Annotated in this window: 58 protein-coding genes and 1 pseudogene (1 of these 59 cut by a window edge); 40 read left to right on the plus strand and 19 right to left on the minus strand. The window is 33.1% G+C overall.

What is annotated here, in order from left to right; translation table 11 throughout:
- Nucleotides 1–3,439, plus strand: the 3' portion of a protein-coding gene (locus ACTG3Y_RS01990) for a T9SS type A sorting domain-containing protein (RefSeq protein WP_439151247.1). The gene continues 497 nt to the left of window position 1, outside the view; 3,439 of the gene's 3,936 nt are visible here — the last part of the coding sequence; the start codon falls outside the window, past its left edge; its stop codon occupies nucleotides 3,437–3,439.
- On the opposite strand, the gene ACTG3Y_RS01995 is transcribed toward ACTG3Y_RS01990, so the two are convergent.
- The 6 genes from ACTG3Y_RS01995 to ACTG3Y_RS02020 all read right to left on the minus strand — a co-directional run bounded on the left by ACTG3Y_RS01995 (nucleotide 3,436) and on the right by ACTG3Y_RS02020 (nucleotide 9,790).
- Nucleotides 3,436–3,813 carry a hypothetical protein gene (locus ACTG3Y_RS01995; RefSeq protein WP_439151248.1) on the minus strand — a complete coding sequence of 126 codons (378 nt, stop codon included), beginning with the start codon at nucleotides 3,811–3,813 and terminating at the stop codon, nucleotides 3,436–3,438. The genes ACTG3Y_RS01990 and ACTG3Y_RS01995 overlap by 4 nt on opposite strands.
- A gap of 77 nt (nucleotides 3,814–3,890) precedes the next feature.
- A complete protein-coding gene (locus ACTG3Y_RS02000; protein WP_439151249.1) occupies nucleotides 3,891–5,090 on the minus strand; it encodes an alanine dehydrogenase in 1,200 nt (399 codons plus the stop codon).
- 203 nt (nucleotides 5,091–5,293) lie between these two features.
- A complete protein-coding gene (locus ACTG3Y_RS02005; protein ID WP_439151250.1) occupies nucleotides 5,294–6,673 on the minus strand; it encodes a nucleotide sugar dehydrogenase in 1,380 nt (459 codons plus the stop codon).
- Between the two features lie 219 nt (nucleotides 6,674–6,892).
- Nucleotides 6,893–7,417: a hypothetical protein gene (locus ACTG3Y_RS02010; RefSeq protein WP_439151251.1), complete on the minus strand. Its 525-nt coding sequence runs from the start codon at nucleotides 7,415–7,417 to the stop codon at nucleotides 6,893–6,895.
- 263 nt (nucleotides 7,418–7,680) lie between these two features.
- Entirely contained in the window at nucleotides 7,681–8,145 is a 465-nt protein-coding gene (gene tsaE / locus ACTG3Y_RS02015; protein ID WP_439151252.1) for a tRNA (adenosine(37)-N6)-threonylcarbamoyltransferase complex ATPase subunit type 1 TsaE, read from the minus strand.
- 97 nt (nucleotides 8,146–8,242) lie between these two features.
- On the minus strand, nucleotides 8,243–9,790 hold the full coding sequence (locus tag ACTG3Y_RS02020; protein ID WP_439151253.1) for a PglZ domain-containing protein: 1,548 nt from the start codon (nucleotides 9,788–9,790) through the stop codon (nucleotides 8,243–8,245).
- A 41-nt stretch (nucleotides 9,791–9,831) separates the two neighbouring features.
- Between ACTG3Y_RS02020 and ACTG3Y_RS02025 the strand changes: the two genes are divergently transcribed.
- The 20 genes from ACTG3Y_RS02025 (at nucleotide 9,832) to hisIE (ending at nucleotide 28,821) form a co-directional block, all read left to right on the plus strand.
- Nucleotides 9,832–11,061, plus strand: a complete 1,230-nt coding sequence (locus ACTG3Y_RS02025; RefSeq protein ID WP_439151303.1) for an HD domain-containing protein — start codon at nucleotides 9,832–9,834, stop codon at nucleotides 11,059–11,061.
- A gap of 51 nt (nucleotides 11,062–11,112) precedes the next feature.
- On the plus strand, nucleotides 11,113–12,141 hold the full coding sequence (gene lpxD / locus ACTG3Y_RS02030) for a UDP-3-O-(3-hydroxymyristoyl)glucosamine N-acyltransferase (RefSeq protein ID WP_439151254.1): 1,029 nt from the start codon (nucleotides 11,113–11,115) through the stop codon (nucleotides 12,139–12,141).
- Complete coding sequence (locus tag ACTG3Y_RS02035; RefSeq protein WP_439151255.1) at nucleotides 12,128–13,534, plus strand: bifunctional UDP-3-O-[3-hydroxymyristoyl] N-acetylglucosamine deacetylase/3-hydroxyacyl-ACP dehydratase; 1,407 nt, start codon at nucleotides 12,128–12,130, stop codon at nucleotides 13,532–13,534. Before lpxD ends, ACTG3Y_RS02035 begins: the two co-directional genes overlap by 14 nt.
- 2 nt (nucleotides 13,535–13,536) lie before the next feature.
- Nucleotides 13,537–14,322 (plus strand): acyl-ACP--UDP-N-acetylglucosamine O-acyltransferase, encoded by a 786-nt coding sequence (gene lpxA, locus ACTG3Y_RS02040; protein ID WP_439151256.1) that lies wholly within the window; start codon nucleotides 13,537–13,539, stop codon nucleotides 14,320–14,322.
- Nucleotides 14,323–14,332: 10 nt separating this feature from the next.
- Nucleotides 14,333–14,899, plus strand: coding sequence for an elongation factor P (efp, locus tag ACTG3Y_RS02045; protein ID WP_439151257.1), 567 nt, complete (start codon nucleotides 14,333–14,335; stop codon nucleotides 14,897–14,899).
- 4 nt (nucleotides 14,900–14,903) lie between these two features.
- Nucleotides 14,904–15,515, plus strand: a complete 612-nt coding sequence (locus tag ACTG3Y_RS02050; protein WP_439151258.1) for a hypothetical protein — start codon at nucleotides 14,904–14,906, stop codon at nucleotides 15,513–15,515.
- A gap of 3 nt (nucleotides 15,516–15,518) precedes the next feature.
- Nucleotides 15,519–16,454 (plus strand): UDP-3-O-(3-hydroxymyristoyl)glucosamine N-acyltransferase, encoded by a 936-nt coding sequence (locus tag ACTG3Y_RS02055; RefSeq protein WP_439151259.1) that lies wholly within the window; start codon nucleotides 15,519–15,521, stop codon nucleotides 16,452–16,454.
- Nucleotides 16,455–16,853 (plus strand): nuclear transport factor 2 family protein, encoded by a 399-nt coding sequence (locus ACTG3Y_RS02060; protein WP_439151260.1) that lies wholly within the window; start codon nucleotides 16,455–16,457, stop codon nucleotides 16,851–16,853.
- A gap of 86 nt (nucleotides 16,854–16,939) precedes the next feature.
- The gene (gene sucD, locus ACTG3Y_RS02065; protein WP_439151261.1) at nucleotides 16,940–17,812 is read left to right on the plus strand and encodes a succinate--CoA ligase subunit alpha; all 873 of its coding nucleotides are present in this window, start codon (nucleotides 16,940–16,942) and stop codon (nucleotides 17,810–17,812) included.
- A 128-nt stretch (nucleotides 17,813–17,940) separates the two neighbouring features.
- On the plus strand, nucleotides 17,941–18,687 hold the full coding sequence (gene fabG, locus ACTG3Y_RS02070) for a 3-oxoacyl-[acyl-carrier-protein] reductase (RefSeq protein WP_439151262.1): 747 nt from the start codon (nucleotides 17,941–17,943) through the stop codon (nucleotides 18,685–18,687).
- Nucleotides 18,688–18,709: 22 nt separating this feature from the next.
- Nucleotides 18,710–20,743, plus strand: coding sequence for a VWA domain-containing protein (locus ACTG3Y_RS02075; protein ID WP_439151263.1), 2,034 nt, complete (start codon nucleotides 18,710–18,712; stop codon nucleotides 20,741–20,743).
- Nucleotides 20,744–20,755: 12 nt separating this feature from the next.
- Nucleotides 20,756–21,571: a prohibitin family protein gene (locus ACTG3Y_RS02080; RefSeq protein WP_439151264.1), complete on the plus strand. Its 816-nt coding sequence runs from the start codon at nucleotides 20,756–20,758 to the stop codon at nucleotides 21,569–21,571.
- A 222-nt stretch (nucleotides 21,572–21,793) separates the two neighbouring features.
- Complete coding sequence (hisG, locus tag ACTG3Y_RS02085) at nucleotides 21,794–22,651, plus strand: ATP phosphoribosyltransferase (RefSeq protein ID WP_439151265.1); 858 nt, start codon at nucleotides 21,794–21,796, stop codon at nucleotides 22,649–22,651.
- A 1-nt stretch (nucleotide 22,652) separates the two neighbouring features.
- The gene (hisD, locus tag ACTG3Y_RS02090) at nucleotides 22,653–23,939 is read left to right on the plus strand and encodes a histidinol dehydrogenase (protein ID WP_439151266.1); all 1,287 of its coding nucleotides are present in this window, start codon (nucleotides 22,653–22,655) and stop codon (nucleotides 23,937–23,939) included.
- Complete coding sequence (gene hisC, locus ACTG3Y_RS02095; RefSeq protein ID WP_439151267.1) at nucleotides 23,936–24,973, plus strand: histidinol-phosphate transaminase; 1,038 nt, start codon at nucleotides 23,936–23,938, stop codon at nucleotides 24,971–24,973. The genes hisD and hisC overlap by 4 nt, the downstream gene beginning before the upstream one ends.
- Complete coding sequence (hisB, locus tag ACTG3Y_RS02100; RefSeq protein WP_439151268.1) at nucleotides 24,970–26,103, plus strand: bifunctional histidinol-phosphatase/imidazoleglycerol-phosphate dehydratase HisB; 1,134 nt, start codon at nucleotides 24,970–24,972, stop codon at nucleotides 26,101–26,103. The genes hisC and hisB overlap by 4 nt, the downstream gene beginning before the upstream one ends.
- Nucleotides 26,103–26,684, plus strand: a complete 582-nt coding sequence (hisH, locus tag ACTG3Y_RS02105) for an imidazole glycerol phosphate synthase subunit HisH (RefSeq protein ID WP_439151269.1) — start codon at nucleotides 26,103–26,105, stop codon at nucleotides 26,682–26,684. Before hisB ends, hisH begins: the two co-directional genes overlap by 1 nt.
- A 2-nt stretch (nucleotides 26,685–26,686) precedes the next feature.
- On the plus strand, nucleotides 26,687–27,421 hold the full coding sequence (hisA, locus tag ACTG3Y_RS02110) for a 1-(5-phosphoribosyl)-5-[(5-phosphoribosylamino)methylideneamino]imidazole-4-carboxamide isomerase (protein ID WP_439151270.1): 735 nt from the start codon (nucleotides 26,687–26,689) through the stop codon (nucleotides 27,419–27,421).
- Nucleotide 27,422: 1 nt separating this feature from the next.
- The gene (hisF, locus tag ACTG3Y_RS02115) at nucleotides 27,423–28,178 is read left to right on the plus strand and encodes an imidazole glycerol phosphate synthase subunit HisF (RefSeq protein WP_439151271.1); all 756 of its coding nucleotides are present in this window, start codon (nucleotides 27,423–27,425) and stop codon (nucleotides 28,176–28,178) included.
- A gap of 43 nt (nucleotides 28,179–28,221) precedes the next feature.
- Nucleotides 28,222–28,821 (plus strand): bifunctional phosphoribosyl-AMP cyclohydrolase/phosphoribosyl-ATP diphosphatase HisIE, encoded by a 600-nt coding sequence (hisIE, locus tag ACTG3Y_RS02120; protein ID WP_439151272.1) that lies wholly within the window; start codon nucleotides 28,222–28,224, stop codon nucleotides 28,819–28,821.
- Here hisIE and ACTG3Y_RS02125 read toward each other — a convergent pair whose 3' ends face one another.
- The 5 genes from ACTG3Y_RS02125 to ACTG3Y_RS02145 form a co-directional block, all read right to left on the minus strand.
- Nucleotides 28,822–29,265: a toxin-antitoxin system YwqK family antitoxin gene (locus ACTG3Y_RS02125; protein ID WP_439151273.1), complete on the minus strand. Its 444-nt coding sequence runs from the start codon at nucleotides 29,263–29,265 to the stop codon at nucleotides 28,822–28,824.
- 126 nt (nucleotides 29,266–29,391) lie between these two features.
- Complete coding sequence (locus ACTG3Y_RS02130; RefSeq protein ID WP_439151304.1) at nucleotides 29,392–29,793, minus strand: S41 family peptidase; 402 nt, start codon at nucleotides 29,791–29,793, stop codon at nucleotides 29,392–29,394.
- A gap of 29 nt (nucleotides 29,794–29,822) precedes the next feature.
- Entirely contained in the window at nucleotides 29,823–29,999 is a 177-nt protein-coding gene (locus tag ACTG3Y_RS02135; RefSeq protein WP_439151274.1) for a hypothetical protein, read from the minus strand.
- A 30-nt stretch (nucleotides 30,000–30,029) separates the two neighbouring features.
- Nucleotides 30,030–30,632, minus strand: a complete 603-nt coding sequence (locus tag ACTG3Y_RS02140; protein WP_439151275.1) for a hypothetical protein — start codon at nucleotides 30,630–30,632, stop codon at nucleotides 30,030–30,032.
- A gap of 96 nt (nucleotides 30,633–30,728) precedes the next feature.
- Nucleotides 30,729–31,526, minus strand: coding sequence for a LytTR family DNA-binding domain-containing protein (locus ACTG3Y_RS02145; protein WP_439151276.1), 798 nt, complete (start codon nucleotides 31,524–31,526; stop codon nucleotides 30,729–30,731).
- 71 nt (nucleotides 31,527–31,597) lie between these two features.
- Between ACTG3Y_RS02145 and truA the strand changes: the two genes are divergently transcribed.
- Nucleotides 31,598–32,386: a tRNA pseudouridine(38-40) synthase TruA gene (gene truA / locus ACTG3Y_RS02150; RefSeq protein WP_439151277.1), complete on the plus strand. Its 789-nt coding sequence runs from the start codon at nucleotides 31,598–31,600 to the stop codon at nucleotides 32,384–32,386.
- Between the two features lie 53 nt (nucleotides 32,387–32,439).
- Here the strand turns inward: truA and ACTG3Y_RS02155 are convergent, their stop codons facing one another.
- Together ACTG3Y_RS02155 and ACTG3Y_RS02160 are read right to left on the minus strand one after the other, a co-directional pair.
- On the minus strand, nucleotides 32,440–32,874 hold the full coding sequence (locus ACTG3Y_RS02155; protein WP_439151278.1) for a hypothetical protein: 435 nt from the start codon (nucleotides 32,872–32,874) through the stop codon (nucleotides 32,440–32,442).
- Nucleotides 32,875–33,037: 163 nt separating this feature from the next.
- Nucleotides 33,038–33,259, minus strand: a complete 222-nt coding sequence (locus ACTG3Y_RS02160) for a hypothetical protein (RefSeq protein ID WP_218544798.1) — start codon at nucleotides 33,257–33,259, stop codon at nucleotides 33,038–33,040.
- A 254-nt stretch (nucleotides 33,260–33,513) separates the two neighbouring features.
- Between ACTG3Y_RS02160 and ACTG3Y_RS02165 the strand changes: the two genes are divergently transcribed.
- From ACTG3Y_RS02165 to ACTG3Y_RS02175, 3 genes are all read left to right on the plus strand, one after another.
- The gene (locus tag ACTG3Y_RS02165; RefSeq protein WP_439151279.1) at nucleotides 33,514–34,011 is read left to right on the plus strand and encodes a Dps family protein; all 498 of its coding nucleotides are present in this window, start codon (nucleotides 33,514–33,516) and stop codon (nucleotides 34,009–34,011) included.
- 57 nt (nucleotides 34,012–34,068) lie between these two features.
- A complete protein-coding gene (locus ACTG3Y_RS02170; protein ID WP_439151280.1) occupies nucleotides 34,069–34,971 on the plus strand; it encodes a mechanosensitive ion channel family protein in 903 nt (300 codons plus the stop codon).
- A gap of 75 nt (nucleotides 34,972–35,046) precedes the next feature.
- A complete protein-coding gene (locus ACTG3Y_RS02175; RefSeq protein WP_439151281.1) occupies nucleotides 35,047–35,724 on the plus strand; it encodes a DUF2461 domain-containing protein in 678 nt (225 codons plus the stop codon).
- Here the strand turns inward: ACTG3Y_RS02175 and ACTG3Y_RS02180 are convergent.
- Nucleotides 35,721–36,137 carry a glyoxalase gene (locus ACTG3Y_RS02180; RefSeq protein ID WP_439151282.1) on the minus strand — a complete coding sequence of 139 codons (417 nt, stop codon included), beginning with the start codon at nucleotides 36,135–36,137 and terminating at the stop codon, nucleotides 35,721–35,723. The genes ACTG3Y_RS02175 and ACTG3Y_RS02180 overlap by 4 nt on opposite strands.
- 185 nt (nucleotides 36,138–36,322) lie before the next feature.
- Here ACTG3Y_RS02180 and ACTG3Y_RS02185 point away from each other — a divergent pair, with 185 nt between their 5' ends.
- Nucleotides 36,323–36,715, plus strand: coding sequence for an acyl-CoA thioesterase (locus tag ACTG3Y_RS02185; protein ID WP_439151283.1), 393 nt, complete (start codon nucleotides 36,323–36,325; stop codon nucleotides 36,713–36,715).
- Here the strand turns inward: ACTG3Y_RS02185 and ACTG3Y_RS02190 are convergent.
- On the minus strand, nucleotides 36,712–37,950 hold the full coding sequence (locus ACTG3Y_RS02190; protein WP_439151284.1) for a mechanosensitive ion channel family protein: 1,239 nt from the start codon (nucleotides 37,948–37,950) through the stop codon (nucleotides 36,712–36,714). The two genes, ACTG3Y_RS02185 and ACTG3Y_RS02190, sit on opposite strands and share 4 nt — an antisense overlap.
- On the minus strand, nucleotides 37,943–38,236 hold the full coding sequence (locus tag ACTG3Y_RS02195) for a DUF3817 domain-containing protein (RefSeq protein WP_439151285.1): 294 nt from the start codon (nucleotides 38,234–38,236) through the stop codon (nucleotides 37,943–37,945). The genes ACTG3Y_RS02190 and ACTG3Y_RS02195 overlap by 8 nt, the downstream gene beginning before the upstream one ends.
- 134 nt (nucleotides 38,237–38,370) lie before the next feature.
- On the opposite strand from ACTG3Y_RS02195, the gene ACTG3Y_RS02200 reads away from it, so the two are divergent.
- From ACTG3Y_RS02200 to ACTG3Y_RS02225, 6 genes are all read left to right on the plus strand, one after another.
- On the plus strand, nucleotides 38,371–40,848 hold the full coding sequence (locus ACTG3Y_RS02200) for a zinc-dependent metalloprotease (RefSeq protein ID WP_439151286.1): 2,478 nt from the start codon (nucleotides 38,371–38,373) through the stop codon (nucleotides 40,846–40,848).
- 1 nt (nucleotide 40,849) lies between these two features.
- Nucleotides 40,850–41,311 (plus strand): hypothetical protein, encoded by a 462-nt coding sequence (locus ACTG3Y_RS02205; RefSeq protein WP_439151287.1) that lies wholly within the window; start codon nucleotides 40,850–40,852, stop codon nucleotides 41,309–41,311.
- Between the two features lie 9 nt (nucleotides 41,312–41,320).
- On the plus strand, nucleotides 41,321–42,601 hold the full coding sequence (locus ACTG3Y_RS02210; protein WP_439151288.1) for an FAD-dependent oxidoreductase: 1,281 nt from the start codon (nucleotides 41,321–41,323) through the stop codon (nucleotides 42,599–42,601).
- 91 nt (nucleotides 42,602–42,692) lie between these two features.
- Nucleotides 42,693–43,391 carry a hypothetical protein gene (locus ACTG3Y_RS02215; RefSeq protein ID WP_439151289.1) on the plus strand — a complete coding sequence of 233 codons (699 nt, stop codon included), beginning with the start codon at nucleotides 42,693–42,695 and terminating at the stop codon, nucleotides 43,389–43,391.
- A 184-nt stretch (nucleotides 43,392–43,575) separates the two neighbouring features.
- Nucleotides 43,576–44,031, plus strand: coding sequence for a cold-shock protein (locus tag ACTG3Y_RS02220; RefSeq protein ID WP_439151290.1), 456 nt, complete (start codon nucleotides 43,576–43,578; stop codon nucleotides 44,029–44,031).
- Nucleotides 44,032–44,096: 65 nt separating this feature from the next.
- Nucleotides 44,097–44,564, plus strand: a complete 468-nt coding sequence (locus ACTG3Y_RS02225) for a GyrI-like domain-containing protein (RefSeq protein ID WP_439151291.1) — start codon at nucleotides 44,097–44,099, stop codon at nucleotides 44,562–44,564.
- On the opposite strand, the gene ACTG3Y_RS02230 is transcribed toward ACTG3Y_RS02225, so the two are convergent.
- Nucleotides 44,554–46,773 (minus strand): DNA topoisomerase 3, encoded by a 2,220-nt coding sequence (locus tag ACTG3Y_RS02230; protein ID WP_439151292.1) that lies wholly within the window; start codon nucleotides 46,771–46,773, stop codon nucleotides 44,554–44,556. The two genes, ACTG3Y_RS02225 and ACTG3Y_RS02230, sit on opposite strands and share 11 nt — an antisense overlap.
- 58 nt (nucleotides 46,774–46,831) lie before the next feature.
- A complete protein-coding gene (locus ACTG3Y_RS02235; RefSeq protein ID WP_439151293.1) occupies nucleotides 46,832–47,764 on the minus strand; it encodes a peptidoglycan DD-metalloendopeptidase family protein in 933 nt (310 codons plus the stop codon).
- Nucleotides 47,765–47,887: 123 nt separating this feature from the next.
- Between ACTG3Y_RS02235 and ACTG3Y_RS02240 the strand changes: the two genes are divergently transcribed.
- From ACTG3Y_RS02240 to ACTG3Y_RS02275, 8 genes and pseudogenes are all read left to right on the plus strand, one after another.
- On the plus strand, nucleotides 47,888–49,441 hold the full coding sequence (locus tag ACTG3Y_RS02240) for a DEAD/DEAH box helicase (RefSeq protein ID WP_439151294.1): 1,554 nt from the start codon (nucleotides 47,888–47,890) through the stop codon (nucleotides 49,439–49,441).
- Between the two features lie 148 nt (nucleotides 49,442–49,589).
- Nucleotides 49,590–49,979, plus strand: a complete 390-nt coding sequence (locus tag ACTG3Y_RS02245; RefSeq protein WP_439151295.1) for a hypothetical protein — start codon at nucleotides 49,590–49,592, stop codon at nucleotides 49,977–49,979.
- A 130-nt stretch (nucleotides 49,980–50,109) separates the two neighbouring features.
- Entirely contained in the window at nucleotides 50,110–51,180 is a 1,071-nt protein-coding gene (locus ACTG3Y_RS02250) for an alkene reductase (protein WP_439151296.1), read from the plus strand.
- 125 nt (nucleotides 51,181–51,305) lie between these two features.
- Nucleotides 51,306–52,424: a DEAD/DEAH box helicase gene (locus tag ACTG3Y_RS02255; RefSeq protein ID WP_439151297.1), complete on the plus strand. Its 1,119-nt coding sequence runs from the start codon at nucleotides 51,306–51,308 to the stop codon at nucleotides 52,422–52,424.
- Between the two features lie 60 nt (nucleotides 52,425–52,484).
- Nucleotides 52,485–52,675: pseudogene (locus ACTG3Y_RS02260) on the plus strand (cold-shock protein).
- A 119-nt stretch (nucleotides 52,676–52,794) separates the two neighbouring features.
- Nucleotides 52,795–53,856, plus strand: coding sequence for an NAD(P)-dependent alcohol dehydrogenase (locus ACTG3Y_RS02265; RefSeq protein WP_439151298.1), 1,062 nt, complete (start codon nucleotides 52,795–52,797; stop codon nucleotides 53,854–53,856).
- A gap of 18 nt (nucleotides 53,857–53,874) precedes the next feature.
- Nucleotides 53,875–54,312 (plus strand): ABA4-like family protein, encoded by a 438-nt coding sequence (locus ACTG3Y_RS02270; RefSeq protein ID WP_439151299.1) that lies wholly within the window; start codon nucleotides 53,875–53,877, stop codon nucleotides 54,310–54,312.
- Nucleotides 54,313–54,509: 197 nt separating this feature from the next.
- Nucleotides 54,510–55,121: a hypothetical protein gene (locus ACTG3Y_RS02275; protein ID WP_439151300.1), complete on the plus strand. Its 612-nt coding sequence runs from the start codon at nucleotides 54,510–54,512 to the stop codon at nucleotides 55,119–55,121.
- 13 nt (nucleotides 55,122–55,134) lie between these two features.
- On the opposite strand, the gene ACTG3Y_RS02280 is transcribed toward ACTG3Y_RS02275, so the two are convergent.
- Nucleotides 55,135–55,380 (minus strand): SGNH/GDSL hydrolase family protein (locus ACTG3Y_RS02280; protein ID WP_439151301.1); only part of this gene is annotated, 246 nt, incomplete at its 5' end.

The following is a 55,380-nucleotide window of genomic DNA, read 5'->3' on the forward strand; positions in this document are numbered from 1 at the left end:
TAATAGTGCGACTAATTTTATTGTTGATCACTGTTCTTTTGCTGCAGGTTCAGACGAAGGACTTGATACAACTAATTTAAACGATAATTTCACTATTCAAAATAATCTATATGTTATGTGTAAAACTGGTAATATAGTTGGGAGTAGTGACAATATTTCTCATGCATCTACCGTCAGTTTTAATCGAAATGTGTTTTATAATACATCGCATAGGTTTCCTAATGCTTCAGTAAGCGGAAGACATGATAATATTAATAATATTTCCTGGAATTATGTTGCACGACTTTGTGAGGTTCAAGGTGAAATACAAATGAATCATATTAATAATTACTATGCATCTATCTATGGTGAATTAGATAATCCCGCAGATGGGCCATCTTATGCCTTAGGTAGAAAAGGAATGTTATATCGGTGGAATAACGGAAGTGAAGGTACAGTAGTAACACCTCCTTCAATTTATACAGCAGGAAATATACTTGAACAAACGATAACTGATCCAAATGCTGATAATTGGCAATTTTGGCATTGGAGGTTTGATGCTCCTGCAGTGTCAGGTTACCAAGGTCAACTAGCTGAAGAAGGACTTCCTAGCGATTTACAGGCAGACATAATGTTTCCTCTTTTGGGTGAGGAATTTGAGATTAGAACATCAGCTGAAATTAAGCAACAACTACCAGATGAAGTTGGAGCTAATGCAAGACTAGATGAAAATGGTGATGTTGTTGAAGATATTGATGCTGTAGATTTAATTGCGATTAATAACATAAAAAATGATATTAAAGTTTACTATAATCAAGGTAATTTTTACGATGAGCACACGCAATATATCAGAGATTTTTGGGAAACATTCAGTACTACACCAATAGCGGTTAGAAATGATGATACCAATGGCGATGGTATACCGGAAGCTTGGGCTAATGCTAATATGCCTAATGACGCTGTTTATTCTGATATTGCCAACGCAGAAGGATACACTTATTTTGAACTTTATATCAATTCAGTGGATGCTGCAGAGTCTAATGAAATGGTTAACGTTACAGGTGTTTCAGTAACACCAAACAACTTAGACTTAAATATTGGTGAATTTGCACAAGTAAGTGCTACAGTTTCACCATCTAACGCAACAAACACTACAGGGCAATGGTCTAGTGAATCTCCAGGACTTGCCAGTGTAAATGATAATGGAGTAATTAGTGCTTTAACTGATGGAAATACTACAGTTACTTTTACTACAGATAATAATAACTTTTCAGCCGATGTAAATGTCACTGTTAATAATCAGCTCTTTGGAACATACGAGTTGTACAATGCAGACTCTGATGCACTTGTCAATACAATAAACAATGGTGATAGTTTTGATTTAGCGGTAGTTGGAAACCAATTGAATATAAGATCTATCCCAAAGAATGGAGATTCCAGTGCAGACGTGGAAAGTGTTAAAGTGGACTGGTCTAAAGAAGGAAACTCAAATGAAAATGGTAGCCGAATAGACAATACAGCTTTTTATACTGCATTAGCTGATAGTTTTGGAAATGACTTTTTACCTTATGAAATATCAACAGGAACCTATAATTTCACCGTAACTTATTACAGCGATGATGATGCTTTGGGTGAAATTGTAGCAATAAATTCCTTTTCGATAAGTTTTTTTGATACAGCGCTCATTGCGAGCGCAGGAAATGACCAAACAATATGCGAAGGTGAGGAAGCTATTTTAAATGCGAGTGGATCAGATAGTTTCTTATGGAATACAGGAGAAACGACAGCTAGTATCTCTGTTAGCCCAAGCACAACAACAACATATACAGTAACCATAGATGATGGCTTTGGTAATACAGATACAGATGATGTTACAGTTTTTGTAAATGAAATTCCAGAGCTCGTTGTTAGTGAAGATGTTACTATTATGGCAGGTGATTCAACAACCTTAACTGTACAAGGAGCAACAACATATCTCTGGAGTACAGGTGAAACAGCAAGTTTTATAGAAGTGAGTCCTTCAGATACAACTACATACACCGTAACTGGTTTTAATAATGGATGTGAAAATACAGTTCAGGTTGTAGTAACTGTAATTCCTGAATTAAATGCAAATGCTGGTGAGGACGTAACCATTTGTTTTGGAGAAACAGTTACATTAAACGCTTCAGGTGGTGTTAATTATATATGGAATACAGGAGAAATAGATTCTATTATTGAAGTAAATCCATCCGTTACAACAATTTATACGGTAACGGCAACTGATGCTTTTGGCAATTCTGACTCCGATAGCGTTACAGTAACTGTTAATGAAATACCAGTTGTAACTGTAAGTGAAAATATAGAAATTATTGAAGGAGATAGTATAGAATTAGCAGCAAATGGTGCCACATCATATATATGGAGTAACGGTGAGACATCTGCTTCAATTCTAGTTAGCCCTTCAGAAACCACAACATATTCGGTTGAAGGTACAACTAATTCTTGTTCTGATACAGCAGAAGTTACTGTAACAGTTATAGGGCAATTTCAAGCTTCAGCAGGTACAGATGAGCGGGTTTGCGACAACTACGATTATGAAGTTACTTTAACCGCAAACCAAGGTGATAGTTATTTATGGAGTACAGGTGAAACAACACAAAGTGTAAATGTGAGTCCAATGTCTACAACAACATACTCAGTTACTGTGACTTCTGGTATACAGCAAGATACGGATGATGTGACTGTATATGTAGACCCATATCCAAATGTTGTTATAGTTAATGGTGATAGTGTAGATATTTTAAATGGTGATTTCATAACATTATCAGCCACTGGAGCTAATTCTTATGAATGGAATAATGGTGCAACACAGCCTAATATTGCTGTTAGTCCATCTCAATCTACCACGTACTCTGTAAAAGGGTATATTAATGATTGTTACGATGAAAAGGAAATATCAGTAAATGTTTTTCAACCAGTTGTTGCAGATGCAGGTGAAGATAAATTTATTTGTTTAAACGAGGTTACGACCTTAACAGCAACTGGAGGGGATGAATACTTATGGAGTACAGGAGAAATCACTCCAACAATTGAAGTTTCACCGAACCAAACTACTGATTACACAGTTACTGTTTTTAATGCTGTAGATTTTGATGAAGCTTCAGTAAGAGTGGAGGTAGATTTAGATTGTGATCAAGAGCCTATAGAATCAGAACAACCATTAGACTTTTCTTTTGATGTCTACCCTAATCCTGCTACCGATTATATAAATGTAAAATTATCAGGTACTTTGATTGTATCAGACATTTATTTATATGATTTCACAGGAAAGTTAATTTATCAAGCTGAAATTTCTAATGACAATATCAACTTGTCGACTACAACACAAATAGATGTTAGATCACTAAATTCAGGGATTTATTTTGTAAAACTAGTAGATGGAGGTAGAGATGTCACTAAAAAATTAATAGTCAATTAATTACGTCTGTAATCAATTTGAGTTATAGTAGCGATAGAGTCACAGTTTTTAACAATGAGTATCATTTCTTGATCTTTATAGCTGTTATCTATATGATAAACTTTGCATGAATCTAATTTGGTATTGCTCTTAGCGAAATCTACACTTCCATATTTTATTAGATTAATAATAGTGGTAGAATCTAATTGTTGCTTATTTACAAAATCAATTGTCTCTTGAGAATAAGCTATAGTTTTAGAGCTAATATTTTTAACAGTTCTTGCATTAGGGCTGTAGTCGCAAGATGCATCTTTTCCGTTTAGAAAAAACATTAATATTACAAGGCCTATAGCAAAGCCACCAAGGTAATAGCCTAATCGTTGTACAAATTTCATAAGTAATTCCTGCTAAAAGAGGTTTCTATTAAATAGTTAAACAATTATGTTAACGCAGATGCTGAATAAGTCCAGTTCTAGAAAATTAACAAGTTAGCATCACTATAATCTAAATTGAACCATTCGGCTACAGATTTGTTAGTGAGAATGCCATGGTAAAAATACAACCCATTTTTTAATCCTCTATCAAATCGAAGCGCATTTTCTATACCACCATTTTCACCAATTTCTAACAAATAAGGAGTGAAAATATTACTAATGGATACAGAAGCCGTTCTGGAATATCGCGCAGGAATATTTGGAACACAATAATGTATTACTCCATTGCGCTCAAAGGTTGGATGATCGTGCGTGGTTACTTCGCTAGTTTCAAAACAGCCACCCATATCTATACTTACATCAATAACTACGGATCCGGCTTTCATATGCTCAACCATAGTTTCTGTAACCACAATAGGAGCACGGTTGGTTCCTCTCACAGCTCCAATAGCAACATCACATCGTTTAAGCGCCTTTAATAAGTTTTTGGGCTGCATAGTAGAGGTATATATATTTCTTCCTAAATTACTTTGAAGACATCGTAGTTTGGTTATACTACTATCAAATACTTTAACATTGGCACCTAACCCAATAGCTGATCTGGCGGCAAATTCTCCGACAGTACCAGCACCTAAAATTAAAACCTCAGTAGGTGGGACACCGTTGATATTACCCATCATTAAGCCATTACCACCATTAACATTAGATAAGAGCTCTGAAGCAATAAGTATAGCGGAAGTTCCTGCTATTTCACTTAATGATCTTACAGCTGGATATGCGCCATCATCATCCTTTATATACTCAAAAGCCAAGGCAGTGATGCGTTTTTTCGCTAAAGCTTCAAAATACGATTTGCTTTGTGTTTTAATCTGTAGAGCAGAAATTAATATAGTTTGAGGATTTATTAGCGAAATTTCATCTAAAGAAGGTGGTTCAACTTTTAAAATCATAGGGCAGGAGTACACTTTGGCAGTATCTTTTGTAACCTCTGCACCAGCCTCACTATACACTCTATCTTTAAAATTAGCGCCTTCACCAGCACCAGATTCTAGTAATACACGATGTCCATTAGCCGTTAATGCAGATACAGCATCTGGTGTTAAACAGACCCTTTTCTCCTGAAAATGAGTTTCCTTAGGAATACCGATAAAAAGTTCACCTTTTTGTTTTAAAATTTCAAGCGTTTCTTCTTGTGGTAATAATTGAGCTCTGGTAAATGGCGATAAAGATTTACTCATTTAAGTTAGATAATTGATATTGATGTAGGTACAAGATAATAAATAGCAATCTTATTTCTACAATTTTTCAAACAACAAATCACAAAGAATTTTTGACAGAATAATAAAACGACTTGTATAGCTTATTTTCAGTAGTCATACTTCTAACACCAAACACTAAATTTAGCTAGAATCCTATCGAATATTTTTTATCTTCAATATGATTAATGCCCAATAGACGAATATTCAAAACCGATTTTAGTCATGTCATTCTTGTCAAGAATATTTCTACCATCAAAAATAAATGCAGGTTTTTTCATGGAATCAAAAATTTGCTTCCAATCATAGGTTTTAAATTCGTCCCACTCTGTCATAATAGCTACTGCATGAGCATCTTGTAATGCCTTATATGGCTCATCATAAGTTTTTACTAAGGCTTCATTTTCTTCTTTGGATCTTGTATTTAAATAATTTAAATCTGATTGCATTTTAGATTTTGATACTTTAGGGTCGTAGACTGCTATATTAGCTTGTTCACTCAGTAAATGGTCAGCAACATAAATAGCTGCAGATTCCCTAGTGTCATTAGTATCTTTTTTAAAAGCCCAGCCTAGCATTCCTATTTTTTTGCCAGAAACAGTATTGTAAAGTGTACTTATTAGTTTGTCTGAAAACCTTCTTTTTTGATGGTCATTGAGAATAATAACTTGTTCCCAATAATCTGCTACCGCATTTAAATTATAACTGCGTGCAATGTATACAAGGTTTAAAATATCTTTTTGAAAACAAGAACCTCCAAAACCAATTGAGGCATTTAAAAACTTTGGTCCTATTCTTGAATCCATACCAATCGCTCTAGCAACTTCACTAACACTAGCTTCAGTATGCTCGCATAATTCTGAAATTGCATTAATTGAAGAAATTCTTTGGGCTAAGAAGGCATTAGCAGTTAATTTTGATAATTCAGACGACCAGACATTGGTTCTTAAAATTTTTTCTTGTGGAACCCAACTGGCATATATCTTTGCTAAGCTCTCTATGGCATCATCAGATTCACCTCCTATTAAAACTCTATCTGGATTAAGTAAATCTTGTACAGCAGTACCTTCAGCTAAAAATTCAGGATTCGATAAAATTTGAAAATTTACATCACTCCCAGTATTAACTAAAATACTTTTAATTGCTTGCGCTGTTCTAACAGGTAGTGTTGACTTTTCTACTACAATTTTATCCGTGGTTGCAACTTCTGCAATATTTCTTGCGCATAGTTCTACAAATTTTAAATCTGCAGCCATTCCTTTACCTTTACCGTATGTTTTAGTCGGTGTGTTTACTGAAATGAAAATCATTTCTGACGCATCAATAGATTTATCGATTTCTGTCGAGAAAAATAGATTTTTTCCTCTGGTTTCTTCTACAATTTCTGCTAATCCTGGTTCGTAAATAGGAAGTTTAGAAAGGTCCTTGTCATTCCATGCCGCAATTCGGTCGGTATTAATATCTACTATAGTTACATTAATATCTGGATTCATTTTTGCTATAACAGCCATTGTTGGTCCACCTACATAACCAGCTCCAATACAACATATATTGTTTATATTCATAGTATTATTGTTTATTAATTTTTATATAATATCTTGAGTGTAATTACTTTTTACCCCATAAAAATTTGCGCGAAAGATATGACATTCTTGTGTCTTTAAAAAAAAGTAAATGTAAGATTATTTATAAAAGAATTACTAAATAAAAAAATAGAAAAATGGACAATTTATTTTGTTAATTGTATTTACTAAAATCCCAAAAATTACTTTAATGATATGTAATTAAAAATACTGCTTTACTTTACCCCAAAACGTTTTTGGTTTGATCATAAATTCTTCTTCGAGTTCCTCCATGCTTTTATCAGCATCATTAATTTTGTTGAAAGCTCTAGCTCTAATCAAATATATTGATGGAATAATTATTGCCATAATGGGTAGCAAAAAAATAATTTGATTTTGATCAAAAAATTTTTGATCTTCATTAAACAAACCAAAAATTTGATACGAAAACATTATAATTGGCACTATCAGCGCATGATACCACCAATGGCGACAAGTGAAAAACCAAATTAGTAATAGTAACAGAGGAATAGCTTTACCTGAAAGAATCCACATTACCAAATTAGCATCTTCCCACACTTTACTGTCATATGTAAACAAAAAAGTATCCCAGACTTTTTGTTCAGCTGGAATACTTTCATGTAATGAAAATAAAAATGGTACACTTGCTAAAATTATAGCAATTATAGTACCTTGCGCAAAGCTTTTTTTATAAACTTCTCGGCTTTTTAAATTTTTTCTTTTCAATCTTTGTCGTAGTCTGTCCATCTAAGTCAATAATGTTAGTTGCTTGTGCAGTAAATAACATTCCTCCGAAGATAGCGATCGCTAGTACTAGTTTTTTAGCTTTCATAATTTAAGGGATTTAATTAATTAATTACTACAAAAGTATAGACTGTGTACCTTCTGCTAAAATGAATTAATGTTAAAATCCAATAAATTTTGAGGTTGCAGTTACGGTTTTCCCGTAATTGCACTAGTATCCGGATAGAATATTGTCAAAATTTTGCTTAAAATTTTGTTTCTGTCATAGCTTTATTTTCGGTTAAATGATTAGTGTTTATAGTTAGTTTGAGGGATCTTTTATTATTGTTTAAATCAGTAATAGTAATAATTTGGTGATTTTCTGGCAATAAGTCTTCTACACGCTCTGGCCATTCAATAAATAACCACGCATCAGTATTAAAATAGTCTTCAATACCAAAATTATAGGCTTCTTCAATAGTTTCTATTCTATAAAAATCAAAATGATAGACCTTATTTTCAGGTGTGTCATACTCATTAACGATTGAAAATGTAGGGCTACTGGCTGTATCCTCGCTTTTCATTGCTTTCAAAAGCGCATTGATAAAAGTTGTTTTACCAGCACCCATGTTTCCATTAAACAAAATGACTCTCTCGTCTAAGTATGTTAAGACCTGAGCAGCAGCACTATCAATAGACTCTAAATGGTATGTAAACTCAATAGTTTTCAATACATTTTCATTATAAAATGGATACAATGTTAATGATAAAAACTTGAAAATCCTAGGGAAAAGTGTATTTCATCGGATTAATGTGCATATTACGGAATTATTTAGGATCCAAAACCACAAACGGAATTATCATTTCTTCCAACGAAACACCACCATGCTGATAGGTGTTTCGGTAATAACTTACGTAGTGATTGTAATTGTTTGGATATGCTAAAAACATATCGCCTTTTGCAAAAATAAATGAACTACTCATCGTTAGAGCTGGTAAATGCACTGATTTTGGATTTTTCACTGCCATCACATCTTTATCTTGATAAGTTAAACTGCGACCTGTCTTATAACGTAGATTTAGACTTGTATCTCTGTCTCCAATTACTTTTGAAGGGGAATTAACATTTATCGTACCATGGTCAGTTGTTAGAATTAATTTGAAACCAAGTTGTTGTGCTAATTGTATCATTTCTAACAATGGTGAATTTTTAAACCAACTCACGGTCAGAGATCGGTAAGCTTTATCGTTAGAGGCTAATTCTTTAACAACTTCCATTTCGGTTTTAGAGTGCGACAGCATATCCACAAAATTATATACGATGACGTTGAGGTCATTATCTTTTAGCGATCTGAAATTATCAACCAATTTTTTTCCAGATTTAAGATTGGTGATTTTGTGATATTCATATCTGATATGATTTAATCCTAATCTTTTTAATTGTTCTCTTAGAAAGTCGTTTTCATGAAGGTTTTTGCCTCCTTCGTCTGTATCATTTTTCCAGTATTGTGGAAAAAGCTGTTCCATGTCAGCAGGCATTAAGCCAGAAAAAATTGCATTTCGGGCATATTGTGTGGCTGTTGGTAAAATGCTATAAAAGGATAACTCAGAAGCCTTTTTATAGTAATTATTTACAATCGGCTCAAACGCTTTCCATTGGTCATAACGCAAATTGTCAATAACGACTAAGAGAGTGGGTTGCTTATCACTTAACTCGGGTACAACTTTTTCTTTAAAAAGATTATGCGATAATATTGGTGCATTAGTATTGGGTTGAAACCAATCCTCATAATTTTTTTCTATAAACTTACCAAATTGAAGGTTTGCTTCAGTTTTTTGAGACTCAAGTATATCTGTCATGCCAACATCTTCAATGCTTTCTAATTGCAGTTCCCAATAAATGAGTTTATGGTAGAGTTCAACCCATTCTTCATAAGTATTTACCATAGATAAATCCATGGCTATTTTTCTAAATTCTTGTTGGTAATTTGACGTTGTTTTTTCTGATATTAAGCGCGAATGATCTAAATTTTTCTTTAAACTCAGTAAAATCTGATTAGGATTAACGGGCTTAATTAAATAGTCTGCAATTTTACTACCAATGGCTTCCTCCATTATATATTCTTCTTCACTCTTGGTTATCATTACCACTGGAAGATTGGCACGACGCTCCTTTATCTCATTTAAAGTTTCAAGACCAGTAAGTCCTGGCATATTTTCATCTAAAAATACAATATCAAAATTAGTGTCGTCAATAATCTCTAAAGCTTCTGTACCACTTTGGCAAGTAGTAACGTTGTATTGTTTTTGCTCTAAAAAAATTATATGTGGTTTTAATAAATCGATTTCATCGTCGACCCAAAGAATATTTATCATGTTGGTGTATATTTGTTTTCTAATTAATGAAATTTAAGATTTTGTCTACTAAAAATAAGCTCAAAATATTTAACGATCCAATTTACGGATTTATTACAATTCCAAATTCTTTGATTTTTGACCTTATTCAGCACAAATATTTTCAAAGATTGCGTCGTATTAGTCAAATGGGCTTGTCTTATTTAGTCTATCCTGGTGCTCATCATACAAGATTTCACCATGCATTAGGTAGTATGTATTTAATGCAGCAAGCTATCAATGTGCTTCGTTTTAAAGGAGTTAGCATTGCGCATGATGAAGAAAATGGCTTATTAATCGCAATTTTATTGCATGATATTGGTCATGGTCCTTTTTCGCATGCAATGGAACATAGTATTGTAAATGATGTTTCTCACGAAGAGATTTCACTTCGTTTCATGGAAGAATTAAATGAAGAGTTTAACGGAAGTTTAACGTTAGCCATATCAATATTTAAAGGTGAATACCCACGAAAGTTTATGTGTCAGCTTATTTCTAGTCAAATAGATATGGATAGAGCAGACTATCTAAAGCGCGATAGTTTCTACACAGGTGTGGCGGAAGGTAATATTAATAGCGAACGACTCATCACCATGTTAAATGCCGTTAATGATGAATTAGTTATAGAAGAAAAAGGCATATATAGTGTAGAAAAGTTTTTAGTAGCACGCAGATTTATGTATTGGCAGGTTTACCTACATAAAACAGGATTAGTCGCTGAACAATTGGTTACCAGAGTCTTAAAACGAGCAAAAGAACTTGTAAGTCTTGGTCTAAATCTAAGATGTAGCGATGCGTTAAGTTATTTCCTTAGGAATGAGGTCAATGCTTCTAGTTTTGATAAACAGACACTTTCAGTATTTTCAAAATTAGATGATTATGACATAGTTTCTGCTATGAAAGAGTGGCAACATGCTGATGATTTTGTATTAAGTAATCTTTGCGAAATGATAATTAACAGAGATTTATTGAAAATTAAAATTAAAAATAAGCCAATTAAAAATTCAGAATTAATAGCACATAGAAATGCACTTATAAATACCTATGATATCTCTAAAGTAGAAGCAGATTATTTTGTATTTCAGGGAGAAATAACTAATCAGGCATATCAAGCAAAAAGACAAAATATTAATATCCTCTTAAAATCTGGTAAGATCAAAGATATTGTAAAAGCATCAAATCAATTAAACCTAAAAGCACTGAGTAAACCTGTAACTAAATATTATATGTGTTATCCTAAAAACAAAATGTGATACATTTTTTCTATTTTTGCGGAAACCAACAGTCACTATAAAAACTATTCATTGAAATTCACAGCAGAACAAATAGCAGGTATTTTAGAAGGCACTATAGTTGGTGACCCAAATATTGAAGTTTCTAAGTTGGCGAAAATTGAAGAAGGAACTCAAGGTTCATTAACTTTTCTAGCTAATCCAAAATATAAATCCTACATCTATACAACACAAGCCTCTATTACTATTGTAAATAAAGACTTTGAGCCAGAACAAGATCTAAATACTACTTTAATAAAGGTAGAAGATGCCTATGGTGCTTTTACAAAATTATTAGAATACTATAATCAGATTAAGATGAATAAGACTGGTATTGAAGAGCCCAGTTTTATATCAGGTTCAGCAAAAGTTGGTGAAAATTGTTATATCGGCGCTTTTACATATATTGGTGATAATGTAAAATTAGGAGATAATGTAAAGATATTTCCTAATTCTTACATAGGTGATAATGTCACATTAGGTGATAATACTATTGTTTTTTCCGGTGGAAAAATATATTCAGATTGTATTATTGGAAATAACTGTGTTATTAATTCTGGTGCAATCATTGGAGCAGATGGCTTTGGCTTCGCACCAAATGAAAAAGGAGAGTACTCTAAAGTACCACAGATTGGAAATGTGATTATTGAAGATCATGTAGACATTGGAGCTGGAACAACTATAGATAGGGCGACACTTGGATCTACTGTAATTAGAAGAGGAGTAAAGCTAGATAATCAAATACAAATAGCACACAACGTAGAAATAGGTAAAAATACAGTAATTGCCGCACAAACCGGAGTTGCAGGTTCTACGAAGATTGGTGAGAATTGTCAAATCGGCGGGCAAGTAGTTATAGTTGGACATATTACAATTGGAAACAATGTAAAGATACAAGCACAATCTGGAATTGGTAGACATGTTAAGGACAATGAAGTGTTACAAGGATCGCCCGCATTAACTTATGGAGATTATAACAAATCTTATGTTTATTTTAAAAATTTACCTAAGATTGTTAAAAATATAAATGAAATTGAAAAGAAAGTAGATGGCTATAATTAAAACGGAAACGAATCAAAAGACCATTGAAAAAGAAGTAACACTTAAAGGTGTGGGACTTCATACAGGAGCAGATGTAAAATTAGTCTTTAAACCAGGTATAGAAAACACAGGTTTTATTTTTGAACGTATCGATTTAGAAGGTAGTCCAAAAATAGAAGCTGATGCTAATTATGTGACTAATACTCAAAGAGGTACATGTCTTGAAAAGAATGGAGTTACAATACAAACCTGTGAGCATGTTTTAGCAGCATTGGTTGGTTTAGATTTAGATAATGTAATCATAGAGCTAAATGCATCAGAACCTCCAATAATGGACGGGTCATCAAAATTCTTTGTAGAAGCGTTAGAGAAAGCAAACATTGTTGAACAAGATGCTTTAAGGGAAGAGTATATTGTCAAAGATGTAGTGTCTTATGCAGATGAAGCTTCTGGTAGTGAAATTATTTTAATGCCTTCTAACTCTTATCAGGTCACCACAATGGTAGATTTTGGTACTAAAGTATTAGGTACACAAAACGCTACAATGAATGCTGTATCAGAGTTTAAAACCGAAATTTCTAACGCCAGAACCTTCAGTTTTTTACATGAAATTGAAATGCTTCTTGAAAATGGTTTGATAAAAGGTGGAGATCTCAATAATGCAATTGTTTATGTAGACAAAGAACTCTCTCCTGAAACTATGGATAGGCTAAGAGAAGCATTTAATAAAGACAATATCGCAGTAAAGCCAAATGGTATTTTAGATAACCTTACGTTGCATCATCCAAACGAAGCAGCAAGACATAAATTATTAGATGTTATTGGTGATTTAGCTTTAATTGGAACACGCATACGAGGTAAGGTTATAGCAAATAAACCTGGACATTTTGTAAATACACAATTTGCAAAAAAGATGTCTAAAATTATAAAGAACGAAAGACGAAATAATGTACCACAAATTGATTTGAATGCTCAACCATTGATGGATGTCAATCAAATTATGAATATGTTACCGCACAGACAGCCATTTTTATTGTTAGACAAAGTTTTTGAGCTTACTGACAATCATGTAATAGGCATGAAAAATGTGACTATGAATGAAGAGTTCTTCAAAGGACATTTTCCTGGACAACCCGTTATGCCTGGTGTGCTTATTATAGAGGCTATGGCCCAAACTGGAGGTGTATTAGTATTAAGTACTGTTCCAGATCCTGAAAATTATCTTACATTCTTTATGAAAATGGATAATGTAAAATTTAAACAGAAAGTAGTGCCTGGAGATACATTAATATTTAAGTGTTCTTTAATCACGCCAATTAGACGTGGTATATGTCATATGCAAGGTTATGCCTATGCCAATGGTAAATTATGTGCAGAAGCCGAATTAATGGCACAAATCTCAAAAGTTAAATAAAAATGAATCAACCTTTAGCATACGTACATCCAGGAGCAAAAATTGCTAAAAATGTAGTTATAGAACCATTTACTACTATACATAATAATGTAAAAATAGGCGAAGGGACTTGGATTGGTAGTAATGTTACCATAATGGAAGGTGCACGTATTGGAAAAAATTGTAATATTTTCCCTGGTGCTGTAATATCCGCTGTGCCACAAGATTTAAAGTACAATGATGAAGACACTACTGTAGAAATTGGTGATAATGTAACCATAAGAGAATGTGTTACTATAAATAGAGGAACGACAGATAAAATGAAAACGGTTATTGGAAATAACTGTTTAATTATGGCTTATTGTCATATTGCGCACGACTGTGTTGTGGGCGATAATTGTATTTTTTCCAACAACAGTACATTAGCGGGTCATATTACAGTTGGTGATTACGTTGTATTAGCTGGAATGACTGCAGTACATCAATTTTGCTCAATAGGAAATCATGCTTTTGTAACTGGTGGATCATTAGTAAGAAAAGATGTTCCTCCTTTTGTTAAGGCAGCAAGAGAGCCTCTGTCTTATGTAGGAATTAATTCAGTAGGATTAAGAAGAAGAGGATTTACTACAGATAAAATTAGAGAGATACAGGATATATTCAGAATTTTATATCAAAAAAACTATAATAATACGCAAGCTTCAGAAATAATAGAAGCCGAAATGGAAGCCACTCCTGAGAGAGATGAAATTCTTCAATTTATAAAGAATTCTCACAGAGGAATTATGAAAGGCTACTTCAAATCAAATTAATAATAAGAAAATGGCAAGTACATCAGATATTAGAAATGGATTATGCATAAAGTATAATAATGACATTTATAAAATAATAGAATTTTTACATGTAAAACCTGGTAAAGGCCCAGCTTTTGTAAGAACGAAACTAAAAAGTGTTACTACCGGAAAAGTTTTAGATAATACATTTTCTGCAGGTCACAAAATCGAAGATATTAGAGTTGAAACACATAAGTTTCAGTATTTATATACGGATGGTGAATTCTATCATTTTATGAATGAAGCTGACTATACGCAAATTAGATTATTAGAGTCATCTTTAGATAGACCAGACCTAATGAAAGAAGGCGAAATAGTAACTATTCAAATTAATACTGAAGATAACATGCCGTTATCTGTAGATATGCCAGCTACTGTCATACTTGAAGTTACACATACCGAACCTGGAGTAAAAGGAAATACAGCAACTAATGCTACAAAACCTGCAACAGTTGAAACGGGTGCAATTGTAAATGTTCCTCTTTTTATAAATGAAGGAGATAAGATTAAAATAGAAACTGAAAAAGGAACATATAAAGAGCGTATCAAAGAATAGTTAAATGAATAAAAGTAGATTTTTTTTATTCATATTTTTTGTTTGTTCCATAACGTCTTGTGTTCAATTAATTGATGGTGCCGCAGATGCTGTAAAGAATGCAGCCGCTGATAACACACCAGAATCACTTTCAGAACGTAACTATCAAACTGTTTCAGTAAATGAATTATATCAGTTAGATGTGCCAAGATATATGAAAGAGATGGAGAATCTTCATCCAGATGCATCTCTGAAGTATGCCAATATATATAAGGAAGCCTATACTATAGTTATAGATGAGAATAAGCAAGATTTTATTGATTCATTTGTTGAATTTAATGAATATGATCAGGAACTTTCTCCTGTAGAGAATTACACAAATGCTTATAAAAGTATGCTTAACGAAACTGTAGACAATCTAAAGTTTCAGGATTATGGGCTAGTTAAATTAAACGGAAATCCCGCAAGACAAGTAAAATTATCTGGTATTGTTGATGGCATTAAAGCCTATTACATGATAACCTGTGTAGAAGGAGAAGAAAACTTATACATGATAATGAGCTGGACAATAGGCGATAGATTTGAAAAATTAGAAACTACTTTTGAGTATATTAACGGTACATTTAAAATTCTATAGACATTGAAATTTCCTAAGCCACATAAATTAAAAGAAATAGCCAATCTTATCGATTGTAAATTTGTTGGCCCTGAAGATTTTGAAATTCTCGGTATGAACGAAATTCATGTTGTAGAACCTGGAGATATTGTTTTTGTAGATCATCCTAAATACTACGATAAAGCTTTAGAGTCAGCTGCAACAATAGTCTTAATTAATAAAGAAGTAGAATGTCCTGAGGGAAAAGCTTTATTAATTTCAGATGATCCTTTTAGAGATTTTAATAAACTTACACAACATTTTAAGCCATTTAATTCGGCAAATAAAGCTATTTCAGATAGTGCCGTTGTAGGAGAGGGTACAATAATTCAGCCCAATTGTTTTATCGGGAATAACGTTAAAATTGGTCAAAACTGTATCATTCATTCTAATGTAAGCATCTATGATGACACCATAATTGGAGACAATGTTACGATTCATGCAGGGTCTGTGTTAGGTGCAAATGCATTTTATTATAAGAATCGGCCAGAAGGCTATGATCAATTAAAGTCAGGTGGAAGAGTCATTATAAAAAATAACGTAGATATTGGTGCTTTGTGCACTATCGATAGAGGAGTGACTGGTGATACAACCATTGGAGAAGGGTGTAAGTTAGATAATCACATTCAGATAGGACATGATACTGTTCTTGGAAAAAAATGTTTAATCGCTGCTCATACTGCGGTAGCTGGTTGTGTTGTTGTAGAGGATAATGTTACACTTTGGGGACAGGTTGGTGTAAAAAGTGGTATAACTATCTCTAAAGGAACTGTGCTTTTTGCACAATCAGGACTAGGACACACCACCGAAGAGGATAAAACTTATTTTGGCTCTCCTGCAATTGAAGCCAGAGCATTTTTTAAAGAAAGAGCTTATATCAAAAAACTGCCTGAAATAATAAAAAAGATAAATAAATTGTAGATGTCACCAATAAAAATTGTTAAAAGCTTCTATGAAAGCGATATTGCAAATAACCCAAATGTAGTAGCTGATTATTTCCATAAAGATGCTGAATTACATTGGACAAGTAGTCAGGGATTTAGACTATTAAAGTATAACGACTTTCTGGAGTTTTTTGAGGGAACTAGAAACTCATATGATAATCTTAGATTTGAATTCACACATTTAATTGAATCTAATTCTACAGTAGTTACACGGCATACTTTATTTGGAAATACTATTGAATTATCAGACACAGAAATAGTTCTAGGACATTTTTCTACTATCTGGGAAGTAAGAGACAATAAGCTTTTTAGAGGTTATGAAATTAGCCAACCTGCGGACGAATCTGACGAGCAAGAAATGAAATCATATTCATAAATAAATTAAAGAAAGAGCTCGTAATTACGTGTTAAAACTCTTATTTTTGCACAACAAAATTTCAAAATCTTAAACAACAATATCAAATGAGCGTTTTAGTAAATAAAAATTCTAATATAATAGTACAAGGTTTTACAGGGAGTGAAGGTACTTTTCATGCAGGTCAAATGATTGAGTATGGTACCAATGTTGTTGGAGGTGTAACACCTGGTAAAGGTGGTCAAACACATTTAGACAAGCCGGTTTTTAATACAGTTTCAGAGGCTGTTGAAAAGGTAGGAGCTGATACTACAATAATTTTTGTTCCACCAGCATTCGCAGCAGATGCAATTATGGAAGCAGCAGATGCGGGAATTAAAGTTATTATTACGATTACAGAAGGTATTCCTGTTGCAGATATGATTAAAGCAGCAGACTATATTAAAGATAGAGATTGTAGACTAGTAGGTCCTAATTGTCCAGGAGTAATTACACCAGGCGAAGCAAAAGTTGGTATCATGCCAGGCTTCGTTTTTAAAGAAGGAAAAGTTGGGATTGTTTCAAAATCAGGAACTTTAACTTATGAAGCTGCAGACCAGGTTGTAAAACAAGGTTTGGGTATTACGACTGCAATTGGTATAGGTGGTGATCCAATTATAGGGACAACAACAAAAGAAGCCGTAGAATTATTAATCAACGATCCAGAAACTGAAGCTGTGGTTATGATTGGTGAAATTGGCGGTCAGTTAGAAGCTGATGCTGCAGAATGGTACAAAGCTAGTGGTAGTAAAAAACCAGTTGTTGGTTTTATTGCAGGTGAAACTGCACCAGCTGGTCGTACAATGGGTCATGCAGGTGCTATTGTAGGTGGTAGTGATGATACTGCGCAAGCAAAAAAGAAAATAATGAGAGCATGTGGTATTCACGTTGTGGATTCACCTGCAGAAATAGGTAAAAAAGTAGCTGAAGTATTAGGCTAGTAGTTACCCATAAACTGTTAAAAACCTTACAAAATCTTGTGAGGTTTTTTTATTTCTTGCAATTTGTATTTGTTATATTTGAAAGTGTCTAAAACCAGGTATAAACTAACTAATCGAAACATAAACTTATGAAATTATTAGCAGGAAAAACAGCAATTATAACTGGAGCCAGTCGTGGGATTGGAAAAGGTATAGCTGAAGTCTTTGCAGAACATGGAGCAAATGTTGCTTTTACATATAGCTCTTCTGTAGAAGCTGCAAATGCATTGGAGGCAGATTTAAATTCTAAAGGAATAAAAGCCAAAGGCTATCAAAGTAATGCAGCTAGTTTTGATGAGGCTCAACAACTTGCAGAAGATGTCTTGACAGATTTTGGTTCTATAGATATTCTTATAAATAATGCAGGAATTACAAAGGATAATCTTTTAATGCGCATGGGTGAAGAAGATTTTGATAAAGTCATTGAGGTTAATCTAAAATCTGTTTTTAACATGACCAAAGCGGTACAACGTACCATGTTAAAACAACGTAAGGGTTCAATAATAAATATGAGTTCGGTGGTTGGTGTTAAAGGAAATGCTGGTCAGACAAATTACGCCGCTTCTAAAGCTGGAATCATAGGGTTTTCTAAATCAGTGGCTCTAGAACTAGGGTCTCGTAACATAAGAAGCAATGTTATTGCTCCAGGGTTTATAGAGACGGAAATGACTGCCAAGTTAGATGAAGATACTGTAAAAGGTTGGAGAAATGCAATTCCTTTAAAAAGAGGCGGTACACCAGAGGACATCGCCAATGCTTGTGTGTTTTTAGCAAGTGATTTAAGTGCTTATGTCACCGGTCAAACGTTAAATGTTGATGGTGGAATGTTAACATAAATTTGTTGACTTAACAATATTAATGCAAACAGAAACAATAGTATATATTATTATAGCTGGGATAGCAGCGCTTTTATTAGCGCTGTTTCAGTATATGTATAAATCCAAAATAACATCTAAACTTAAGTATGTGCTATTTACTTTACGATTTATATCAATTTTAAGTATTCTAATACTTCTCATAAATCCAAAATTTGAATCTTTAAGGTTTTATGAGCAAAAGCCTACGCTGGTAGTTGCAGTTGATAACTCAGAGTCTATAAGTTATTTAAAGCAAGATGAAAAATCTATTCAGGCTGTAAATGAAATCATAGAAAATTCTGAACTAAATGACCGTTTCAAGATAGAACCCTTTATTTTTGGAAAGGATGTGTCTTCATTCGATAGTTTAAATTTTAATGAGAAACAATCCCATATATCACAAGCATTAAAACAAATTGGTGAAGCTTTTTCAGATCAAACTGCACCTGTAGTAATAATTGGTGATGGTAATCAAACATATGGAACTGATTATAGCTTTCTTTCAAACAGTATAAAACAGCCAGTTTTTCCAATTATATTAGGTGATTCAACTGTTTATGCAGATTTAAGTATCAGGCAATTAAATGTTAATCGCTACGTGTTTCTTAAGAATAAGTTTCCGGTTGAAATTATTGTAAACTACAATGGAGAGACAGAAGTAAACTCAGAAATAAGAATATGGTCTGGTAATTCTATTGTTTTTAGAAAAACTATGACATTAAGTGCATCTAAAAATTCCGGAATTATTTCAACTGCCTTATTAGCAAATAGTGTTGGTGTTAAAACGTATCGCGTAGAAGTGGTTCCACTTCAAAATGAAAAAAACACCGCTAATAATTCTAAAAGTTTTGGTGTAGAAGTCATAGATCAAAAAACAAATATAGCATTGGTTTCAGACCAATTACATCCAGATTTAGGTGCTTTAAAAAAGTCAATTGAAAGCAATGAACAACGTAGTGTAAAAATTCTAAAGCCTAAAGAGTATTTAAATAAAGTAAATGATTTTCAATTGGTTATATTGTATCAGCCAAATAATAAATTTACTACGGTTTTAGAAAGGCTAAAAGAAGATAAACTAAATGCATTCATAATTACAGGGTCAACAACAAGTTGGAATTTAATAAATAATGCTCAAGATAATTTTAAGCATGCTATAACAAATCAGACAGAAGATTACCAACCAAATGTCAATCGTAATTACAGTACATTTATTATAGATAATCTAGATTTTGATAATTTCCCACCGCTTAAATCTGAATTTGGTGATTTTGGTATAATAGTACCACATGATGTTTTATTATATAAGAAAGTAAATGGTATTTTAACCAAACAGATAATGCTGGCTACTTTTGAAGTTGATGGAACAAAGAATGCAATACTTAATGGTGAAGATATTTGGAGGTGGCGTGCACAGTCATTTTTAGATACAGAAAGCTTTAACGACTTTGATAATTTCATTAATAAACTAGTACAGTATTTAAGTACAAATAAGAAGCGTAGACGTATTAATGTAGATTACAAATCTTTTTATAACGGAAACGATGATGTTATCATTTCTGCACAATATTTTAACAAGAATTTTGAATTTGATGCTGAAGCTGCTTTAAGTATAATATTAAAAAATAAAGCGTCTGGCAGTATAAGAGAAGTTCCTCTTTTGCTAGATAATGGAAATTATGTTGTAGATCTCAGCGGAATTCTGGCTGGTACTTATAATTTTACGATTAAACATAATACTGAGTCAGTTTATTCTAGTGGTAGTTTTAAGGTATTGGAATACAATGTAGAGCAACAATTCTTAAATGCAGATATAGAAAAGCTAGTAGCTTTAGCTAGTAATAGTTCTGGTAAAGCCTATTTCAGTACTGAATCCGATAAACTAATTGCAGATTTATTATCAGATAATAGATTCGCAACTATTCAGAAAAGCACTAAAAATATCGTACCTTTGATAGACTGGAAATACCTACTAGGATTAATAGCACTGAGTCTATTTTTAGAGTGGTTTATCAGAAAATATAATGGATTAATTTAAATAAATATTGAAATGGAAAGATTACCAAAAATTGGATTACCAATCTTAATAGGAATCATATTACTTATTATAGTTATAGCGAAATCAGCTGTAACAATTGATTCTGGTGAAGCAGGGGTATTATTTAAGACCTTTGGAGAAGGCGTTGTTATTGATGAACCACCATTAGGAGAAGGTTTTCATATTGTAGCGCCGTGGAACAAAGTATATATTTATGAAGTAAGACGTCAAGAGATTTTTGAAAAAATGAAGGTGCTGTCATCTAACGGATTGGATATTCAATTAGATGCCTCAATTTGGTATCAACCAGATCAAGCTAATTTGGGTAGGCTTCATCAAGAAATTGGAGAAAACTATCTAAATCGTATCATATTACCAACCATGCGTTCAGCAGCAAGAAGCGTTGTAGGTAGGTATACGCCAGAGCAGTTATATTCAAGTAAACGTGACGCAATTCAGCAAGAAATATTTGTAGAAACAAAGAAAATCGTAGATGATCAATATATAATGATTGATGAAATTCTTGTAAGAGATGTTACTTTACCACCTACTATTAAGCAAGCTATCGAGCGTAAATTGAAGCAGGAGCAAGAGTCTTTAGAATATGAATTTAGACTCGTTACAGCAGAAAAAGAAGCACAAAAGGTTAGAATTGAAGCACAAGGTAAAGCGGATGCCAATAGAATTTTGAGTGCATCGTTAACAGATAAAATATTACAAGATAAAGGAATTGATGCCACTAATAGATTGGCAGAATCTCCTAATAGCAAAGTCGTTATCATCGGTTCGGGAGATAGCGGTATGCCGATTATTTTAGGTAACCAATAAAATTTTTGTTAAACACTTGGAATTGTAAAATAAATTTCACAAACTTTGTTTTAATAAATAAAGAAATGAATAACAATCAGTTACATCATCATTTTCATATAATCGCTCAGGCGTGGTGAGGATGTATTGATTAATTTCAACATATATAATAACCCGTTTGAGAATATCAAATGGGTTTTTTATTTAAAGCATATGGTGTTTTCAAATTAACCAAAACTTAAAATGAATAAATTAAAAATTGCGGTTCAGAAATCAGGAAGACTTAACGAGGATTCTTTAAAAATTTTAAAACAAATAGGAATTTCAATTGATAATGGAAAAGATCAGTTAAAGGCATCAGCACAGAATTTCCCATTAGAAGTCTTTTATCTTAGAAATGGTGACATCCCACAATATCTTAAAGATGGTGTGGTAGACGCTGCTATAATTGGAGAAAATGTATTAATCGAGAAGGGAAACGATATATCTGTTGTTGAAAAGCTTGGATTTTCTAAATGTAGAGTATCAATAGCAGTTCCAAAATCTTCAGAAGCAACTACTTTAAAAGATTTAGAAGGCAAGCGTATTGCAACTTCGTACCCAAATACTGTTAATCAATTTTTAGCTAAGGAAAATGTTAATGCTAACCTTCACATCATTAATGGTTCCGTTGAAATAGCACCTAATATAGGATTGGCAGATGGCATTTGTGATATTGTTTCAAGTGGAAGTACATTGTTTAAAAATGGTTTAAAAGAAATTGAAGTGCTTTTAAAGTCAGAAGCCGTATTAGCGACATCACCAAAAATTTCTGCGGAGAATCAAGCTATAATTGATAAGATACAATTCAGACTGAGATCCGTTCTAAAAGGTAGACAGAATAAGTATGTGCTTTTAAATGCGCCTAATGACAAACTTGATGCTATAATTAAGATCCTTCCAGGAATGAATTCGCCGACAATCTTACCTTTGGCTAAAGAAGGGTGGAGCTCTTTACATTCTGTGATAAATAAAAATGATTTCTGGGATGTAATAGATGAACTTAAAGCGAATGGAGCAGAAGGAATCCTTGTTTGTCCAATCGAAAATATGGTATTGTAATATGAGGTTGATAGAAAATCCAAAGAAAGCAGATTGGGTAGAGATTTTAAAACGTCCTACTCAAACCGTTGATGACATTGAGGCAACAGTAAATGATGTATTTGCTAGCGTACAAAGAGATGGTGATAAGGCAATAACTAGATACACTACAAAATTTGATAAAGTAGAATTAGACAGTAGTATTGTAAGTTCTGATGAAATTGACGAAGCAACAAAAGCAGTATCTGAAGATTTAAAAAGCGCTATTAAACTGGCAAGAAATAATATTGAAAAATTTCATGAAGCCCAGCAAACAGAAAAAGTGTCATTAAAGACAATGCGAGGCGTCAAATGCTGGCAAGAAAAACGACCTATTCAAAAAGTTGGATTATATATTCCCGGAGGTACAGCGCCATTATTTTCTACAGTATTGATGCTTGCCATTCCGGCTAAAATTGCAGGTTGTAAAGAAATTGTTTTGTGTTCCCCACCAAACAAAGAAGGGAAAATAGCCAATGAAATATTATATACAGCTAAACTATGTGGTGTAACCAAAATAGTTAAGGTTGGAGGCATACAAGCTATTGCTGGACTAACATTTGGAACTGAGAGCATTCCAAAAGTTTATAAAATATTTGGTCCAGGTAATCAATTTGTAACTGTAGCAAAACAAATAGCCACAAAGTATGGTGTGGCCATAGATATGCCAGCTGGTCCAAGTGAATTATTGGTGATGGCAGATGAGTCTGCTAATTCTGCATATGTAGCTTCTGATTTGTTGAGCCAGGCGGAACATGGTTCTGATAGTCAAGTCATTTTAGTAACGACTTCAAAGAAATTTGCAGAACAAGTCGATGAAGAAGTTAAAACGCAATTGGAAGCATTACCAAGAAAAGAAATGGCTACAGCTGCGATTAATAATTCAAAATCCATAATTGTTGAAGGTTATAAAACTGCATTAGAATTAATAGACGAGTATGGACCTGAGCACTTTATAGTGAGCACTGATGATAATGACTATTTTGTAAAAAATATAGGTAATGCAGGATCTGTATTTATTGGTGACTACACACCGGAGAGTGCTGGAGACTATGCGTCTGGCACTAATCATACCTTACCAACAAACGGTTTTTCTAAAGCCTATTCTGGTGTTAATTTAGATAGTTTTCAGAAGAGTATGACCTTTCAGAAAATATCTCAGAAAGGCATTAAAAATATTGGACCAGCCATAGAGTTAATGGCAGAAGCCGAAGGTCTACAAGCACACAAAAATGCAGTTACATTGAGACTAAAAGATTTAGAATCATGAATATAGAAAGCCTTTTACGTGATAATATTAAAACTATAAAAGCATATTCGTCAGCAAGAGATGAGTACCAAGACGCCTCAGCAGATATGGTGTTTATTGATGCAAATGAGAATCCTTTTCAAACTAATGTCAACCGTTATCCAGATCCTCAGCAGACTAAGGTTAAGGAACATTTGTCAGATATTAAGGGAATTTCAGCATCACAAATTCTTTTAGGTAATGGTAGCGATGAAGTTCTGGATTTGTTGTTTAGAGCTTTTTGTGAACCTAAACAAGATAATGTCATAACCTTGCCACCAACATATGGTATGTATAAGGTACTAGCCGATTTAAACGCGATTAACATCATTTCTGTTGAATTAGATATCAATTTTGAGCCTAAGGTATCAGAAATCCTTGAAGCTCAAAACGAGAATTCAAAAATTTTATTTTTATGTTCACCAAACAACCCGACGGCTAATAGCTTTAACACGAGTAAAGTAGAAGAGCTGATTAAAAGCTTTAAGGGTATTGTAGTTATAGACGAAGCTTATATTGATTTTTCATCTCAAGAGAGTTGGATAAGTAGATTGAATGATTTTCCAAATTTAATCGTTACGCAAACCTTATCTAAAGCCTACGGTTTAGCAGGAATAAGGTTAGGCATATGTTATGCTTCAGAATTTATTATTTCAATTTTAAATAAAATCAAACCACCTTATAATGTTAATCAATTAACTCAGAATAAAGCTATAGAACGATTGACACGTTTAGATGAAGTAAATAAAGAAGTTGATTTAATATTGTACCAACGCGAATTACTTAGAGAACAATTGTCAGAGATAGCATTTATTAAGACTATATATCCTTCAGATGCAAATTTCATTTTAGTCAAAGTAGATAATGCTAACCTGCGTTATAGCCAATTGGTTGAAAAAGGCATTGTAGTTAGAAAAAGAACGACACAACCATTATGTGAAAATTGCTTAAGATTTACTGTTGGTACTGAAGAAGAGAATAAAATATTAATTAAGACATTAAACCAACTATCATGAAGCCTGTATTATTTATAGATAGAGACGGAACACTAATTAAAGAACCAGCTGACGAACAAATAGATGCGTTTGAAAAACTGGAGTTTTATCCAAAGGTATTTCAATACTTAAGCAAAATTGCAAAGGAATTGAATTTTGAAATCGTCATGATTACCAATCAGGACGGTTTAGGTACAGAAGTTTACCCTGAAGATACCTTTTGGCCAGTTCATAATTTCGTAATCAACACATTTGAAGCAGAAGATGTTGTGTTTGAAGAACAATTTATTGACAGAACATTTGCCAAAGATAATGCACCAACGCGTAAACCTAATACAGGGCTATTAAAGAAGTACTTTACTGACGACTACGATTTAGCAAATTCATTTGTTATTGGTGATCGACTTACAGATATAGAATTAGCTAAAAATTTAGGGTCAAAAGGAATTTTTATTAATGACAACACCAATCTTGGTGCAGATGAAGTAACTCTAAGTAATAACGAATTAGAAGCTTATATTGCTTTAGAAACTAATGACTGGGAAGAAATTTATAGGTTTTTAAAAACTACTGAACGTATTGGCACAATAGAGCGTAACACTAATGAAACCAAGATTAAGATTGATCTTAATTTAGATGGAACAGGTAAAAGCAACATAGATACAGGAATAGCTTTCTTTGACCATATGCTAGACCAGATTGCGCGCCATGGGCAAATAGATTTAAACATTAAGGTTGATGGTGATTTAGAAGTGGACGAACATCACACTATTGAAGATACAGCTATTGCTTTAGGAGAAGTATTTTCAAAGACTTTAGGCAGTAAGTTAGGCATAGAACGCTATGGATTTTGTTTGCCAATGGATGATTGTTTAGCACGAGTGGCAATTGATTTTGGAGGACGAAACTGGTTGGTTTGGGATGCAGATTTTAAACGAGAAATGATTGGTAAAATGCCAACGGAGATGTTCTATCATTTTTTTAAATCATTTACGGATGGCGCTAAATGTAATTTAAATATTAAAGTTGAAGGTACAAATGAGCATCACAAAATTGAAGCAATTTTCAAAGCCTTTGCAAAGGCAATCAAAATGGCTATAAAGCAAGATGTAGATAAAATGATTTTACCATCAACAAAAGGAATGCTGTAATGGATCTGAGAATAGTTAATTACGGAGCAGGTAATATTAAAAGCATTCAGTTTGCTTTTCAACGTTTGGGATACGATGCCATATTATCTAATAAACCAGAAGAATTAATTAAGGCAGACAAAGTAATTTTTCCTGGTGTAGGCGAAGCACGTTCGGCGATGAAAATGCTTAAAGAAAGTGGTTTAGATAAACTTATTCCACAATTGAATCAACCAGTTTTAGGGATTTGTTTGGGTATGCAACTCATGTGTAATTATACAGAAGAAGGCGATACCAAGGGACTTGGTATTTTTCATACCAATGTAAAACGCTTTTCTAATAATGTAAAAGTGCCTCAAATGGGTTGGAATACCATCAAGAATCTTAAATCAGATTTATTTAAAGGTATAAAGGAAAAAGAATACATGTATCTTGTACATAGTTATTATGCCAAGGCGTGCAATGAATCTATTGCGACTTCCGATTACGATATAGAATATGCTTCAGCATTAGAAAACGATAACTTTTTTGGAGTTCAGTTTCACCCTGAAAAAAGTGGAATGGTTGGAGAACGATTATTAAAAAACTTTTTAGACTTGTAAAGATGAGAATTATACCTGCCATTGATATCATAGAAGGAAAGTGTGTTAGACTAACAAAGGGTGATTACGACACTAAGAAAATCTATAATGAAAACCCCTTAGAAGTTGCTAAGGCCTTCGAGGGCTCAGGTATTAAGTATTTACATTTAGTGGATTTAGATGGTGCCAAAGCAAAACATATAGTAAACTACAAGGTATTAGAACAGATTGCTTCTAAAACAACATTAAAGATTGATTTTGGTGGTGGTTTAAAATCTAATGAAGATTTAAACATTGCTTTCAATTGTGGTGCAAAACAGATTACAGGAGGAAGTATCGCTGTGAGTGATAGAAAAACCTTTGAAGGTTGGTTGTCTAAGTATGGACCGCAAAAAATTATTTTAGGAGCAGATAGTAATAAAGGTAAAATTGCCATTAATGGCTGGCAGGATAACAGCCAAGAGGAAGTTGTTTCTTTTATAAAAGGTTATCAGAGAAAACGTATTAAGTACGTAATATGTACAGATATTTCAAAAGATGGAATGTTAGAAGGACCTTCAATTGAATTGTATAAAACCATAATTAAAGAATGTAGCAACAATAGTGGAGTGCAGTCTATTAAGCTAATAGCATCTGGTGGAGTTTCTCAAATGAAAGATTTAGAAGTTTTAAAAGAGATTGGCTGTGAGGGCGTGATTATAGGAAAAGCCATTTACGAGAATAGAATTAGTTTAAAAGAATTAGAACAATTTATTTAATATGCTTACAAAACGAATTGTTCCCTGCTTAGATATCAAAGATGGTCGTACTGTAAAAGGCGTCAATTTTGTAGATTTACGAGATGCTGGTGATCCAGTTGAGTTAGCTAAACAATATGCAGAATTAGGTGCCGATGAATTGGTATTTCTGGATATATCTGCAACTCAAGAGAAACGCAGAACAATGCACGACATGGTTTTGAAAGTGGCAGAGCACGTCAATATTCCTTTTACAGTTGGTGGCGGAATTTCCTCTATCGGAGATGTGGATGATCTATTACATTGTGGAGCAGATAAGGTTTCGATAAATTCATCAGCTGTGAAACGTCCAGATCTTATTAATGAATTATCTCAAAAATTTGGTAGTCAATGTATTGTGGTGGCTATTGATGCAAAAAAAATAGGAGAGGAGTGGTTCGTTCATCTAGCTGGCGGTTCCATTCCGACAGACATAAAGTTATTTGAATGGGCAAAAGAAGTAGAAAAACGTGGTGCTGGTGAAATCTTATTTACTTCTATGAATCATGATGGTACAAAAGCAGGATTTGCGAATGAGGCTTTAGCTCACCTTTCAGAATTAGTGAATATTCCAATTATTGCCTCTGGTGGCGCAGGTTCGATACAACACTTTGCAGATACCTTTAAGATTGGAAAGGCCGATGCGGCTCTGGCTGCTAGCGTTTTTCATTTTGGTGAAATACCGATTATAGAATTAAAAAAAGAATTGAGAAAACAGAATATAGAAGTACGACTTTAGTCGTCATGCTGAACTCGTTTCAGCATCTCATAATAAGTACAATATGAATGTAGATTTTAATAAAAACGCAGATGGGTTAGTTCCGGCAATTATTCAAGATGCATCGACTAATAAAGTCTTAATGCTGGGTTATATGAATACTGAAGCTTTGAAAAAAACTATAGAATCTAAATTAGTAACATTTTTTAGTCGTACAAAGCAACGTCTTTGGACTAAAGGTGAGGAAAGTGGAAATGTATTAAATCTTGTAGATATTAAATTAGATTGTGATAGTGATTCTTTATTAATTAAAGTAAATCCAGAAGGACCAACTTGCCATAAGGGTACTGACACTTGTTGGAATGAAACTAATGTCCAAACCTTTGGATTTATTACTAAACTTGAAGAAACGATTACCTCAAGAATTGAAAATGCGGATTCAAATAAATCTTATGTGGCATCTTTATTTGCCAAAGGAATTAATAAAGTATCACAAAAAGTAGGCGAGGAGGCCGTAGAAGTAGTCATAGAAGCTAAAGACAATAATGACGACTTATTTCTAGAAGAAAGTGCCGACTTACTGTTTCACTACTTAATGCTTTTACAAGCGAAAGGTTTTAAATTGAACGATGTTGTAAATGTTTTAAAGCGACGCGAAAAGTAATTAGCGTGTAAAGGTCATTTTAGAAACCACATTGCCTTCTTTATCGTAATAAATCCATTCGCCAATCGGTCGTTTCCAATGTGCGTATTGACCTTTTGATTTCACGCTGCCATCTTCATAGTAAAAAGTCACAGGGCCTTCAATACGATTATCCTTATAAGTACCTTCACAAACTTTTCTTCCGTACGGATCAAAGTCAATCCATTTACCATTTCCTACACCATCCACATATTCTTGCATGGTCATATAGTTGCCATTATCATATTTTCCATATAAAACACCCGTATATGGTTTGTCTGAACCAACCTCATAATATTTAGAGCCGTATTTATAAGCCTTCTGATAGGTGTCAGTCATCGCGACTAAGTTTTTTTTCTCTATGTCTTGAGAACATCCAATATTAAAAACTAATAGTATTGCTGCAAATGAGATAAGTGTTTTCATAAGATTGTTTTTTATTATATACACCAAATTATTTATTTTGGATGAGTAGAATTAAAATTGCCACTAAAATTTAGTGGCAATTTCTCTAATGTAGTTTAGAAAATTTAATTATGCATTGGAACTATGTTAAGACTTTTTTTGTTTGGCTATAATGATTTCGATAGTTTGCTCTATCCAATCGCTATCAAAATTCAGAGTAATATCTGGGGTAATACCTTTACCTTCATATTCTATATACTCGTGGAAATTCATATCCGTCGGAGTAATGGAAAAGTGACCTGAAGGTGTGTTGAAGTTGTAACCATAGTTCTTTCCATAAGCGATAATACCTCTTGTCTTTTGACCTAAATGTGTAGCTTTTTTATTCTTTAGAAGTTTTAAAGTGAATTGTTCACCATTACTACCAGCAAAACAATTGGTGATAACATAGACGTTCTTATTCTTTAGAACCTTAAGGAAAGGGTCTGAATATTTGCTATTTCCTCCACTATTGCTTCTTAAATCAACGATAATGTTTTTGGCTGTGATTTTATCCTTAGTGTCTTTAAAAAATTTGACTAATTCTTTTTATGATTATTTCCAAAAGTTTTAAAATAGAGATATTGTGTGTCGTCATTGAGTTGTTTAAAATCCACAATCTTATCCTCATAATCGGCGAATTCAAAATTGCTGGTATTACCTTCTTTTTTATATGACCAAATTCTGCCATTGTCAAAGGATAAACTTTTAACCAATCCAGGCTGTCTTGTTTTTACATTATAGTATTAGAAATTATATTTATTACCGCTAGTATGCGTGGCATAAAAACGAATTTCACCAGTTTCCCATTGCGGAAGTTCAGACCTTAAGACCACACCAACCAAGTCTTTTTTATTATCAGTATAGTAGATGCCAATACGTTCTTTGCCAGCATAATTGTATATACCTTCTAAGTCTTCAGATGATTTTTGTTCTAATTCAGCGGTTAAGTTGGTTATATCTTTTTCGGTTTTAGGATGGTATTTATAGATATCTGAATTTTTGAAAGATTTCAGCTTTTCAGCATCTTTTAAAACTGATTTTGATAAAAATTCTGTAGTTACGCTTATCCCTGCATGCACATCATTCACCAATAACATCTGTTTTAATAATAGTTTATAGCAAGCTTCTATTGATATTGGCTCGCCCATTTGCGCAGATAATTCTTTATAGGTTTTATTAAATTCATCTGCTTTTTTACCTTTCATTTGTTTTTTATAGGAAGGCATCTTTCTAATTTTTTCAACAATAAATTCTAGGTCCACTTTGCAGTCACAAGTAGGTAATTGTGCATTGACTGAACTTATACCTACTAGAAAAATGATGATTAATACTACTATTTTTTTCATGATTAAATAACATTATTGATTAAACTTTCTGAAGCAAATATATTTCATAAAGAACTCTATTATTCAATAATAACAGGTGTTTGGGGCGAAATAGCTCTAGTTTGTGGTGGAATTAATCGATGCTTTTATAGTCTTAAGGTAAGTTTTTGAAATAGGTACTTCGATATCATGATTTAAAATTAACGCATGCTTACCATTTGATGTTTTCCATTGATGAAAATGAAAAGGATTGATTAAGAAGGAGCGGTGTGTTCGAAGTAACTCTGGAAATTCATCATCAATCACAGATAACTTATTTCTAATGAGTGTTTTCTTTAAATCATTTCCAGTGAGATAGTTGACTTCGACATAATTGTCTGACGATTGTATGCTTGTTATTTCATTGAGTTGTAATCGAAGACCTTCATAATTGCCTTCACCTTTAATTTCAACTTTTTGATCATCGAGGCGCTTTTCAAGATACTTTCCAAAAGCAAATCGCGCTATAATAATTATTGGTAAAATAGTAGCTACTGCAGGTAAAAAAATAGATTTGAGCATAAAACCCAGTTGGTAAGGGTTAGGCTCATTAGGGACTATGACATAGAGGTAATAAAACCTTGCAATAGAAATAGATATTAAAGTGAACGTCAATAAAAAAATAATTTCGTTTAAAATGGTCCAACGTTTATCTTTTTTCTTATACAAAACATGTTGAAATGATAGAAATACGATGTAGCAGATTCCACCGATTATACCATATCCAGGAAGATAGATGAGCTTGTCCGTATCATTCAATTCATTAACATCTAAAGGCTCTGTAAAGTAAAGAAATATAAATATCCAGACAGCCAATACCAATGCAGTTATAATATGATGTTTTAATAAAGGGTCAAAAGGATAGTTGCGTTTCAAATTCCACGGTTTTCAGCTATAAAAATAAGCATTGCTTTTGGAATCTTCAATAAAATAGCGTTCTTGCTACTATGTTTGATAAACGTTATTATTACCTCATTAAAATACAATATCTCGGTTATCGTTTTCATGGTTGGCAAAAGCAACCAGATGTAAAAACGATTCATTTGATGATTGATCGTACTTTAAAATATATACTAAAAGATGTGCGCTTTAAAACTTTAGGTGCTGGCAGAACTGACGCTATGGTTTCTGCGAATGAAGCAGCCTTAGAACTGTTTATTTATAATGCACCAATTAAAGATTTTGAAGAATTTCTTGAATTATTTAATCACAACCTTCCGCAAGACATAAGAGCATTGTCTATTCAGTCTGTAGATAAATCGTTTAATGTTATTCAGGATTCAAAACTAAAGGAATATCACTATGTATTTAGTGAAGGCCAAAAGAATCATCCTTTTTGTGCTCCTATAATGACCACTATTTTAGAGCCTTTAAATGTTAACCTAATGAAGCAAGGAGCTAAATTGTTTGAAGGCACACATAACTTTAAGACCTATTGTTATAGAGCTACTGATAAAGGTGAATATATCAGAACAATTGAGCAATGTGAAATTCTAGATAATGATTTATATACTGCTAGTTTCTTTCCTGAGCGGTCTTATGTATTTAAGGTGGTTGGTAAAGGTTTTATGCGTAATCAAATACGATTAATGTTTGGTTGTTTAATAAAATTGGGTAGAGGAGAAGTGACGTTAGAGTATATTAAAAATACCTTAAAAAAGGATTCCACAGAAGTTATGGACTATATCGCGCCAGCTTCAGGATTGATATTACATAAACTTAGTTTTGAAGAATAAAAAAAGGCTTTAGCATATAGCTAAAACCTTTTTAAAAATTGGTTGGTTAAATTTTAATGAATCCAGCCTTTGGAATTTGACTTGCTTGCAAACCAAGCTAAAAAGGCAGCGAATACAATTATAATATATGCCATTATAGTGTTGGCACTAAAGTCTACTCCATTCAAATCGGCTATAAATAAGAAATAAACCATTTGAATTGTAGCAGCAATGAAAGATAAGATTAATAGTGATTTTGCAAATTTCTTTCTCATTAATAATAATATACATCCAATTGCACCTGAGAAAACAGCAATTGCAAACAGAGCAGTGTACCAAGCAGGTAGATCATTCATAACTTCAAGTTGGTCAGCGGTATAAGCGTCTGTATACGCTGCCGTTTCGTAAGCTTGACTTAAGTATCCATGTACGCCGAGTCCATTCCAAACAAGCGCTATTACACTTACAATCCAGAACCAAATCGGTGGTTTGTTCATTGAATTAGTCATAATTAAGTTGATTTAATTTAGTTAGTAAATAGCAGATAAATCTGCGAATTCAATCAACAATTTATAAAAAATAAAATAGACTGATATAAAAGGCTTTTAATTATGGGTAATAAAAAAAGGGTGAAATTTAGTTTTCACCCTTTTAAATTCTATTATAATATAGTTAATCTACTACATGTAATTTTGGCTCTTTATCAACAAATTTTCCGTTAATAGATTCACCTAATATGATGACTTCTTTAGAACGTTCGTACATTTTAATAGCACGATGCATTTGTAATTTAGTACCGCTGTATAGCTTTACTCCTGATTTTGAACCTTTGTTTCTAATTTCGATGTAAAAACCATCTTTTAATTTTGTTGGTCTTGTTGCTGGTCTACCCATAAAATAAATGTGTGTTTTAAAAGTTCTGCATTATAATGAAAATTCTTTCAACTCACAAGTTTATTTTTAACTAATCTAAACAAAGATTTTAACAACGTTAATTTTCATTAACATAACTCGAATTCATTAACAAAATATTTTGTTAATACCCTGACCCAGCCGTTAAACCCTGTTAAGTTGCTTGATATAGCCTCTTATGCCTTTATATTAAGTGTAAACGAAATTAATAATCAAAAAAAATTAGAAAAATAACTATGAGTTACTTAAACATGAAAGACGAAAATTTATTACCAACTGTTGTAGAGTTGAATAATCTATTAGCAGACTATCATATATATTATCAAAATCTAAGAAATTTTCATTGGAATATTTTGGGAGAAAACTTTTTTGAATTACATGAAAAATTTGAAGAACTATATACAGATGCAAGAGTAAAAATTGATGAAATTGCAGAACGTATTCTTACCTTAAGATACCACCCAATGAGCAATCTGAAAGATTACTTAGAAGCAGCATCAATAAAAGAAGTGTCTTCAAAGAAGACAGATAAAGAAATGGTAACAGCCGTTTTAGACAATCATTCCATATTATTAAAGCAAATGTCTAAAGTTGTTGAAAAAGCTGAGAAAGGAAATGACGAAGGTACTATAGATCTTATTGATGCTTATATAAGAGAACTAGAAAAAAGCAGTTGGATGCTAGATGCATTTATAAAAGAAACAGCATCGCAATTGAATGAAAGTGTCGTATAATTTCGGTCAAATAAACAAAGACACAAAGAGATTTAATAATCATAAAAGCATTCAATAATGAAAGAGCAATTTAATACGGCCTTTAGCAATTTAGTGGACAAACTCGAAGGTTGGTTTAATACTACCATTGAATATATACCTAATTTTATTCTGGCTATCATAGTAATGGCAGCTTCATATTTTACGGCCAAATATGTAAGTAAAATAGTTGGTAGATTAGTGTCAAAACGAGTAGAGCAAGAGTCTATAAAAAATGCAATATCTAGAGTTTCAGCAGTAGTTGTTGTTGTATTAGGCTTATTTATGGCTTTGGGAGTAATGAATTTAGGAAAAGCACTAACCTCCTTATTAGCAGGTGCAGGTGTGGTAGGTTTAGCAATTGGATTAGCCTTACAAGGCACTTTAGCTAACACTTTTGCAGGGCTCATATTATCATTCAGAAAAAAAATTCAAATAGGTAATTGGGTAGAAACGACAGGGTTTTCGGGTGAAGTTATAGATATTAACCTTAAAGATTTTACCCTAAAAGAAGCTGATAATAATATTGTTGTTATTCCTAACAAAACAATTTTAGATAATCCTCTAAAAAATTATTCCTTAACCACAAGAATGCGAGTCTTTTTAGAGTGTGGTGTAGGTTATGAATCAGACTTAGAAAAAGTAGAACAACTAACAAAAGATGTTATTGCAAAAACTTTTGATCAAGTAGAAAACGCTGAAGAGGTAGAGTTTTATTATACCGAATTTGGTGATAGTTCTATAAATTACCTCTGCCGTTTCTGGATAGATGCAGAAAGTATGCTCGAAAAATTAAGAGCAAAAACAAAAGCAATTATTGAGATTAAAAAAGCATACGATAAAGAAGGTATTAATATTCCTTTTCCAATTAGAACACTCCAGTTTAATAACAAGCTTAATGTAAAGTCTCCAGATTTACAAGAAGCGTTTTCAAATAATTAAAAATGTGTTAATAATAGATTATAAAGCCATCATTATAGATGGCTTTATTTATTTTTATACAAATCCTTTAAAGCCATGAGCTCAATTATCCCAAAAGAAACATTCACATTTTTAAAAAAATTAGCAAAGAATAATGACAGAGAGTGGTTTAACCAACATAAACCAGAGTTTAAAACTATAGAAGCACAGGTGAAAGATGCTTATAATTATCTAGGTGAATTAATGACTGCTCACGATAAAATTGAGAAGGTAAAGATTTTTAGAATTTATAGAGATGTTAGATTTTCAAAAAACAAACTACCATATAAAACGCATTTTGGTGGTTCTTTTAGCAGAAAAAAACCAGAATTAAGAGGTGGTTATTATTTACATATTCAACCTAATAATGAGTCTTTTATCGCTACAGGGTTTTGGCAACCTAGTAAAGAAGATCTTTTAAGAATACGTAAAGAGTTTGAGATGGATGATAGCGACATACGGGAGATTCTAAAAAGTACAACCTTCAAGAATACATGGGGAAATTTTGTTGGTGATGAACTTAAAACTGCGCCCAAAGGATTTGATAAAACTCATCCAGCCATTGACCTAATTCGTAGAAAACAATTCATCTTCACCAAAACCTATACTGATAAAGAAGTACTAAGTGATAACTTTTTAAACAATGTAAATGAAGCCTTTAAGGACATAAGACCTTATTTTGACTACATGAGTGATGTTCTCACAACAAATCTTAATGGTGAGTCTTTACTTTAAACAGCTTTTAAAACCTCTGGTTTTGTAAATAATTGAATGCTACTAATAAAACGTTCTTTTACAATATTCATCATGCGTTTATTTAGCGCGGAAGAATTGGTGATATAAAGCTCGTATTCTTCAATAGTAAATTGGCCAATAATCATTCCTTTTATAGAATTTCTAAACTTCATATCCTTATTAATGGCGTTGTCTATATAAGCTAGTTGTTTTTCTAACGACAGCTCATAAAACACATTCTTTCGTTTAGCGATGTAATTTTTAAAAACCGCAATTAATAAATCGTGATGCATTTTAATAATAGGTCTTAAAGTTTTGTTTTGAAAAGACTCTTCTGTACTCATAGAATCATAGATTTTAGCTGATGCAATAACAGGTCTTATAGCAAGTAGATCTTGAGAATGTTTTGTCATAATTGAGCAATTAAAAATGAATTCAAGTTTAAAATTAGCCATAAACAATATGAATTTCCTTCAGCCTAGAATATCTTGTTAACGGTCTTATTAACATAGCTAATTTTAGTATTTAAAAATACCATTGTAAGGGTAACTAAAGAGTATGGATTAATTTTATCTTTAATATTAATAAAAAATACTAAATGAGATTTCATACAAGAAAATGGGTAAAGCCAGAAGATTTAAACCCTAATGGTACATTATTTGGTGGGCAGTTATTGGCTTGGATTGACGAAGAAGCAGCACTGTACACTATAATACAACTGGAAAATTCAAAAATAGTCACCAAATATATGTCGGAGATTAACTTTATGGCTTCAGCCAAAAAAGGTGATATTGTTGAAATTGGAATAGAAGTCATTAAATTTGGGAGATCATCAATTACACTAAAATGTGAAGCCAGAAACAAAATGACTCGGGAGACAATTTTAACAGTTGATCAAATGATTATGGTTAATCTTGGACCTGACGGTAAACCTAAGCCTCATGGAAAAACCGAAATTGAATTTGTTAAAGATAGACTTGATGATGATTAATCAGCATTTGCAACACTGAGTTCATAAATTTCCAGATCAAAATAGGTAACTGCTGCTAATACGTGATCAAAGATATCTCCCATAATATATTCATAATTCTGCCATCTAATATCGCTACTGAACGCGTAAATTTCCATAGGAATACCTTGTGCTGTTGGCTCTAATTGACGAACCATTAATGTCATATCCTTATTTATGGCAGAATGATTTTCAATATAGGTTTGGAGATATTTTCTAAATACACCAAAATTAGTCAGGTTACGGCCATTAATTAATACAGATTTATCAATATTGTGTTCTGTATTATGCTTAGAAATATTTTCTGAAGCATTTGTGAGATATTGAGAAACCAATTCAATTTTCTTCAATTTCTCAATATCATCAGCTGTTAGGAATTTTATTGTCGATGTCTTTATAATTACTGAACGTTTTATTCGTCTTCCTCCAGAAGCCATCATGCCGCGCCAGTTCTTAAAAGAGTCTGAAATTAAAGCGTATGTTGGTATGGTGGTAATCGTTTTATCCCAGTTCTGAACTTTTACTGTTGCTAAATTAATTTCAATAACATCACCATCTGCACCATATTTTTCAAACGTAATCCAGTCACCTATGCGCACCATGTCGTTTATTGATACTTGAATACTGGCTACAAACCCTAAAATTGTATCTTTAAAAATCAACAAAATTACTGCAGATGCTGTACCTAAAGTAAAAGCAAATTTTAGAAATGTAACACCTGTTAGTATTGAAAGAATGGCGAATATTCCCAAAATCCAGCCAAAAATCAAAAAGACTTGTATATAGCTATCTATGGGTTTATCCTTATACCTGTCTAACGTTTTTAAATAATCTTCAATAGATTTTAAGAAACTTCTAATAATACGAAGCGTAAGAAGTATGGCGATAATTTTTAAAGTCTTCTCTATAACATCTTCAGCATACTCATAATCTGCAAAAACTTCCGGAACAAACTCAATTAAAATTATTAATGGAATGATATGAGCAATATTTCTTGGCAGTTTATTTGTGATAAGAATATCATCAAAATTAGTCTTAGTTCGCTTTGCAACACCAGATGAAAATCTCCATAGGAAGCGTTTTGTGATATAATCAACAATAAAGGCTATGATGAGTAATACTAATAATAAAGTGACCATATTAAGAAGTCTGGCGAAATCTTCAGACAACCCTTTTTCTATTAATAAATCGTAGATGTAATGTCTAATGTTAAGCATGTTTTTTCTTTAAATAATTCTTATCTATATAAAAGGTCCCAAATGGTATTACTGAGGCAATTAAAACAATCCATAATGAGCGTGTTGACCATTTCATATCCGGAGCAATTAGAACAGCCATTACGACATAAGCTATAAATAAAAGTCCATGAGGCATACCAAGTAATTTTACATATTGCGGATCTTCGTAAAGATACTTAATTGGTGTAGCAATAAAAAGTAAAAGCATATAAGAAACACCTTCTAACAAGGCTATTAGTCTAAAAACGGGAAGTCGCTTTGGCATCTTCAAAATTTTGCACAAAAATAATGCAGAATGTGTTATAAAATTCTCTTTTTAACAGCTTTTAAGAAATTATTAAAAACTACAAATCTATTAATTATCTTTAGCATCTAAAATGTAAAAAATCACATCCAATCATGAAAAAATATTTAGTGTTAGCTCTATCTACATTATTTGCGTTATCCTGTGCTACAATGGATAAACAAGTGAAATCCAAGACTAATAAAAATACTGCAAGTACTCAAGCTGCTTCACAAAAACCGAAAAAGAAGCAAGGAAAAATTAAGGATTACGATAAGGTTATCACTAAGGATGCTATTACAGATGAAGGCTTGTTTCATGTTCACTTAGTAGGAGACAAGTATTATTTTGAAATTCCTATGGATTATTTGAATGAGGATATGTTATTAGTAAGTCGTTTTTCAAAATTACCATCAAACTTAGGTGGTGGTTATGTCAATGCTGGTACTAAAACAAATACCAGAATGATTAATTGGGAACGTTTTAAAGATAAAATTTTAATCAAGGAAAAGTCGTCCAGTGCGGTAGCTGCAGATAGTTTACCAATCAACGTATCTGTAAAAGCTAATAATTATGAGCCTACACTTTATGCTTTTGACATTCAGGCATTCTCAAACGATTCGTCTTCCGTAGTGATTGATGTAACAAGTTTTTATGGATCAGATGTAAAGGCAATCAGCGGTTTATCATCACGTCTTCGTAGTGCTTATAAGGTTAGAAATTTAGACAAAAGCCGCAGTTTTATTAATTCCGTAAAGAGTTTTCCTGAAAATATTGAAGTCATTCAGGATTTTACGTATAATGCATCTAACCCACCTGTAAACACAGGTGACGAAACCATTAGCGTGCAAATGAATCAGTCCATGATTTTGCTACCAGAAGTGCCAATGCAACCGCGTTATTTTGATGAGCGTGTTGGTTGGTTTACGCTTAGTAAATATGATTATAGTAGTGAGGAATTAAAATCAGATAGAAAGACCTTTTTAAGACGTTGGAAATTAATTCCTAAAGATATTGAAGCCTACAAACGTGGTGAATTGGTAGAACCAGTAAAACCAATCGTTTATTATTTAGATCCGGCAACACCAATGAAATTTCGGTCTTACATGAAAGAAGGTATTGAACTTTGGCAAAAAGCATTTGAAGCTGCAGGATTCAAAAACGCTATTATAGCTAAAGATCCACCAACGAAAGAGGAAGATCCAGAGTTTAGTCCAGAGGATATAAGATATTCTGTTGTACGCTATGTAGCGAGTACAACTCGTAATGCTACAGGTCCAAGTGTTTCAGACCCAAGAAGTGGTGAGATAATTGAGAGTGATATTATATGGTATCACAATCATTTGCGTTCATATCGAAATAGATATATGTTAGAGACTGGTGCAGCAAATCCTTCTGCAAGAACTTTAAATACTCCAGATGAAGAGATTGGTGAAATGATGAAAATGGTTATTGCTCATGAGGTTGGCCATACATTAGGCTTACCGCATAACATGAGTGCCAGTTATGCCTACGATGTAGAAAACTACAGAGACGGTACCTTTACTCAAAAGAATGGTATTGCAGCTACGATTATGGATTATGCACGTTACAACTACATTGCACAACCAGGTGATACCAACATAAGATTTGTGAGACAATTAGGTCCTTATGATGATTACGCAATAAACTATGGTTATCGATATATACCAGAAGCTAGATCTGCAGATGACGAAAAGGAAACTTTAAATCGTTGGGTAATGGAAAAAGCAGGTAATCCTATATATAAATTCGGAAAGCAGAGTAGTAGATTTGATCCAACATCGCAAACAGAAGATATTGGTAATAATAGTATTAAAGCAAGTACTTACGGACTTAAAAATTTGAAAATTGTTGCTAAGAACTTACCAAGTTGGACAAGCGATAAGACAAATAACTATGACGATTTACAAGAATTATATGGTGAGCTATTAGGCGTTTGGAGCAGGTACGTAGGCCATGTAGTGACTCACGTTGGTGGTGTTGTTGAGGAAACTAAGAATCCATCACAAGACGGAACCGTTTACAATCCGGTGGATACGGCTTATCAAAAAGCTGCAGTACAATGGTTGCACAACAATGCCTTTGAAACACCAGAGTGGTTGTTAGACAATTCCATATTGAAAAATTTAAGTCATGCAGGTTATACAGACAGATTACGTAGTTTACAAACACGTCACTTAAACAACTTATTAAACTTTGAACGTATAGGTAGACTCATAGATCATAAAGCGCTAAATAGTACCAATTATTCAGCTTTAGAAATGCTAAGAGATGTACGTTTAGGAATTTGGTCAGAAACTAGGACAGCAAATAATGTGTCAGTATATAGACGAAACTTACAAAGAGCTTACACAGACCGAATGAATTATTTAATGACTGAAGACTTAAACCCTCAACGAACCAGACAATATTACAATGTTAGTCAATCAGATGTTAGAGCATTGGTTAGAGCTGAGTTAAACCAATTAGTACGTATACTTACTAGTGCTGAAAAAGGCGCAGTAAATACAGAAACAAAATATCATTACAGAGATATCATAGAACGCATCAATAATGCTTTAGATCCAAAATAAGATGAAAAGAATAATTGCTTTAATTTTTGTAATAGGCTTAACTTCAAGTATCGAAGCACAAGATGTTACACCTAAAGAATCTCGTAATAAGATTGTTTATAACGAATATAAGAAACTGGTTGAGTCGGGCGAATTTATCTTTACAGCGAACTGGGTGATGAGTGATAATAAACGAGAAATGACTGATGCAGAAACCAATAAGGTAAGCTTTAAGAAAGACCAAATTTCTGGTCAGTTAAAGGTGTTAAGTAATACAAACAATAATATAAAGTTGAATGAGAAAGGTAATTATGGTGTATTCTATTCAGATGAAAGTGAATTAATTATGGTTGTATTTACTACAGAAAACGCTTTGTCTATTTCTAATATTAAACTAGAAATTAAAAACGGTAAGGTGTTTTTAAGACTTGATGGGAAAGAATTGAGCGATACAACTTGGATAGGTCAATTAACGGAATTATAGTCTTAGTTAATGAATCGTAAGGATTATAAAATTCATATCATTGGTGCTGGAATAAGTGGTTTAATCGCGGCAAAGACTTTAGAAGAAAATGGGTATAGTCCAACCATTATTGAGTCAACTAATACTGTTGGTGGTAGAGTTAAAACCGATATAGTTGATGGTTATCAGTTAGACCATGGGTTTCAAGTACTTTTAAATGCTTATTCTAAAGCTAAAGAGCATTTAGATTTAGAAGCTCTCAACCTTCAAAAATTTCTACCCGGAGCTGTCATTTTCAATAATAAAAAAGCGAAGACAATTGGAGATCCACTTCGTGATTTAAGTTTATTAATCCCAACATTAACAGCTAACATCGGTTCAATTTCAGATAAATTAAAAATTCTGAAACTAAATACAGCGCTTAAAAAGAAAAGTATAGCCGATATATTCAAAACAGAATCACAAACAACACTGGACTATCTAAAAGCTAAGGGTTTTACTAATATTATAATAGATGAATTTTTTAGACCATTTTTTTCTGGTATTTTTCTAGAACCAGATTTAAGAACTTCGAGCAGAATGTTTGAGTTTGTTTATAAAATGTTTGGAGAAGGCTTAGCAGTTTTGCCTAAAGATGGTATTGTCGCGATTTCTAACCAATTAAAAGATGGATTAAAACACACCACTATTAAATTTAATAACAAGGTAAAACAGGTTAATGACAAAAGTATAGTCTTAAAAAATGGTGAAGTAATAAAAACACACTTCACTATTATCGCAACAATGGCAAATAATTTAGTGCCCAACCTAAATGACCAAAAACAAATTTGGAAATCGTGCTACAATCTCTATTTTGAAACAGAACAGCGCAACATAAAACAGCCACTAATTGGCTTAATAGCAGATAAAGAGGCGTTAATTAACAACATTTTCTTTCATAATAGTTTAGAGACTACTTCAAAAGGAAAAAACGAGTTATTATCTGTTACAGTGGTTAAATCTCACAAGTTAAATGAAGAAGATCTTATTAAACATGTTAGGCAAGAGTTACATACCTATTGTGATATTAAAACCTTGAAATTCATTAAATGCTTTCATATTAAAAATGCTTTGCCAGATTTAAAATATTTACAGTACGATATTTCGCCAACCGAAACACAATTAAAACCAACAGTTTATCTAGCAGGTGACTACTTACTAAATGGTTCACTCAATGCAGCAATGCTCTCAGGAGAGCGAGCGGCGCAAGGATTGATTATGAGTTTAGAAGATGGGTTGGTTGTTGAGAATTTAAGCTCAGAATATATTTAATAGTTGTAAGACATCTTTTTTTAGGTTTTCCACGTACATAAATTATTGTCTGTATTGGCAATACCCAATCGTAAAACCTAAATCATAGATTATGAACCTACTTAAATCTTCAATGATATTGGTATTGCTATGCATTACTTATATATCAAATTCCCAATCGTCAACATCAGAGTCAAAATTTGCAATAGGACTTTCTACAGGCTACAACAGAGGTCTTGGATTTCAGGCAAACTTTACGGCTTTAAAACCCATACAAGCATTACCAATTCATTTGCGTTTTGGTATTGGTTATACCAGTTTAGATCCTGGAAGTTCTTCAGATGCAAGGCGTATATTTATCAATAATGCCACCAATGGTGTTCCCGAAGAAAAAGGAAAAGCATTTGATTATAGATTAGACTTTCTATGGGAAACATCATTGCTGAATTTGGAAGAGTCTTATATTGTTTTTGGACCACGATACTCTAGTTTTAGAGCCAATTTTAAATATGTTGGAGGTAATGAGGATTTCGACGTTACATCGAAGCAGTATGGATTAGGCCTAGGTGTTGAAACACACTTTGATATTACAGAAAGACTTCAATTGGTGGTGTTAGGTGGCTTAGACTATTTCTTCAATAATACCTTAAAGGGACATGACACGTCTTATAGTCCGGACGATGATAATGTTAACCCAAGAAATGACAATGAAAATAACGATGAAGAGTTTACATTTAGCGACGCAAATGATGCAATAAAACAGCCAAGTCTTATGCCTAGGGTGATGCTTGGAGTGGTTTATAGGCTATAAAGTAAAATATTTGGTATAGATATTGTATCTTTGATATAAGTTTATTGAAGATACACCACACTAGACATCCTTTTCTCAGGATTATCTTTTTAGGTTTAATACTATTCCTTGTTTAGATTCTAACAAAAATATATTATTTCAATATTTTCATAAGCACTTATATATTAACAATTTAAAACAACGAATGGGTAAATCACAACAGACCTTTAGTAAAAGCGAAAAAGAAAAAAAACGATTAAAAAAGCGAGAAGATAAGCGTAAGAAAATGGAAGCGCGTAAACTTGCCAAAGAAGAAAATGGCTCAGGAGGAATTCCTATGGCCTATGTAGATCATAATGGAAATCTTACAGATACTCCACCAGATCCGTCTATGAAAGTTAAAGTTAAAGCCAAGAACATTGTGCTTGGTGTGCCTCAAAAAGAGGATAGCGACGAAGAATTTGACCCAATACGTAAAGGAAAAGTGTCTTTTTATGATAACTCTAAAGGATTTGGATTTATTATAGATACTGAAACAAACGAGAAGCACTTTACGCACGTTAGTGGAATCATTGATGAAATTGCCGAAAATGATAAAGTAACGTTTGAGTTAGAAAAAGGACAGCGCGGAATGAACGCTGTAAAAGTGAAAAAAGCTTAAGCGCGTAAAACATATATAAAATCAGCCATTATCTTTGATAGTGGCTTTTTAATACCCTTTAGTTAATGCAACCAAAAATTGTTACAATACAAGGTAAAACTGTGATAGGTGTTAAGAGTTCTATGACTCATGGTGCCTATGAAAATATTATGAACTTATGGAAACAGTTTATGCCACGAAAAAAAGAATTATCCAATACAATTAATTCTGATTTGATTGCCATACAAGAGTATTCAGATTTTAATAATATGGCATTACCTTTTACTATTTGGGCTTGTGCTGAAGTTGAAAATGCGAATGTAATACCTGAAGGATTTGAATCTTTAATTATACCAGAAGGCTTGTATGCTGTATTTCTTCAAAAAGGCATGAATGGGTCATCTAAATATCAGCGTATTGTGTCTGAATGGTTACCAAATTCGCGGTATACGATTGATAATCGTCCACATTTTCAGATAATGGGTGACAAGTATAAAAATGGAAGTCCTGATTCTGAAGAGGATTTTTATGTGCCTATAAAACCTAAAAATTAACACGGTAATCACAACCCGTTTTATAATTACTACACCCAAAAGCAGCTTTACCTTTTAAAATTTTTCCACTATTACATTTAGGACAAATATCACCAGCTTTTATTGATTTAGTTTTTGTTTTTTTAGGTTCTAACTTCAATTTATAATTTTCATCTAAGCGTAACAAGCCTTCTATAGATTGGCCTTCAATTTTGAAGCCTTTCAAATTAACCGTAGACCCTTTGTCCAATAAACGGATATACTGATTCTCGGATATTTTTTTATCAGAAAAACTAAAAGGTAGCGTGAAATCACAGCCTTTTCCATATTGGTTACAACCAAAGGCAGATTTACCTTTTAATAACTGACCTGTTTTACATTTAGGACAAGTTGTACCAACAATTGTTTTGCTTTTAGATTTTGATTTAGACTTAGCATTAACAGCTGTTTTATTATTAACGGCAGAAATTCGCGTTTGTACTTTTTCGCTACGTACTTCATAGACTAAAGCATCTACCATGCGCTTCATGCCTTTAATAAATGCATTGGCGCTAATGTTTCCTTTTTCAATATCCTTAAGCTGTTTTTCCCAAGTTCCTGTTAATTCCGCAGATTTTAGTAATTCATTTTGAATGGTGTCAATTAACTGAATACCAGTTATAGTAGGGATAATTTGCTTTTTGTTTCGTTTGATGTATTTGCGTTTAAAAAGCGTCTCAATAATATTAGCTCGTGTTGATGGACGACCAATTCCATTTTCTTTCATTAAGTCTCGTAATTCATCATCATCGACCTGTTTACCAGCAGTTTCCATTGCACGTAGAAGAGAGGCTTCAGTATATTGTTTTGGAGGTTTAGTTTGTTTCTCTAAAAACGAAGGTTCATGTGGTCCTTTTTCACCTTTGTTGAATGTTGGTAATAGTGATTCACTTTTGATTTTAGAGTTTTCAGATTCAAAAACAATGCGCCAGCCTTTAGATAATATTTCCTTACCTGTAGTTTTAAACTTTACATCTGCAGCTGTTCCAATAACAGTTGTATTAGAAACTTTACAGTCATCATAAAATACAGCTATAAATCGTTTAACTATTATATCATAAACCTGCTGTTCATTGTACTGTAAGTTGGTTTGCATTCCGGTAGGAATAATGGCATGATGATCCGTAACTTTTTTGTCATTAAAAACTCTTGAAGACTTCTTAATCTTTTTATTGAGAATAGGTGATGTAAAATTTGAGTAATCAGTTAGTTTAGTTAGGATACCTTTTACTTTAGGGTAAACGTCATTAGGCAAAAATGTGGTATCAACTCTAGGATACGTAACTACCTTTTTTTCATATAGGCGTTGTGCTATTTTTAAGGTGTCATCTGCAGAAAATCCAAACTTAGTGTTGCAATACACCTGTAATCCAGTTAGATCAAAAAGTTTGGGTGCATAGTCGTTACCTTTCTTTTTAGTCACAGAGACAATTTCAAACTTATGTTCCTTTACTTTCTTTGCTAAGATCTCGCCATCTTCCATTTTTAAGAAACGACCATCTTCATAACTAAATAATGTATCTCTGTAGAGTGTTTGTAGTTCCCAATAGGGTTTTGGTACAAAATTTTTAATCTCTTTATATCGATTAACCAGCATGGCTAAAGTAGGAGTTTGTACACGACCAACAGATAACACTTGTTTATAACCACCATGTTTGACGGTATATAACCGTGTTGCATTTATACCTAGTAACCAATCTCCAATAGACCTCGAAAAACCAGCGTAATATAAGTTGTCATAGTCTTTTGAAGATTTTAAATTCTGAAATCCTTCTTTGATGGCTTCTGTGGTTAATGACGAAATCCATAAGCGTTTAACTTCACCATTATACTGTGCTTCATTGATAACCCAACGCTGTATTAATTCTCCTTCTTGCCCAGCATCACCACAGTTGATGACAACTTCAGCTTTATCAAATAAACTTTTTACAATGTTGAATTGTTTCTTTATACCATCATTGTCAGAAACTTTAACCTGAAATTTTTCGGGCAACATTGGTAAGTTGTTTAAATCCCAACTTTTCCAATGTGGTTTGTAATCACCAGGCTCACATAAACTGCAGAGATGACCGAAGGTGTAAGTAACAGCATAGCCATTGCCTTCAAAGTAACCATCACGTTTTGTGTTGGCTCCTAAGACCGCAGCAATTTCTCTGGCGACACTTGGTTTTTCGGCAATACAGACTTTCACAGGTAGCAATTAATTGAAGCTGCAAAATAAAGAAATTTATAGTTTAATCAGTGGACTTTTAAAGATCTAAAATCAATTTCTGACCAATTCGAAGTGTAGAGCTTCGTTTAATCTTATTTGTTCTGCAAATAGCGGCAATACTAGTGCTATTTCGTTTAGATATTCGAGATAAGGTATCTCCTTTTCTTACCACATATACTTTGCGTTCTTTTTCTAAACTCGCTAATGCTTCTTCTTTAGATGTAAAAAGTGTAAGTTTTGCTAAGCCTCTAGAACTATGATAGACAGGTCTTGTCCATTTTCTGGTTACCCAAAGTTGTTCAGAACGTATGTTATTAGAATCATCGAGATTAAATAGATATTCCGGATGAATGTATTCGCCTCTATAACTTGTTACTAAGTGTAAATGACTTCCTGAAGAGCGTCCTGTATTTCCGCCTTTACCAATAAATTGTCCTTTAGACACCGAATCATTCGCTTTTACTGCAATATGAGATAAGTGAGCATACGTAGTTTCTAACCCATTATAATGTCTTACAACCACTGTTTTACCATGGCCACGGCTATATCTCGCAAAACGCACTATGCCATCTAACATAGACACTACACTGTCACCTGTAACTAAATCAATATCAATACCTTTATGTGGTCTGCCTCGACGCCAACCATAGCGAGATGTAATAACTTTTTTGTGCGGCACTGGACTGGCGTAAGAACTATCATTAAATGCGATTTTAATTGGATATTCTACAATGATATTTTTGTATGGATTATAAATCGTTGTATCCCAAAACTCTGATTTAATGTCAATTTTACTTGAGGTAAGAGAATCAAGATTATTTCGAATAGGTATTTCAACTTCTTCAACAAAATTATACTTTTCCGTAAGTCTAGGAATCGTAATTTTAATAGCTTTTACTTCAGTACTATCTTGTGAAAATGCATAAGATAGACTCAATAAAAATAAGAGGCAGAATGATAGGGTTTTCATGTATGCAAATAATCAATCGTCTGAAAAACGCAAAATTAAAAGAAATATTGTTAACCACAAATGGCTTTAACATCTTCGAAAATACTGTAATTTTGCAATTCATAAAAAACAATTTTTTAAAATATGTCGAAAGCCAATCAAGCTGTTCAAGAAAAAAAAACCGATAAACAATTATATGACTACCAACATGGTGCTATAAGTAAGATTTTTGAAAAGTTTGATACTGCTCCAGACGATTATCATTTATTATATCAGTTACCGACAGGTGGTGGTAAGACCGTAATTTTCTCAGAAATGGTGCGCCAATACCTAAAAAATCATAAAAAGAAGGTTTTGGTAATGACGCATAGAATTGAGCTGTGCAACCAAACCTCAAACATGCTCACGAGTTTTGGGGTGACCAATAAAGTGGTGAGCAGTAAGGCAAATCTCGATGACCAAGCCGAATACTCTTGTTTTGTGGCTATGGTAGAAACACTTAATAATCGTTTGAATGATAATATGCTCGATATTTCAGACGTTGGTTTAGTGATTATTGATGAAGCACATTATAACTCATTTACCAAATTATTTAAATTCTTTGAAAAGTCATTTATTTTAGGTGTTACGGCAACACCACTGAGTTCTAACAAAGAACTACCTATGAAAGACAATTACCAGGAGCTCATTACTGGTGAAACTATAGAAAATCTTATTGAAAATGAGTTTTTAGCGCGTGCCGAGACTTATGCTTACGATATGGGATTAACCTCTTTAGAAGTAGGATCTAATGGAGATTATACTGTAAAATCTTCTGAAGATTTGTATTCAAGTCCTGCGATGTTGCAAAAAACGGTTGATGCCTATAAAAAGCATTCACTAGGGAGGAAGGCCCTAATTTTTAATAATGGTATTAACACATCTATTAGTGTTTATTATGCTTTTAGAGAAGCAGGTCTGCCAATTATGCATTTAGACAATACAGCGACGAAAAAGCAACGTAAACAAATCCTGGATTGGTTTCATGAAACACCAGACGCTATTCTAACTTCTGTAAGTATTTTAACTACAGGATTTGATGAACCAACAATTGATACCATCATTTTAAATAGAGCCACAAAATCGTTGACCTTGTATTATCAAATGGTAGGTCGTGGTTCTCGAATACTGAATAACAAGTCAAAATTCACCATTATTGATTTAGGAAATAATTTATATAGATTCGGACCTTGGGGCGCAGATTTAGATTGGCAATTAATTTTTAAGTCGCCTAACTGGTATGCAGATCGTATTAAGAGCGACGAAGCTATTGAATCTAATTTTAAGCACGATCTGGCAGATGAAATCAAAGACGAATTCTCAAAGTCTGAAGATACGTATTTCGATATCAGACAATGTTATATAGATGCAGTAGATGCTGGTGAATCATCAAAGGTTGTGTTAGAACGTTCTATTGAGCACCATGCTAAAATCTGTATTGAGAACAGTGAAGATGTTTATGATGCTCTCGGATTAGCTAAATTACTAAAAGATGATGTTAACCAGAGAATAGAAGTGTATGCCAAATGTATTAGCAAAAGCACATTTAACTTCCTAAAATGGTTAAAGGACGATTATCAGAAGAAGTTAAACTCGTATATAAGAGCTAATTTTGATGAAAAGTTTGAAGAAATCCATGGCTATCCACCAGAAGATTAAGTACTCTAATTGATTGTACTGTGCTAAGTTACACTTATTCAGTGTTTTAGTATGTTAAATCATGTTAAGTTACGTTAAGTTGTCTTAATAAACTTGACTAATGTAGTTATAGGTTTTATATTATAGTGTAAGCATAAATCCTAAAAACATGAAGATTTTCACTATATTTTTCACATTACTTTTTACTTTACAATTATCCGCACAAGATCCACTGCTACAAAAACCTAACGAAACGTTAGATGTAATAGCAACTACCATTACAAAAAAATACGATGACCAACTTGGTCTGGATGGTAGTCAATTCATTAAATTCCAAAAAATTGTTGAGGAGTACCTAATTCGAGAAGAGAATATTCACAATGAATTTTCAGGTAAAGAAAAACTCGATTTACTTTTCAGACTAAGAAAAGCAGAAAGTAAGGAAATAAGAAATGTTCTTACACAACCGCAATACAACTTATACATCAAATTAAAACCACAATTTCAACCTTTGGCTAAGATTGATGTGGCCGACGACAATGATGATACTAATGAATAATTATCACAAATATTTAAAAAGAGATGGCAGCTAATGCCATCTTTTTTATTTGCGTTAACAATAAATATAATTGCAACAATCAATTTTGATTGGGTTAACTAATATTAAATATTATTAAAAAATATAATTTATGAGCATATTCAAAACATTTCAACTAGGTGACATTACTCTTAAAAATAAAATTGTAATGGCGCCAATGACACGTAATCATGCCATCAATAATATACCAAATGATTTAATGGCAACCTATTATGGGCAAAGAGCAGGAGCCGGACTTATCATTAGCGAGGGGACATCTCCATCAATAAACGGCATAGGATATCCTAGAATTCCAGGTGCTTATTCACCAGCTCAGATTGATGGTTGGGATCAAATTGCTAAAACCGTTCACGATAAAGGCGGTAAAATGTTTGTTCAACTAATGCATTGTGGTAGAGTAGCAGCAGAAGAAAATTTACCCGAAGGAGCAGAAATCTTGGCTCCAAGTGCGGTTAAGGCGGCTGGAGAAATGTATACGGATAGTATAGGAATGGTATCACACGCTACGCCAAAAGAAATGATTACAGAGGATATTGAGCACGCACAACAAGAATACGTAGACAGTGCAGAAATGCTGGTGAAAAGGGCTAATATGGATGGTGTAGAATTACATGCAGCGAATGGTTATTTAATGGAGCAATTTTTAAATCCAAGGTCTAATGTAAGAGAAGATGGTTATGGTGGGAGTTTTAAAAATAGAGCACGATTTGTGGCAAAAACAGCAAAAAAAATTGCTAAGGTCATTGGCCCAGATCGACTTGGAATAAGGCTATCTCCTTATGGAACTTTTAATGATATGGAACACGATTATGATGATCTTATTGAGTTGTATTCTTATATAGCTAAAGAAATGCGCAGAATTCGATTGGCGTATATCCATATTGTAGATCATCGTAAAGGTATGGGAGCTCCAGATTTTAAAACTGATATCAAAAAAACCATTAAACTCAATTTTGGAGGTACAATAATTACAGGTGGAGGCATTCATAGTCTAGAAGCTGCAGAGCAAGTATTAAAAGATGGATTTGATCTAGCTTATATAGCAAGATCATACATCAGTAATCCAGATTTGGTGCAAAAATTTTTAGATAGGGACGATATTAAAGAACCGAACCCAGATTTATTTTACACGCCAGGTCCAGAAGGCTATACCGATTATTAAAATAATTCATCCAAATGAATCAAAACCTGAGTTATCATCAGGTTTTTTTATTTATAATTTAAATAATGAATTAAACTCAGGTAATCTCCAAACTACAAATTACCTTTGAAACAGAAATATAAACTATGAATACTTTTTTAGACTTAGGAGTTGATAAATCTTATATCAAGGCACTTAAAGAAATTAATATTATCAATCCAACAGAAATACAGGAAGCTGTGATTCCGACTTTAATAGAATCACAAACCGATTTAGTAGGTTTAGCCCAAACAGGCACCGGAAAAACGGCTGCTTTCGGCCTGCCGGTTTTACATGCTATAGATAAAAACAAAGATGAAGTACAAGCACTTATTATAGCACCAACACGTGAGCTGGTTCAGCAAATACAAAAGCAACTCTTTAAGTTTACAAAATATATAGACGGAAAGATTTTTGCAGAAGGAGTCTATGGTGGTGAAAAAATGGATCGACAAATAAAAGCCTTATCGAGAACCACACATATTGTAGTGGCCACACCAGGACGCCTACTAGATTTGGTAGAGCGAGGAGTAGTGGATATTTCTAATGTGAAAATTTTAGTTCTTGATGAAGCTGACGAAATGCTGAGTATGGGATTTAAAGAAGATCTCAATAAAATTCTAAAATACAATACTAAGAAACGAAACACTTGGTTATTCTCAGCAACCATGCCAGATGATATAAAAAGTATGGTTAAAAACTATATGTCACCAGAAGCGGTAAGAATTGAGGTAAATAAAAACGCTTTGGTTAACGAAAACATTTCCCATCATTATATTCAAACCAATATTAAGGATAAGCTGAATATGATTATACGAATATTGGATAAACGATCAGATGAACGCGGTGTTATTTTTTGCAGAACTAAAGCAGGTACAAAAACACTTGCACAACAATTACAGCAAGAAGGATTTGCCGTAGGAGCCTTAGAAGGTGATATGCAACAAAAAGAACGTGATAGAGTAATGCGTGCCTTTAAAAATGAAAGTTTACAGGTTTTAATTTCCACAGACGTTTCTGCAAGAGGAATAGATGTTAGCAACCTGGCTTTTGTGTTACATCATCAATTACCAGAGCATTTGGAGTATTACACACATAGAAGCGGAAGAACCGCCAGAGCTGGTAAAACAGGACAATCCATTGCTTTGATAATTCCAGGAGAAATGCAAAAGATATTAGATATACAGCGTGAATTGGGAATTGCTTTTAGAGAAATTACGATGTAAAAGAATCGTGGCATCATTGTTGGATCTGCTTAAGTATTATTAAAAATTAAATATAATATTATGAGTACAGGAACAGTAAAATTCTTCAACGATGCAAAAGGCTTCGGATTTATTATAGAAGAAGGTTCAAACACCGAACATTTTGTTCACGTTACAGGATTGGTTGACGAAATTCGTGAAGGCGATACCGTTGAATTTGATCTAACTGAAGGAAAAAAGGATTAAACGCAGTAAACGTAAAAGTTATCTAAAATATATATCGCTTAACCTAGATTACATAGCTCATCATTATATGATGGGCTTTTTTATTGAAATATTTTATAAATAAATATTAGTATCTTTAATAACAACAATTTATAATTCAACCAAAATGAAAACAAAGCAAGTAAAAGCATACGGAACCCATTCACCAGAAGCCGATTTAAAAGAACTGCAAATTGAAAGACGAGAAGTCCTCAATAAAGATATTGAGATAGATATCATGTACTGTGGTGTTTGTCATTCAGATTTACATTTTGCGCGTAACGATTGGGGAATGACAGAATATCCTGTTGTGCCTGGCCACGAAATTGTAGGTAAGGTTACAAATATTGGTTCTGGAGTGTCTAAGCACAAGGTAGGTGATGTTGTAGCCGTTGGTTGTTTGGTAGATTCTTGTCGTACCTGCAACAACTGTAAAGCAGATTTAGAACAATACTGCACAAATGGTTGGGTCGGTACTTATGGTGGTTACGATAAGCATTTAGATACCAATACACATGGTGGCTATTCGCAAACCATTGTGGTGGATGAAGAATTTGTACTCAGTGTTCCCGAAAACCTAGATTTTGCTGGTATTGCACCAGTATTATGTGCTGGTATTACAACCTGGTCTCCTTTGCGTCATTGGAATGTAGGTAAAGACAGTAAAGTTGCTGTCGTTGGTTTAGGTGGTTTAGGTCATATGGCAATAAAATTAGCACATGCTTTAGGTGCACATGTGACGTTATTCTCTAGATCTGAAAATAAAATCGAAGATGCTAAGGCATTAGGTGCTCACGAGGTCATTATCTCAACAGATGAATCTCAGATGGAAAAAGCCATGGGCAAATTCGATGTGATTTTAGATACCGTACCCTACGAACATGATTTTAATCCTTATATAAATAATTTGAACACCAACGGTACTTTAGTGGTATTGGGTTATTTAGGACCTGTTGCTCCTCCTTTAGTTACTGTACCAATGATTATGGGACGTAAAACTGTAGCAGGCTCTTTAATAGGAGGTATCGCAGAAACTCAGGAACTACTGAACTTTTGTGGAAAGCATAATATTGTTTCAGATATTGAAGTTATTAAGATGCAAGATATTAATACCGCCTACGAACGCATGTTAAAAAGTGATGTGAAGTATCGTTTTGTAATTGATATGAAGTCGTTAAAGACATCATAAACCTAAAAGTTAATATTAATGACACCTTCAGAAGTTTTCACTTTAGTCAATATATTGGCTTTTCCGATGTGGATTTTAATGATCATACTGCCAAAATGGAAAGTCACACGTATTTTAATTGAATTTAAAATTATCCCTTTACTCCTCGCCGTGATTTACGCTATATATATTATAAATTCTATGCTTACTGGTCCTGCTATGGATTTTGGTAGCCTAGAATCGGTCATGCAATTATTTACTCTAGAAAATGCTGTTTTGGCTGGTTGGGTGCATTATTTAACCTTCGATCTTTTAGTAGGTATGTGGATGCTAGATTTGAACAGAACTTTAAAGATCCACCAATTATTAATGGTACCTTGTTTAATTGGTGCATTTATGTTAGGTCCAATAGGGTTTTTAGTTTTTATGATAATAAGAAGTTCTAAAGTAAAAAAAGAGCAATCAATTACCCTATAGCTAAGTCAAACTAGCAGTGTAAATTTTAGTTAGATTCTTAAATTTTGTAATCTAGTTTATTCGGCTTTGTTCATTATTAATAGTAATATTCGCAAAAGAAAATAACACGTTTTCATTTGAAAAATAGAGTAGAAATTTTTATATTTATTAGTGCTTCAAATTAAAAGCTACTTTTTAATCATTAAATAGTTTTACAAATGTCTTCAGAAGTTATCGTAACAATAATTGCAGGTCTATTAGGTGTTTTATTTGCCTTTATTTATAAAAAAAACAGAGGTTTAAGACTAGGAGTAGGAATTATTGGTGCACTTGTACTAATTTATGGCAGTTATTTATATGGTGCATTACAGCCCATACCGTATTTAGAGACTTTTAACACAGGTAATATACGTCAAGTAAAATTACCAGTAGAACGTGTTCAGATCATCTCACCAATTGATAAAGACACTGTTAAATGTCGTATTCTTACTATGGGTGTATATCCGGAATCACATAATCAGGATATTTGGGTATTACTTAAACCTTCTGATGATAAATATTACCCACAAAGCGATTATACAAATACATCGTACAAAAGCAAAGGTGAATGGCAGGTAGTAACAAGGTTTGGTGGTGATGCTGGTGAATCATATGATCTAATCGTCGTTGAAACCGACTCTACGGCATCTAAATTCTTTAGTGATATTATCGGCGAATGGAAAGGAGTAAATGATTATGTTGGACTAGAATTAGATGAACTTCCAGATGGAGCAGTAGAAGTAGAACGAATTTCAGTAAACTTAGAAGACACCTGCCGTGGAACACACTAAAAAATAAAATAGTTTATGACTTTAACATAGGCTTTAATACGTCCCAGACCGTATTGGCCACAATTTTATGGCCTTTCTCTGTCGGATGTATACCATCTGATTGATTTAATTCAGGATTTCCACCAACATCTTTTAAAATAAATGGAATAAAAGTAATATCTGTATTTTGCTTGGCTATTTCTGCGAATACAGCACGGAATTCCGATGTATAGTCTTGTCCCATATTTGGTGGTAATTCCATTCCTGCCAAAATAATTTT

The sequence above is a fragment of the Winogradskyella sp. genome (assembly GCF_965656915.1).
In the GTDB taxonomy this organism is placed as follows: Bacteria; Bacteroidota; Bacteroidia; order Flavobacteriales; family Flavobacteriaceae; genus Winogradskyella.

Excerpts from the sequence above, each read along its gene's own strand:
- ACTG3Y_RS01995 (WP_439151248.1), bottom strand. The coding sequence starts at position 3,813 with ATGAAATTTGTACAACGATTAGGCTATTACCTTGGTGGCTTTGCTATA.
- ACTG3Y_RS02000 (WP_439151249.1), bottom strand. The coding sequence starts at position 5,090 with ATGAGTAAATCTTTATCGCCATTTACCAGAGCTCAATTATTACCACAA.
- ACTG3Y_RS02005 (WP_439151250.1), bottom strand. The coding sequence starts at position 6,673 with ATGAATATAAACAATATATGTTGTATTGGAGCTGGTTATGTAGGTGGA.
- ACTG3Y_RS02020 (WP_439151253.1), bottom strand. The coding sequence starts at position 9,790 with ATGATAAATATTCTTTGGGTCGACGATGAAATCGATTTATTAAAACCA.
- ACTG3Y_RS02035 (WP_439151255.1), top strand. The coding sequence starts at position 12,128 with ATGGCTATAATTAAAACGGAAACGAATCAAAAGACCATTGAAAAAGAA.
- lpxA (WP_439151256.1), top strand. The coding sequence starts at position 13,537 with ATGAATCAACCTTTAGCATACGTACATCCAGGAGCAAAAATTGCTAAA.
- efp (WP_439151257.1), top strand. The coding sequence starts at position 14,333 with ATGGCAAGTACATCAGATATTAGAAATGGATTATGCATAAAGTATAAT.
- ACTG3Y_RS02050 (WP_439151258.1), top strand. The coding sequence starts at position 14,904 with ATGAATAAAAGTAGATTTTTTTTATTCATATTTTTTGTTTGTTCCATA.
- ACTG3Y_RS02060 (WP_439151260.1), top strand. The coding sequence starts at position 16,455 with ATGTCACCAATAAAAATTGTTAAAAGCTTCTATGAAAGCGATATTGCA.
- sucD (WP_439151261.1), top strand. The coding sequence starts at position 16,940 with ATGAGCGTTTTAGTAAATAAAAATTCTAATATAATAGTACAAGGTTTT.
- fabG (WP_439151262.1), top strand. The coding sequence starts at position 17,941 with ATGAAATTATTAGCAGGAAAAACAGCAATTATAACTGGAGCCAGTCGT.
- ACTG3Y_RS02075 (WP_439151263.1), top strand. The coding sequence starts at position 18,710 with ATGCAAACAGAAACAATAGTATATATTATTATAGCTGGGATAGCAGCG.
- ACTG3Y_RS02080 (WP_439151264.1), top strand. The coding sequence starts at position 20,756 with ATGGAAAGATTACCAAAAATTGGATTACCAATCTTAATAGGAATCATA.
- hisG (WP_439151265.1), top strand. The coding sequence starts at position 21,794 with ATGAATAAATTAAAAATTGCGGTTCAGAAATCAGGAAGACTTAACGAG.
- hisD (WP_439151266.1), top strand. The coding sequence starts at position 22,653 with ATGAGGTTGATAGAAAATCCAAAGAAAGCAGATTGGGTAGAGATTTTA.
- hisC (WP_439151267.1), top strand. The coding sequence starts at position 23,936 with ATGAATATAGAAAGCCTTTTACGTGATAATATTAAAACTATAAAAGCA.
- hisB (WP_439151268.1), top strand. The coding sequence starts at position 24,970 with ATGAAGCCTGTATTATTTATAGATAGAGACGGAACACTAATTAAAGAA.
- hisH (WP_439151269.1), top strand. The coding sequence starts at position 26,103 with ATGGATCTGAGAATAGTTAATTACGGAGCAGGTAATATTAAAAGCATT.
- hisA (WP_439151270.1), top strand. The coding sequence starts at position 26,687 with ATGAGAATTATACCTGCCATTGATATCATAGAAGGAAAGTGTGTTAGA.
- hisF (WP_439151271.1), top strand. The coding sequence starts at position 27,423 with ATGCTTACAAAACGAATTGTTCCCTGCTTAGATATCAAAGATGGTCGT.
- hisIE (WP_439151272.1), top strand. The coding sequence starts at position 28,222 with ATGAATGTAGATTTTAATAAAAACGCAGATGGGTTAGTTCCGGCAATT.
- ACTG3Y_RS02125 (WP_439151273.1), bottom strand. The coding sequence starts at position 29,265 with ATGAAAACACTTATCTCATTTGCAGCAATACTATTAGTTTTTAATATT.
- ACTG3Y_RS02140 (WP_439151275.1), bottom strand. The coding sequence starts at position 30,632 with ATGAAAAAAATAGTAGTATTAATCATCATTTTTCTAGTAGGTATAAGT.
- truA (WP_439151277.1), top strand. The coding sequence starts at position 31,598 with ATGTTTGATAAACGTTATTATTACCTCATTAAAATACAATATCTCGGT.
- ACTG3Y_RS02155 (WP_439151278.1), bottom strand. The coding sequence starts at position 32,874 with ATGACTAATTCAATGAACAAACCACCGATTTGGTTCTGGATTGTAAGT.
- ACTG3Y_RS02160 (WP_218544798.1), bottom strand. The coding sequence starts at position 33,259 with ATGGGTAGACCAGCAACAAGACCAACAAAATTAAAAGATGGTTTTTAC.
- ACTG3Y_RS02165 (WP_439151279.1), top strand. The coding sequence starts at position 33,514 with ATGAGTTACTTAAACATGAAAGACGAAAATTTATTACCAACTGTTGTA.
- ACTG3Y_RS02170 (WP_439151280.1), top strand. The coding sequence starts at position 34,069 with ATGAAAGAGCAATTTAATACGGCCTTTAGCAATTTAGTGGACAAACTC.
- ACTG3Y_RS02175 (WP_439151281.1), top strand. The coding sequence starts at position 35,047 with ATGAGCTCAATTATCCCAAAAGAAACATTCACATTTTTAAAAAAATTA.
- ACTG3Y_RS02180 (WP_439151282.1), bottom strand. The coding sequence starts at position 36,137 with ATGACAAAACATTCTCAAGATCTACTTGCTATAAGACCTGTTATTGCA.
- ACTG3Y_RS02185 (WP_439151283.1), top strand. The coding sequence starts at position 36,323 with ATGAGATTTCATACAAGAAAATGGGTAAAGCCAGAAGATTTAAACCCT.
- ACTG3Y_RS02190 (WP_439151284.1), bottom strand. The coding sequence starts at position 37,950 with ATGCTTAACATTAGACATTACATCTACGATTTATTAATAGAAAAAGGG.
- ACTG3Y_RS02195 (WP_439151285.1), bottom strand. The coding sequence starts at position 38,236 with ATGCCAAAGCGACTTCCCGTTTTTAGACTAATAGCCTTGTTAGAAGGT.
- ACTG3Y_RS02200 (WP_439151286.1), top strand. The coding sequence starts at position 38,371 with ATGAAAAAATATTTAGTGTTAGCTCTATCTACATTATTTGCGTTATCC.
- ACTG3Y_RS02205 (WP_439151287.1), top strand. The coding sequence starts at position 40,850 with ATGAAAAGAATAATTGCTTTAATTTTTGTAATAGGCTTAACTTCAAGT.
- ACTG3Y_RS02210 (WP_439151288.1), top strand. The coding sequence starts at position 41,321 with ATGAATCGTAAGGATTATAAAATTCATATCATTGGTGCTGGAATAAGT.
- ACTG3Y_RS02215 (WP_439151289.1), top strand. The coding sequence starts at position 42,693 with ATGAACCTACTTAAATCTTCAATGATATTGGTATTGCTATGCATTACT.
- ACTG3Y_RS02220 (WP_439151290.1), top strand. The coding sequence starts at position 43,576 with ATGGGTAAATCACAACAGACCTTTAGTAAAAGCGAAAAAGAAAAAAAA.
- ACTG3Y_RS02225 (WP_439151291.1), top strand. The coding sequence starts at position 44,097 with ATGCAACCAAAAATTGTTACAATACAAGGTAAAACTGTGATAGGTGTT.
- ACTG3Y_RS02235 (WP_439151293.1), bottom strand. The coding sequence starts at position 47,764 with ATGAAAACCCTATCATTCTGCCTCTTATTTTTATTGAGTCTATCTTAT.
- ACTG3Y_RS02240 (WP_439151294.1), top strand. The coding sequence starts at position 47,888 with ATGTCGAAAGCCAATCAAGCTGTTCAAGAAAAAAAAACCGATAAACAA.
- ACTG3Y_RS02245 (WP_439151295.1), top strand. The coding sequence starts at position 49,590 with ATGAAGATTTTCACTATATTTTTCACATTACTTTTTACTTTACAATTA.
- ACTG3Y_RS02250 (WP_439151296.1), top strand. The coding sequence starts at position 50,110 with ATGAGCATATTCAAAACATTTCAACTAGGTGACATTACTCTTAAAAAT.
- ACTG3Y_RS02255 (WP_439151297.1), top strand. The coding sequence starts at position 51,306 with ATGAATACTTTTTTAGACTTAGGAGTTGATAAATCTTATATCAAGGCA.
- ACTG3Y_RS02265 (WP_439151298.1), top strand. The coding sequence starts at position 52,795 with ATGAAAACAAAGCAAGTAAAAGCATACGGAACCCATTCACCAGAAGCC.
- ACTG3Y_RS02270 (WP_439151299.1), top strand. The coding sequence starts at position 53,875 with ATGACACCTTCAGAAGTTTTCACTTTAGTCAATATATTGGCTTTTCCG.
- ACTG3Y_RS02275 (WP_439151300.1), top strand. The coding sequence starts at position 54,510 with ATGTCTTCAGAAGTTATCGTAACAATAATTGCAGGTCTATTAGGTGTT.